At 72.1% G+C, this 54,638-nt stretch carries 62 protein-coding genes (2 of these 62 only partly in view); 30 read left to right on the top strand and 32 right to left on the bottom strand.

Annotated elements, in window-relative coordinates; all coding sequences use genetic code 11:
• The 3 genes in view from AC0HI0_RS34305 to AC0HI0_RS34295 are tightly spaced (each overlapping or abutting the next) and all read left to right on the top strand, a layout consistent with a single transcriptional unit that may run on beyond the window.
• Positions 1-366: the end of a glycosyltransferase family 87 protein gene (locus AC0HI0_RS34305; protein WP_480927625.1), read on the top strand. It extends 1,038 nt beyond the left edge of the window; 366 of the gene's 1,404 nt are visible here — the last part of the coding sequence; the start codon falls outside the window, past its left edge; the stop codon is at positions 364-366.
• The gene (locus AC0HI0_RS34300) at positions 363-995 is read left to right on the top strand and encodes a class I SAM-dependent DNA methyltransferase (protein ID WP_480927624.1); all 633 of its coding nucleotides are present in this window, start codon (positions 363-365) and stop codon (positions 993-995) included. The genes AC0HI0_RS34305 and AC0HI0_RS34300 overlap by 4 nt, the downstream gene beginning before the upstream one ends.
• Positions 992-1,381: a DUF3052 domain-containing protein gene (locus AC0HI0_RS34295; RefSeq protein WP_480927623.1), complete on the top strand. Its 390-nt coding sequence runs from the start codon at positions 992-994 to the stop codon at positions 1,379-1,381. Before AC0HI0_RS34300 ends, AC0HI0_RS34295 begins: the two co-directional genes overlap by 4 nt.
• On the opposite strand, the gene AC0HI0_RS34290 is transcribed toward AC0HI0_RS34295, so the two are convergent.
• From AC0HI0_RS34290 to AC0HI0_RS34280, 3 genes are all read right to left on the bottom strand, one after another.
• Positions 1,378-2,934 (bottom strand): glycosyltransferase family 87 protein, encoded by a 1,557-nt coding sequence (locus AC0HI0_RS34290; RefSeq protein ID WP_480927622.1) that lies wholly within the window; start codon positions 2,932-2,934, stop codon positions 1,378-1,380. The genes AC0HI0_RS34295 and AC0HI0_RS34290 overlap by 4 nt on opposite strands.
• Before the next feature lie 177 nt (positions 2,935-3,111).
• Complete coding sequence (locus AC0HI0_RS34285) at positions 3,112-5,832, bottom strand: transglycosylase domain-containing protein (protein ID WP_480927621.1); 2,721 nt, start codon at positions 5,830-5,832, stop codon at positions 3,112-3,114.
• Positions 5,833-6,154: 322 nt separating this feature from the next.
• Complete coding sequence (locus AC0HI0_RS34280; RefSeq protein ID WP_480927620.1) at positions 6,155-6,559, bottom strand: DUF5318 domain-containing protein; 405 nt, start codon at positions 6,557-6,559, stop codon at positions 6,155-6,157.
• Positions 6,560-6,724: 165 nt separating this feature from the next.
• Here AC0HI0_RS34280 and AC0HI0_RS34275 point away from each other — a divergent pair, with 165 nt between their 5' ends.
• The 3 genes from AC0HI0_RS34275 to AC0HI0_RS34265 all read left to right on the top strand — a co-directional run bounded on the left by AC0HI0_RS34275 (position 6,725) and on the right by AC0HI0_RS34265 (position 8,737).
• Positions 6,725-7,267, top strand: coding sequence for a PadR family transcriptional regulator (locus AC0HI0_RS34275; RefSeq protein WP_480927619.1), 543 nt, complete (start codon positions 6,725-6,727; stop codon positions 7,265-7,267).
• A 40-nt stretch (positions 7,268-7,307) separates the two neighbouring features.
• Entirely contained in the window at positions 7,308-8,399 is a 1,092-nt protein-coding gene (locus AC0HI0_RS34270) for an inositol-3-phosphate synthase (RefSeq protein ID WP_480927618.1), read from the top strand.
• 65 nt (positions 8,400-8,464) lie between these two features.
• Positions 8,465-8,737 carry a hypothetical protein gene (locus tag AC0HI0_RS34265; protein WP_480927617.1) on the top strand — a complete coding sequence of 91 codons (273 nt, stop codon included), beginning with the start codon at positions 8,465-8,467 and terminating at the stop codon, positions 8,735-8,737.
• Here the strand turns inward: AC0HI0_RS34265 and AC0HI0_RS34260 are convergent.
• The 3 genes from AC0HI0_RS34260 to AC0HI0_RS34250 all read right to left on the bottom strand — a co-directional run bounded on the left by AC0HI0_RS34260 (position 8,728) and on the right by AC0HI0_RS34250 (position 10,475).
• Positions 8,728-9,459 (bottom strand): SDR family NAD(P)-dependent oxidoreductase, encoded by a 732-nt coding sequence (locus AC0HI0_RS34260; RefSeq protein WP_480927616.1) that lies wholly within the window; start codon positions 9,457-9,459, stop codon positions 8,728-8,730. The two genes, AC0HI0_RS34265 and AC0HI0_RS34260, sit on opposite strands and share 10 nt — an antisense overlap.
• Positions 9,460-9,469: 10 nt before the next feature.
• Positions 9,470-9,673: a hypothetical protein gene (locus tag AC0HI0_RS34255; protein WP_480927615.1), complete on the bottom strand. Its 204-nt coding sequence runs from the start codon at positions 9,671-9,673 to the stop codon at positions 9,470-9,472.
• A 157-nt stretch (positions 9,674-9,830) separates the two neighbouring features.
• A complete protein-coding gene (locus AC0HI0_RS34250) occupies positions 9,831-10,475 on the bottom strand; it encodes an HAD family hydrolase (protein ID WP_480927614.1) in 645 nt (214 codons plus the stop codon).
• 65 nt (positions 10,476-10,540) lie between these two features.
• Here AC0HI0_RS34250 and AC0HI0_RS34245 point away from each other — a divergent pair, with 65 nt between their 5' ends.
• From AC0HI0_RS34245 to AC0HI0_RS34235, 3 genes are all read left to right on the top strand, one after another.
• Positions 10,541-11,701 (top strand): MFS transporter, encoded by a 1,161-nt coding sequence (locus tag AC0HI0_RS34245; RefSeq protein ID WP_480927613.1) that lies wholly within the window; start codon positions 10,541-10,543, stop codon positions 11,699-11,701.
• Between the two features lie 59 nt (positions 11,702-11,760).
• Complete coding sequence (locus tag AC0HI0_RS34240; protein ID WP_480927612.1) at positions 11,761-13,743, top strand: PhoX family protein; 1,983 nt, start codon at positions 11,761-11,763, stop codon at positions 13,741-13,743.
• Between the two features lie 144 nt (positions 13,744-13,887).
• Positions 13,888-15,978 (top strand): PhoX family protein, encoded by a 2,091-nt coding sequence (locus AC0HI0_RS34235; protein WP_480927611.1) that lies wholly within the window; start codon positions 13,888-13,890, stop codon positions 15,976-15,978.
• Positions 15,979-16,255: 277 nt separating this feature from the next.
• Here AC0HI0_RS34235 and AC0HI0_RS34230 read toward each other — a convergent pair whose 3' ends face one another.
• Both AC0HI0_RS34230 and AC0HI0_RS34225 read right to left on the bottom strand, forming a co-directional pair.
• A complete protein-coding gene (locus AC0HI0_RS34230; RefSeq protein WP_480927610.1) occupies positions 16,256-16,816 on the bottom strand; it encodes an HD domain-containing protein in 561 nt (186 codons plus the stop codon).
• A gap of 71 nt (positions 16,817-16,887) precedes the next feature.
• A complete protein-coding gene (locus AC0HI0_RS34225) occupies positions 16,888-17,238 on the bottom strand; it encodes a hypothetical protein (RefSeq protein WP_480927609.1) in 351 nt (116 codons plus the stop codon).
• A 350-nt stretch (positions 17,239-17,588) separates the two neighbouring features.
• Between AC0HI0_RS34225 and AC0HI0_RS34220 the strand changes: the two genes are divergently transcribed.
• The 3 genes from AC0HI0_RS34220 to AC0HI0_RS34210 are packed head-to-tail and all read left to right on the top strand — an operon-like array spanning position 17,589 to position 18,973.
• Positions 17,589-17,813 carry a transcriptional regulator gene (locus AC0HI0_RS34220; RefSeq protein WP_480927608.1) on the top strand — a complete coding sequence of 75 codons (225 nt, stop codon included), beginning with the start codon at positions 17,589-17,591 and terminating at the stop codon, positions 17,811-17,813.
• 9 nt (positions 17,814-17,822) lie between these two features.
• Positions 17,823-18,311, top strand: a complete 489-nt coding sequence (locus AC0HI0_RS34215) for an HAD domain-containing protein (protein WP_480927607.1) — start codon at positions 17,823-17,825, stop codon at positions 18,309-18,311.
• Complete coding sequence (locus AC0HI0_RS34210; protein WP_480927606.1) at positions 18,308-18,973, top strand: SDR family oxidoreductase; 666 nt, start codon at positions 18,308-18,310, stop codon at positions 18,971-18,973. Before AC0HI0_RS34215 ends, AC0HI0_RS34210 begins: the two co-directional genes overlap by 4 nt.
• A 4-nt stretch (positions 18,974-18,977) precedes the next feature.
• Here the strand turns inward: AC0HI0_RS34210 and AC0HI0_RS34205 are convergent, their stop codons facing one another.
• The 5 genes from AC0HI0_RS34205 to AC0HI0_RS34185 form a co-directional block, all read right to left on the bottom strand.
• Entirely contained in the window at positions 18,978-20,279 is a 1,302-nt protein-coding gene (locus tag AC0HI0_RS34205) for an amidohydrolase family protein (protein ID WP_480927605.1), read from the bottom strand.
• Positions 20,280-20,300: 21 nt separating this feature from the next.
• Positions 20,301-21,470 carry a sensor histidine kinase gene (locus AC0HI0_RS34200; RefSeq protein ID WP_480927604.1) on the bottom strand — a complete coding sequence of 390 codons (1,170 nt, stop codon included), beginning with the start codon at positions 21,468-21,470 and terminating at the stop codon, positions 20,301-20,303.
• Between the two features lie 271 nt (positions 21,471-21,741).
• On the bottom strand, positions 21,742-22,863 hold the full coding sequence (locus tag AC0HI0_RS34195; RefSeq protein ID WP_480927603.1) for a nitric oxide synthase oxygenase: 1,122 nt from the start codon (positions 22,861-22,863) through the stop codon (positions 21,742-21,744).
• 145 nt (positions 22,864-23,008) lie between these two features.
• A complete protein-coding gene (trmB, locus tag AC0HI0_RS34190; protein WP_480934452.1) occupies positions 23,009-23,650 on the bottom strand; it encodes a tRNA (guanosine(46)-N7)-methyltransferase TrmB in 642 nt (213 codons plus the stop codon).
• Between the two features lie 107 nt (positions 23,651-23,757).
• Complete coding sequence (locus tag AC0HI0_RS34185) at positions 23,758-24,243, bottom strand: hypothetical protein (protein ID WP_480927602.1); 486 nt, start codon at positions 24,241-24,243, stop codon at positions 23,758-23,760.
• Positions 24,244-24,570: 327 nt separating this feature from the next.
• Between AC0HI0_RS34185 and AC0HI0_RS34180 the strand changes: the two genes are divergently transcribed.
• Positions 24,571-25,812 carry a S8 family serine peptidase gene (locus tag AC0HI0_RS34180; protein WP_480927601.1) on the top strand — a complete coding sequence of 414 codons (1,242 nt, stop codon included), beginning with the start codon at positions 24,571-24,573 and terminating at the stop codon, positions 25,810-25,812.
• Positions 25,813-25,822: 10 nt separating this feature from the next.
• On the opposite strand, the gene AC0HI0_RS34175 is transcribed toward AC0HI0_RS34180, so the two are convergent.
• The 3 genes from AC0HI0_RS34175 to AC0HI0_RS34165 all read right to left on the bottom strand — a co-directional run bounded on the left by AC0HI0_RS34175 (position 25,823) and on the right by AC0HI0_RS34165 (position 28,564).
• Positions 25,823-26,728 (bottom strand): ABC transporter ATP-binding protein, encoded by a 906-nt coding sequence (locus AC0HI0_RS34175; protein ID WP_480927600.1) that lies wholly within the window; start codon positions 26,726-26,728, stop codon positions 25,823-25,825.
• A gap of 158 nt (positions 26,729-26,886) precedes the next feature.
• Positions 26,887-27,648, bottom strand: a complete 762-nt coding sequence (locus tag AC0HI0_RS34170; RefSeq protein WP_480927599.1) for a hypothetical protein — start codon at positions 27,646-27,648, stop codon at positions 26,887-26,889.
• Between the two features lies 1 nt (position 27,649).
• Entirely contained in the window at positions 27,650-28,564 is a 915-nt protein-coding gene (locus tag AC0HI0_RS34165; RefSeq protein WP_480927598.1) for an ABC transporter ATP-binding protein, read from the bottom strand.
• 210 nt (positions 28,565-28,774) lie between these two features.
• Between AC0HI0_RS34165 and AC0HI0_RS34160 the strand changes: the two genes are divergently transcribed.
• From AC0HI0_RS34160 to AC0HI0_RS34145, 4 genes are read left to right on the top strand one after another with little or no spacing between them, the layout of a single operon-like run.
• On the top strand, positions 28,775-29,209 hold the full coding sequence (locus tag AC0HI0_RS34160; protein WP_480927597.1) for a PPOX class F420-dependent oxidoreductase: 435 nt from the start codon (positions 28,775-28,777) through the stop codon (positions 29,207-29,209).
• A 53-nt stretch (positions 29,210-29,262) separates the two neighbouring features.
• Complete coding sequence (locus AC0HI0_RS34155) at positions 29,263-29,451, top strand: hypothetical protein (protein ID WP_480927596.1); 189 nt, start codon at positions 29,263-29,265, stop codon at positions 29,449-29,451.
• A 25-nt stretch (positions 29,452-29,476) separates the two neighbouring features.
• Positions 29,477-30,010 (top strand): RNA polymerase sigma factor, encoded by a 534-nt coding sequence (locus AC0HI0_RS34150; protein WP_480927595.1) that lies wholly within the window; start codon positions 29,477-29,479, stop codon positions 30,008-30,010.
• Positions 29,986-30,369 carry a hypothetical protein gene (locus AC0HI0_RS34145; protein WP_480927594.1) on the top strand — a complete coding sequence of 128 codons (384 nt, stop codon included), beginning with the start codon at positions 29,986-29,988 and terminating at the stop codon, positions 30,367-30,369. Before AC0HI0_RS34150 ends, AC0HI0_RS34145 begins: the two co-directional genes overlap by 25 nt.
• A 29-nt stretch (positions 30,370-30,398) precedes the next feature.
• On the opposite strand, the gene AC0HI0_RS34140 is transcribed toward AC0HI0_RS34145, so the two are convergent.
• Genes AC0HI0_RS34140 through AC0HI0_RS34130 form a run of 3 tightly spaced genes read right to left on the bottom strand, consistent with a single transcriptional unit; the run spans position 30,399 to position 32,993 of the window.
• On the bottom strand, positions 30,399-31,049 hold the full coding sequence (locus AC0HI0_RS34140) for a response regulator (RefSeq protein WP_480927593.1): 651 nt from the start codon (positions 31,047-31,049) through the stop codon (positions 30,399-30,401).
• A complete protein-coding gene (locus AC0HI0_RS34135; protein WP_480927592.1) occupies positions 31,046-32,179 on the bottom strand; it encodes a sensor histidine kinase in 1,134 nt (377 codons plus the stop codon). The genes AC0HI0_RS34140 and AC0HI0_RS34135 overlap by 4 nt, the downstream gene beginning before the upstream one ends.
• Position 32,180: 1 nt before the next feature.
• A complete protein-coding gene (locus tag AC0HI0_RS34130; protein WP_480927591.1) occupies positions 32,181-32,993 on the bottom strand; it encodes a hypothetical protein in 813 nt (270 codons plus the stop codon).
• A 159-nt stretch (positions 32,994-33,152) separates the two neighbouring features.
• Between AC0HI0_RS34130 and AC0HI0_RS34125 the strand changes: the two genes are divergently transcribed.
• On the top strand, positions 33,153-34,607 hold the full coding sequence (locus tag AC0HI0_RS34125; RefSeq protein WP_480927590.1) for a multicopper oxidase family protein: 1,455 nt from the start codon (positions 33,153-33,155) through the stop codon (positions 34,605-34,607).
• A gap of 90 nt (positions 34,608-34,697) precedes the next feature.
• Here the strand turns inward: AC0HI0_RS34125 and AC0HI0_RS34120 are convergent, their stop codons facing one another.
• Complete coding sequence (locus AC0HI0_RS34120; protein WP_480927589.1) at positions 34,698-35,489, bottom strand: HAD family hydrolase; 792 nt, start codon at positions 35,487-35,489, stop codon at positions 34,698-34,700.
• Between the two features lie 63 nt (positions 35,490-35,552).
• Between AC0HI0_RS34120 and AC0HI0_RS34115 the strand changes: the two genes are divergently transcribed.
• Together AC0HI0_RS34115 and AC0HI0_RS34110 are read left to right on the top strand one after the other, a co-directional pair.
• Positions 35,553-36,125, top strand: coding sequence for a TetR/AcrR family transcriptional regulator (locus AC0HI0_RS34115; RefSeq protein ID WP_480927588.1), 573 nt, complete (start codon positions 35,553-35,555; stop codon positions 36,123-36,125).
• Complete coding sequence (locus tag AC0HI0_RS34110; protein ID WP_480927587.1) at positions 36,126-37,034, top strand: SDR family oxidoreductase; 909 nt, start codon at positions 36,126-36,128, stop codon at positions 37,032-37,034. It begins immediately after the preceding gene.
• 73 nt (positions 37,035-37,107) lie between these two features.
• Here the strand turns inward: AC0HI0_RS34110 and AC0HI0_RS34105 are convergent, their stop codons facing one another.
• The 3 genes from AC0HI0_RS34105 to AC0HI0_RS34095 form a co-directional block, all read right to left on the bottom strand.
• The gene (locus AC0HI0_RS34105) at positions 37,108-37,764 is read right to left on the bottom strand and encodes a response regulator (RefSeq protein ID WP_480927586.1); all 657 of its coding nucleotides are present in this window, start codon (positions 37,762-37,764) and stop codon (positions 37,108-37,110) included.
• Positions 37,765-37,774: 10 nt separating this feature from the next.
• Positions 37,775-38,956 carry a sensor histidine kinase gene (locus AC0HI0_RS34100; protein WP_480927585.1) on the bottom strand — a complete coding sequence of 394 codons (1,182 nt, stop codon included), beginning with the start codon at positions 38,954-38,956 and terminating at the stop codon, positions 37,775-37,777.
• Between the two features lie 80 nt (positions 38,957-39,036).
• The gene (locus tag AC0HI0_RS34095; protein WP_480927584.1) at positions 39,037-39,495 is read right to left on the bottom strand and encodes a hypothetical protein; all 459 of its coding nucleotides are present in this window, start codon (positions 39,493-39,495) and stop codon (positions 39,037-39,039) included.
• An 85-nt stretch (positions 39,496-39,580) separates the two neighbouring features.
• On the opposite strand from AC0HI0_RS34095, the gene AC0HI0_RS34090 reads away from it, so the two are divergent.
• From AC0HI0_RS34090 to AC0HI0_RS34075, 4 genes are all read left to right on the top strand, one after another.
• The gene (locus AC0HI0_RS34090; protein WP_480927583.1) at positions 39,581-41,098 is read left to right on the top strand and encodes a dynamin family protein; all 1,518 of its coding nucleotides are present in this window, start codon (positions 39,581-39,583) and stop codon (positions 41,096-41,098) included.
• Entirely contained in the window at positions 40,990-41,463 is a 474-nt protein-coding gene (grpE, locus tag AC0HI0_RS34085) for a nucleotide exchange factor GrpE (protein ID WP_480927582.1), read from the top strand. Before AC0HI0_RS34090 ends, grpE begins: the two co-directional genes overlap by 109 nt.
• Positions 41,460-43,277 (top strand): dynamin family protein, encoded by a 1,818-nt coding sequence (locus tag AC0HI0_RS34080; protein WP_480927581.1) that lies wholly within the window; start codon positions 41,460-41,462, stop codon positions 43,275-43,277. Before grpE ends, AC0HI0_RS34080 begins: the two co-directional genes overlap by 4 nt.
• A gap of 124 nt (positions 43,278-43,401) precedes the next feature.
• Entirely contained in the window at positions 43,402-44,109 is a 708-nt protein-coding gene (locus AC0HI0_RS34075) for a hypothetical protein (RefSeq protein WP_480927580.1), read from the top strand.
• Positions 44,110-44,121: 12 nt separating this feature from the next.
• Here AC0HI0_RS34075 and AC0HI0_RS34070 read toward each other — a convergent pair whose 3' ends face one another.
• From AC0HI0_RS34070 to AC0HI0_RS34045, 6 genes are all read right to left on the bottom strand, one after another.
• The gene (locus AC0HI0_RS34070) at positions 44,122-44,679 is read right to left on the bottom strand and encodes a hypothetical protein (protein WP_480927579.1); all 558 of its coding nucleotides are present in this window, start codon (positions 44,677-44,679) and stop codon (positions 44,122-44,124) included.
• 1 nt (position 44,680) lies between these two features.
• On the bottom strand, positions 44,681-45,205 hold the full coding sequence (locus AC0HI0_RS34065; RefSeq protein ID WP_480927578.1) for an RNA polymerase sigma factor: 525 nt from the start codon (positions 45,203-45,205) through the stop codon (positions 44,681-44,683).
• Between the two features lie 146 nt (positions 45,206-45,351).
• Positions 45,352-45,531 (bottom strand): DUF397 domain-containing protein, encoded by a 180-nt coding sequence (locus AC0HI0_RS34060; RefSeq protein WP_480927577.1) that lies wholly within the window; start codon positions 45,529-45,531, stop codon positions 45,352-45,354.
• Positions 45,532-45,533: 2 nt separating this feature from the next.
• Positions 45,534-45,716: a DUF397 domain-containing protein gene (locus tag AC0HI0_RS34055; RefSeq protein ID WP_480927576.1), complete on the bottom strand. Its 183-nt coding sequence runs from the start codon at positions 45,714-45,716 to the stop codon at positions 45,534-45,536.
• Between the two features lie 2 nt (positions 45,717-45,718).
• Positions 45,719-45,901 (bottom strand): DUF397 domain-containing protein, encoded by a 183-nt coding sequence (locus AC0HI0_RS34050; protein ID WP_480927575.1) that lies wholly within the window; start codon positions 45,899-45,901, stop codon positions 45,719-45,721.
• Positions 45,898-46,764 (bottom strand): helix-turn-helix domain-containing protein, encoded by an 867-nt coding sequence (locus tag AC0HI0_RS34045; protein ID WP_480927574.1) that lies wholly within the window; start codon positions 46,762-46,764, stop codon positions 45,898-45,900. The genes AC0HI0_RS34050 and AC0HI0_RS34045 overlap by 4 nt, the downstream gene beginning before the upstream one ends.
• 105 nt (positions 46,765-46,869) lie before the next feature.
• Here AC0HI0_RS34045 and AC0HI0_RS34040 point away from each other — a divergent pair, with 105 nt between their 5' ends.
• From AC0HI0_RS34040 to AC0HI0_RS34015, 6 genes are all read left to right on the top strand, one after another.
• The gene (locus tag AC0HI0_RS34040; RefSeq protein WP_480927573.1) at positions 46,870-47,091 is read left to right on the top strand and encodes a hypothetical protein; all 222 of its coding nucleotides are present in this window, start codon (positions 46,870-46,872) and stop codon (positions 47,089-47,091) included.
• Positions 47,092-47,143: 52 nt separating this feature from the next.
• A complete protein-coding gene (locus AC0HI0_RS34035) occupies positions 47,144-48,022 on the top strand; it encodes a hypothetical protein (protein ID WP_480927572.1) in 879 nt (292 codons plus the stop codon).
• A complete protein-coding gene (locus AC0HI0_RS34030) occupies positions 48,022-48,825 on the top strand; it encodes a hypothetical protein (RefSeq protein ID WP_480927571.1) in 804 nt (267 codons plus the stop codon). The genes AC0HI0_RS34035 and AC0HI0_RS34030 overlap by 1 nt, the downstream gene beginning before the upstream one ends.
• Positions 48,822-49,205 carry a GntR family transcriptional regulator gene (locus AC0HI0_RS34025; RefSeq protein ID WP_480927570.1) on the top strand — a complete coding sequence of 128 codons (384 nt, stop codon included), beginning with the start codon at positions 48,822-48,824 and terminating at the stop codon, positions 49,203-49,205. Before AC0HI0_RS34030 ends, AC0HI0_RS34025 begins: the two co-directional genes overlap by 4 nt.
• A 370-nt stretch (positions 49,206-49,575) precedes the next feature.
• Complete coding sequence (locus tag AC0HI0_RS34020) at positions 49,576-51,387, top strand: phosphoenolpyruvate carboxykinase (GTP) (RefSeq protein WP_480927569.1); 1,812 nt, start codon at positions 49,576-49,578, stop codon at positions 51,385-51,387.
• Between the two features lie 102 nt (positions 51,388-51,489).
• Complete coding sequence (locus tag AC0HI0_RS34015) at positions 51,490-51,957, top strand: hypothetical protein (protein WP_480927568.1); 468 nt, start codon at positions 51,490-51,492, stop codon at positions 51,955-51,957.
• A gap of 78 nt (positions 51,958-52,035) precedes the next feature.
• On the opposite strand, the gene AC0HI0_RS34010 is transcribed toward AC0HI0_RS34015, so the two are convergent.
• The 3 genes from AC0HI0_RS34010 to AC0HI0_RS34000 all read right to left on the bottom strand — a co-directional run.
• The gene (locus tag AC0HI0_RS34010) at positions 52,036-52,863 is read right to left on the bottom strand and encodes a septum formation family protein (protein ID WP_480927567.1); all 828 of its coding nucleotides are present in this window, start codon (positions 52,861-52,863) and stop codon (positions 52,036-52,038) included.
• Positions 52,864-52,868: 5 nt separating this feature from the next.
• On the bottom strand, positions 52,869-54,116 hold the full coding sequence (locus AC0HI0_RS34005) for a hypothetical protein (protein ID WP_480927566.1): 1,248 nt from the start codon (positions 54,114-54,116) through the stop codon (positions 52,869-52,871).
• Between the two features lie 79 nt (positions 54,117-54,195).
• A protein-coding gene (locus AC0HI0_RS34000) for a LamB/YcsF family protein (protein WP_480927565.1) crosses the window boundary here: on the bottom strand, positions 54,196-54,638 show its 3' portion. Its footprint extends 340 nt past the window's final position; only the last 443 of its 783 coding nucleotides appear in the window; its start codon lies off the right edge, out of view — the gene reads right to left on this strand; its stop codon occupies positions 54,196-54,198.

The following is a 54,638-nucleotide window of genomic DNA, read 5'->3' as shown; positions in this document are numbered from 1 at the left end:
GTGCCGGTGTCGGCGGCCATGCTGTGCGGGTTCCTGCTGCTGCACAAGGTCCACTCGCCGCAGTACACGCTGTGGCTGGTGCCGATGTTCGTGCTGCTGCGCATCCCGCTGGCCTGGGCGTTCGCCTACTTCGCGGCCGACATCGCGATGGGCATCGGCATCTTCCGCTGGTACTACGCGATCGAGTTCGGCCAGGCGTCGGGCATCTACGACGGGTTCGCCGCGCAGGCCGTGGTGATCGGCGTGTGGGGCCGGGCCGGGCTGCTGGTCGCGCTGTTCTTCGTGTTCCTGAAATCCCAGGTGAGCTTCCGCGACCGGCCGCTGGACCGGTTCCTCGCGGTGACGAAGGCGAGGACGAAGCCTTGACCGACTTCCTGGACGCCACCCGCACGGCCTACGACACGGTCGCGGTGTCCTACGAAGAACTCCTGAGGGACCACTTGGCGGCCAACGCGGCGGACCGGGCCGTGCTCGGGATGTTCGCCGAGTACGTGGCGGGCCAGGTCGCCGACGTCGGCTGCGGGCCGGGCCGGATCAGCGCCCACCTGGCGTCGCTCGGGCTGGACGTGTTCGGCGTCGACCTGTCGCCGGGCATGGTCGAGGTGGCCCGCGACCGGCACCGGGGCCTGCGGTTCGAGGTCGGCTCGATGACGGAGCTGGACCTGCCGGACGCGTCGCTGGGCGGCGTGGTGGCCTGGTACTCGGTGATCCACGTGCCGCCGGAGCTGCACCCCGAGGTGTTCGCCGGGTTCTTCCGGGTGCTGGAGCCGGGCGGGCACCTGCTGCTGGCGTTCCAGGCGGGCGACGAGCCCCGGCACATCACCGAGGGGTACGGCCACCAGGTCGACCTCGTCGCCTACCGGCTGCCGCCGGAGCGGATCGCGGCGCAGCTGGCCGACGCCGGGTTCGCGCTGCGCACGACGGTCGTCCGCGAGCCCGAGCCGCCCCACGAGAAGACCCGGCAGGCGTACCTGATCGCCCGCAAGCCCGGATGACCACCGGGTACTCCGGCAAGCCGCTGCACGTGAAGCTGGGCGTCGGACCCGGGTCCCGCACCCTGCTGGTCGCCGCACCCGCCGGCTTCACCCTGGACTGCCCGTTCCACCGCCGCGCCGGGCGCGGGCCGTACGACGTGCAGTTGGTGTTCTGCCCGGATGTCGCCGCGCTGGCCCGTCAGTGGGACGCGGCGGTGGCCCGGATGACGGTGGCCGGCGCGCTGTGGGTGGCGTGGCCGAAGAAGTCGTCCGGCGTCCCGACCGACCTGGCCGAGAACGGCGTGCGCGAACACGCCCTCGCCCACGGCCTGGTCGACGTGAAGGTGTGCGCCGTGGACGAGGTGTGGTCCGGCCTGAAACTGGTCCGCCGCCTCAGGGACCGCTAGGCCGCGGGGACGGCCTGCGCCCGGCGGCCGATCCGCAGCACGCGCTGGTCCGGTGCGCCGTCCAGGAAGCCGCCGCACGGGTCGTCGTCGCCCGACCGGCGCACCAGGTCCCTGGCCGGCTGGTAGATCTCCTTGAGGATGATCACGCCTAGCGCGACCACCGCCACGTCGCGGATCACCACCGCGCCCAGGAACCAGTCGATCGGCAGGCCCTTGTTGTCGGTGCCCAGGTAGAAGTACATCCGGGGGGCCCAGACCAGCGCGTCCACCGCCATCCACGCCAGCAGCAGCTTCCAGCGCGGCAGCGCCAGCACGGCCAGCGGTACCAGCCACAGCGAGTACTGCGGGCTCCACACCTTGTTCGTCAGCAGGAACGCGGCCACCACCAGGAAGCCGAGCTGCGCCAGGCGCGGTCTGGTCGGCGCGGACAGCGTCACGTACCCGATCCCCAGGCAGCACACCAGGAACAGCACCGCGCTGACCGTGTTGAGCACCTCGGGCGCCTGGCCCTGCGCCAGGCCCGGGTCGAAGCCCGGCCAGCTCGTCCACTGCGCGACCACGTTGTACAGCGAGTCCGGGTCCACGCCGCGCTCGGTGTTGAGCCGGAAGAACTCCCGCCAGCCCGCCGGGTAGAGGTAGGCGATCGGCGCGTTGACCGCCGCCCACGTGGCCAGCGTGGCGGCCAGCGTGGACAGCCCGTACCTCATCTTCCCGGTGCGCCAGCACAGCAGCAGGAGCGGTCCGAGCAGGAACAGCGGGTACAGCTTCGCCGCGCCGCCCAGGCCGAGCAGCACACCGGCCAGCACCGGCCGCTTGCGCGCCCAGGCCAGCATGCCCGCCGTCGCGAACGCCGTCGCGAGCGTGTCGAAGTTGGTGAACGCGTGCACCACGACCAGCGGCGACACCGCGACGATCGCCGCGTCCCACACCCGCCGGCGGGCCAGCCGGGCCACCGCCCACGCGGTCACCAGCCACGCCAGCGCCAGCCACAGCGCGGTGAAGTTGAAGTACACGATCACCGTCATCGGGTTCGGCAGCCAGCCGGCCTGCGCGATGACCGTCCAGCCCTGCGCCATCTTCGCGTTCACCCACTGGAACACGCCGGTCAGCACCGGGTACTCCATGTACCGGACGTGCGCGGTGGGCTTGCCCTCGTCGTCCACCCAGGACGTCTTGTAGGGGAACATCCCCGGCTGGTCGAGCCGCTCCGCGGTGTAGAGCGGCACGGTGTCCGAGTAGCACATCGCGGTGAACTGCTTGCTGCCCCGCCAGTCCAGCTGCGCGACGCCGTTCTGGTCGGTGTACTGCTGCACGCACGGCGACTTCGCGACCCACGCGAACGACAGCGTCACCACGGCCAGCAGCAGCACCACGCGCAGCGGCGTCCAGAACCACTGCCGGCCCACCGAGGCGTGCCGGCCGATCGGGCCGCCGAACGGTCTGGAAGCGGCCTTCGCCACCGGTTCGGTCCACGTGGGGTACACCCGCTCGTCCGGGCCGAGCGAATCGGTGTCGTCGGCGCTCGCCGGTGTGTGCTGTGAAGGGCTGGACACGTGCCGGATGCTACGGGCAGGCGTCCACGGTTGTGGTGAAGAAGGCCGCTCCGGGAGGAATCCGGACCGCACCTCCCCGGAAAAGGACCCGGTCGGTCCGGCGGGCGACCGCGCGGACGAGAACGGCGGGGCACGCGATGCGCGCCCCGCCGTTCTCGCGGTCGACCGCCCGGTCGACTACTCGGTCCGCCGGATGGCCGGTGGGCTCTCCGCCTCGCCCGCGCCCCCGTTCCCGATCGGGTTGGGGTTGTTCGGGTTGAGCGGGTCGGACGTGGTCGACGTGGGCGGGCACAGCCCGGGTCGGCACGACCTCGTGGTGGACGTCGTGGTGGTCGGCTCCGTCGTCTGCTTCGGCGGAGTCGTCGTCGTGGTCGGCTCGTCTTCCTTGGGCGGGGTCGTCGTGGTGGTCGTGGTGATCTTCGGCGCTTCGAGTTCGCCGATCGCCTTGGGCTTGGGGAAGCGGTCCGCCGGCTGGCCGTTCATCGCCTGGTCCATGAACTGCTGCCAGATCTGGCCGGGGATGCCGGAACCGTAGATGTCCTTGCCGCCCTTGTAGACCAGCGCCTTGTTGCCCATGTCGGTGCCCAGCCACACGCCGACCGACAGCGTCGGGGTGTAGCCCACCATCCACGCCTTCGCGTTCTGCGAGGTGTCGGCGAGTTCGTGCGTGCCGGTCTTGCCCGCGCAGTCGCGCTTGTCGGCGCACCCGATGTTGGACTTGGTCGGGATCTCCTTCAGCACGTCGGTGACGTTGTCCGCGATGTCCTGGCTCTTGGTCGCGTCCGGGTCGAACGCCGGGCTGGTGACGTCGACGTGCTGGTGGATGATGTCGCCGGCCGCGTTGGTGATCTTGCTGATGAAGAACGGCTCGTGGTAGACGCCGCGCGCGGCGAACGTCGCGTAGGCCGAGGTCATGTCGAACGGCCGGACCAGGGTCTGGCCACCACCGATGGAGATGTTGCCGTCCGGGGTGCCGCCGTCCTCGCCGACCAGGAGCTTGCGCTGCTGGCCGTCCCAGGTGATCTCGCGCGGGATGCCCGCCTGGTGCGCGGCCTCGGCGACCTTGCCGGTGCCCACCTGGAGGGCCATGTCGAAGAACACCGTGTTGACCGACTTGACCATCGCCTCGCGCACGCTGCACTGCTTGGGCACCACGCAGGCCACGCCGGGCGAGTTGCGGACCGGGCGGTTGTCGCCGCGGCCGGGGAACGTCCGGGGCGAGCTGCCGTCGTAGAGCTTGCCCGCTCCCTCGCCCTTCTGGAGCGCGGCGACGAAGTCGAACGGCTTGAACGACGACCCGGGCTCCTGGAGGGTGCCCTTCTGGTAGTCGATGCCGTTGCCGTCACCGCCCATGTAGGCGCGCACCGCGCCGGTCGCCGGGTCGATGGCCGACATCGAGGCCCGCAGGTCCGGGTCCTCGCCGTCGAGCTTCTCGGCGACGGTCTTCTCGGCCGCGGTCTGCAACGTCGGGTCGATCGTGGTGTAGACGATCGCGCCGGACTTCTGGGCCCGCTCGACCGGCCACTTGTTCTTGGCCATCTCGGCCTCGACCTGCATCCGGATGAACAGCCGGGGCCCGTCCAGGCCCGCGGGCTGCGACTCGGCCAGCGGGCGCAGCTCGGGCTGCTTCTCCTGGTCCCGGACGCTCTTGTCCATCCACTTGTGCGTCACCAGCTGGTCCATCACGTACTCCCAGCGCTCCTTGACGTACGCGGGTTCCTCGGACCGGCTGGGGTTCTGGATCATGCCCGCGAGCAGCGCCGCCTCGGACGGGGTCAGCTCCTTGAGGTCGTTGCGGTTGAAGTAGACCTTGGCGGCCTCCTTCACCCCGTACGCGGAACGGCCCAGGTAGATCGTGTTCAGGTAGGCGGTCAGGATGTCGTTCTTGTCCTGCTGCTCGGACATCTTGTACGCCTTGACGAACTCGGTGAACTTCCGGCTCAGCGTGCCCTGGTCGTCCTCGGTCGCCTGCTTCACGTACTGCTGGGTCAGGCCGGAGCCACCGCTGTTGCGGCCGGTCACCTGGTACCAGACCGCGCGCCCGATGGCGGTGAAGTCGAAGCCCGGGTTCGTCTCGAACGTCGGGTCCTCGGCCGCGAACACCGCGTGCTTGAGCTGGTCGGGCAGGTCCTCGTACTTGACCAGGGTCCGGTTCGCCCCGGAGGGCGCGATCTTGGTCATCTCCGAGCCGTCGGAGTAGAGGATCGTGATGGCCTTGTTCTGGTCGAACGCGACCTGCTCCGGGTTGGGCACGTCGACCAGCTGGTAGGCGATGGCGAACGCGACGATCGGCCCGAGGATCATCAGGAACAGGCCGACGTAGGTGATGCGGCGCACCCGGCGCCAGATCTTCTTCCGGCGCAAGACCTTGGCCTCCTCCGGGGTCGGCTCGTCGTCGTACTCGTCGTCGTAGAACGGCTCCAGCTCGACCTCGTCCTCGCGGTGGGTCAGCAGCTCCGGCTCGCGCGCCACGGTCTGGTGCACCGGGGGCAGCAGGTCGGTCGGCTCCTCGCCCGGACGGCGCGGCGGACCGCCGGGGCCGCCCGCGGGCGGACGTCCGGGCGGCACGGGGCCGTTCGGGCCGGGCCGGCGCATGCCGCCGGGAGGCGTGGGGGGACGCGCCGGGCCGCGGGGGACCTGTCGCGTCGCGTTCGGGTCGGCGTTGGCCGCGCTCGGCACGCCGGGGCCGCCCGGTCGGGGTGCACCGGGGCCGTTGGGTGCGCCGGGACCGTTGGGCCCGCCGCGCGGGACACCGCCGGGACCCGGCTCGGGTGCCCTGCGCCGACCGCCCTGGGGTACTCCGCCGGGGGGCGTGCCGGGCCCCTGCGGCGGGCCGCCCTGGGGTCCGCCGCCCTGGGGGATGCCGCCCTGGGGGATGCCGCCGGGGGGCGTGCCCATGGGCGGGCGACCCGGTGGCGGACCGCCGGCCGGCGGGCGGGCGAACCCGCCGGGCGGGGTGCCCTGACGGGGACCGCCCGGTCGGCTCGCGAATCCGCCCGGCGGTGTGCTCGGACGCTCCGGCTGATCCCCTGCGCCGTGGCGTGGGGGCTGCGCGCCGCCGTCCGGGTCTTCCCCGGTCGGCCACTGCGGCTCTCCGCCACGGTGCCTGTCGTCATGCTGGTCGTTCACGAAAAAGCCTCCCAGACCGGCGTGCCGTCGCACGCGGTTCGGTGGTCGTACGCCGTTGCCCGGGTGAGCGACGCCCGTGATCGGAGGTCGTTCACTCCGCCGCGGTCCTCCGGCGTGACTTCCCGGAGTTCAAGCCACGCGTTCCCAGGACGTATGACTGCACCAGGTGGTTCCAACTGCACGTGCGGCAAACCTCCACCACGTACACGGTGAACTCCTCGAAGAGGTTCGCCATGCGGGTCAGTTCCTCGACGGTGCGCGCGGATCCGGCCGCGTGCTTCAGCTCGTCGCCGTAGACCCAGGACACGAGGGTGAGCGGCTCCTTGCGGCACACCGGGCACGTGACGTCGCTCGGGCGGCCGTGGAACTTCGCAGCTCGCAGCAGGTACGGGCCGGCGTCGCAGACCTCCATCGTGCCCGTCCGGCCCGCGTAGACCTCCGCCAGCAGCGCACGGCGCTGTAGCGCGTAGTCCACGACCTGACGTTGGGTCAGCACGGGACCAGAGTACGTGGCGGCCCAACCCCTTCGTTGAGCCGTTCAGGGCAGTGGCCGTGATCACGGTGTGACCTGGTGCGCCACGCCACTTCTCGAATGGTGGGCGGATGTATCGCACCGATATACTCGTCCTACCCATCGGCGGTGAGTGCGAGGAGGTGTCCCTTGCTGGAGTTCGCCATCCTCGGACTGCTGCACGAGGCGCCCATGCACGGCTACGAGCTGCGCAAGCGTTTGCACGAGCTGCTGGGCGCGTTCCGCGCGTTCTCCTACGGGACGCTCTACCCCACGCTGCGCAGGCTGCAACGCGAGGGGTGGATCGTCGAGGAGGCGCCGGAGGAGGTCCGGTCCTGGGGCCGCCGCGCGCGCAAGGTCTACAAGCTCACCGCGGAGGGCAAGGAGCGGTTCGCCGACCTCCTGGTCAACGCGGGCCCGCAGACGTGGGACGACGATTCGTTCGGCGTCCACCTGGCCTTCTTCTCCCGCACCCCGGCCGAAATAAGGATGCGGATCCTCGAAGGCCGCCGCCGGCGGGTCGAGGAGAAGCGGGAGGGGCTGCGCACGGCCTTAGCGGGCGCGAGCGAGCGGATCGACCGCTACACGCGCGAGCTGCACCGCATGGGGTTGGACAGCACCGAGCGCGAGGTCCGGTGGCTCAACGAGCTGATCGCGCACGAGCAGGCCGAACAGCGCGAACGGGACGAATAGCCCAATGGGCATTGACGTAGAACAAGAAGGAGGACTCGGCATGGGCGACAACCGCCGCACCGTTCGAGTGGCCATTGTCGGGGTCGGCAACTGCGCGGCGTCGCTGGTGCAGGGTGTCCACTACTACCGCGATGCCGACCCGAGCACCCGCGTGCCCGGTCTGATGCACGTCGAGTTCGGCGACTACCACGTCCGGGACGTGGAGTTCGTGGCCGCGTTCGACGTGGACGCCAAGAAGGTCGGCGTCGACCTGTCCGAGGCGATCGTGGCCAGCGAGAACAACACGATCAAGATCACCGACGTGCCGCCGCTGGGCGTCACCGTCCAGCGCGGGCACACCTTCGACGGGCTCGGCCGGTTCTACCGGGAGACCATCGAGGAGTCCGACGAGCAGCCGGTGGACGTGGCGCAGGCGCTGCGCGACGCCGAGGTCGACGTGCTGGTCTCGTACCTGCCGGTCGGCTCGGAGGAGGCGGACCGCCACTACGCGCAGGCGGCGATCGACGCGCGGGTGGCGTTCGTGAACGCGCTGCCGGTGTTCATCGCGTCCGACCCCGAGTGGGCCCGCAAGTTCGAGGAGGCCGGGGTCCCGATCGTCGGCGACGACATCAAGTCCCAGGTCGGCGCGACCATCACGCACCGCGTGCTGGCCAAGCTGTTCGAGGACCGGGGCGTCCAGCTCGACCGCACCATGCAGCTCAACGTGGGCGGCAACATGGACTTCCTGAACATGAAGGAGCTGGAGCGCCTGGAGTCCAAGAAGGTCTCCAAGACCCAGGCCGTCACCTCGCAGGTCGACCGCGAGCTGGGCAAGCGGAACGTGCACATCGGGCCGTCGGACTACGTGGCCTGGCTGGACGACCGCAAGTGGGCGTACGTGCGGCTGGAGGGCCGGGCGTTCGGCGACGTGCCGCTGAACCTGGAGTACAAGCTGGAGGTCTGGGACTCGCCGAACTCCGCGGGCATCATCATCGACGCGGTGCGCGCGGCGAAGATCGCCCTGGACCGGGGCATCGGCGGGCCGATCCTGTCGGCGTCCTCCTACTTCATGAAGTCCCCGCCGGTCCAGTACTCGGACTCGGCGGCGCACGAGGCCGTCGAGGCGTTCATCCGCGGCGACGTGGAGCGCTGACGCTCGTTCGGGTGATGACCCCCTCGGTTCGACGGGCCTGGCCTGCGAACCGAGGGGGTTCCGCCATGAACGTGCTGTTCGCCGCCCTGCCGGCGGCAGGTGCTCTCGTGCCCACCGGCCAGGCGGCCGCGACCTGCCTGCCCGCGAGCCCGACCGACCCGACCGAGCTGTGCGTGGAACTCGTGCCGGTCGGTCACGACTACGCGGCGCACGGGTGGTTCGAGCCGGCCGGCTCGGTGCCCGGCCACCTGGAGGTGAAGCTGTACGGCTTCCCGAGGTGCAGCCGAGGCCGTACCTGCCGGCGAGCCGGAAGGTCGAGTGCGCCGAGCTACCGCTGACGCTTGGACAGGCGCAGGGACTGCCACGAGCCGTCGGCGGTCCACCCGCCGTCCACGGGCAGCGCGATCCCGTTGACGAACCCGCTCTTGGCGGGGTCGGCGAGGAACGCCACGGCCTGCGCGATGTCGTCGGGGAGGGCGAACCGCCCGAGCGGCACGTGGTCGGTGATGTCGGTGTCGCCGTAGTGCCCGCCGGCCTGCGACTCGACGTCCATCTCGGTCTTGACCCAGCCGGGGCACACGGCGTTGACCCGCACCCCGCGCGCGCCCCACTCGACGGCGAGCGTGCGGGTCAACCCGATCAGGCCGTGCTTCGTGGTGTTGTAGGCGCTGCGGTCGGCGACCCCGCGCAGCCCGGCGACGGACGCGATGTTGACCACCGAGCCCGCGCCGCGCGCCAGCATCGACCGGCCGAGCGCGCGGGTGACCAGGAACGGCCCGGTCAGGTTGACCGCGAGCATCCGCTGCCACTGCTCGACGGTGGTGTCCTCGAACGGCCGGATCCCGGCGATGCCGGCGTTGTTGACCACCACGTCGACCCGGTCGAGCCCGTCCGCCAGGCGGGCGACGTCCGCCTCCGACGACACGTCCCCGACCACCCCGCCGGGCGTGTCCTGGAGGTCGAACCCGACGACGCGGTACCCCTCCTCCCGCAACACGTCGCAGATCCGCGCCCCGATCCCCTGCGCCGCCCCGGTGACCACCGCAACTCGCTGCTCCATGACCGCGAGGCTAGGTCGTGGCCGGGCGGCGCGGCGAGGTCCGGTGGGAGGTTGTGCCGACGGCGCTGTCGTGCACCTGGACGCGCACCACGTCGGTCGCCGTGCGCCCGATGTCCGGTGCGGCCGACGCGCGCGCCCGGTCCAGGCCGACCAGTCCGATCAGGGCGGCGGTGGCCAGTACGACGGCGCTTGCCCGGCGAGTGCTCGATCGCACGAATGCTCCCTCGTCTCCGGGGCGACCGGTCCCGGCCGCCCCGGACCCGATGCTCGTCCGTCCGGCCGGCCGGCGCATCGGGACCGTCCCCGACCGGGGCCGGGGAGATCCCCGTCGGTGGGGTTCCCGTCGGGGATTCCCGTGGGTGCGATCCCGGTCAGGGCCGGTCGAACAGGGCCGAGGGCAGGTCGGTGATCGAGTCGAGCACGGTGACCCGCGCCAACACCGCCGGGTCCGGCGGGAAGTGCGGGTTGGGGACGGCGTAGACGGCCATCCCGGCGGCCAGGGCCGAGCGCAGGCCGTTGGTGGAGTCCTCGACGGCGGCGCAGCGGGACGCCTCGACGCCGAGTTCCGACGTGGCCAGCAGGTACACGTCCGGGGCGGGTTTGCCCGCACCCGCCTGTTCGCTGGACACCGCCACCGGCACGACGTCGGCCAGGCCGGTCGCGGCGAGGAACGACGTGATCAGCACCGGTGGCGAGGAGCTGGCGATGGCGACCGGGCAGCGGTCGGCGACCGCGCGGACCGCGTCCACCGCGCCGGGCAGCACGGGCGGGCCGGCCTCGTAGCGCGCGGCCATCTCCGCGACCACGCCCGCGGCGGTCTCGTCCGGGGTCAGCCGCACGCCGACGGAGTCGACCAGGTACCGCGCCCACTCCGGGGTGCTCATGCCCTGCATGGCGCGGGTCGAGTCGGGCAGCCACGTGCCGCCGTGCCGGCGGGCGAACGCCTGCCGCACCTCGTCCCACACGGTCTCGGAGTCGACAAGCACGCCGTCGAGGTCGAACACCACCGCATCCACACCCGGCACCGTAGTGTGAGACCACTTACTTAGCTAGCCTAACCAAATAATGTTAGGGTAGCTAAGTGAATTTCCTCGACCAACCCCGTCAGGTGTGGGTCACGGCGTTCGCCGCGGTGATCGCGTTCATGGGGATCGGGCTCGTCGACCCGATCCTGCTGTCCATCGCGGAGGGCCTGCACGCCACTCCTTCGCAAGTCACCCTGCTGTTCTCCTCCTACCTCGGCGTCCAGGTCCTCGCCATGCTGTTCACCGGCGCGGCCAGTGCCCGGTTCGGCGCGAAGCGCACGCTGGTCGGCGGCCTCGCGCTGATCGTGGTCGCGACCGTGCTGTGCTCGCTCGCGTCGAACATCACCCAGTTGGTGGGCCTGCGGGCCGTCTGGGGCCTCGGCAACGCCTTCTTCATCGCCACCGCGCTGAGCGTGATCGTCGGCGCGGCGTCCGGCGGCCAGGGCAAGGCGGTCCTGCTCTACGAGGCCGCGCTCGGCATCGGCCTCTCGGTCGGCCCGCTGCTCGGCGCGCTGCTGGGCAGCTTCTCCTGGCGCGGCCCGTTCATCGGCACGGCCGTGCTGATGGCCGTCGCGTTCGTGCTCTGCTCGGTGTTCCTGGCCGACGACAAGCCGCAGCACTCCGTGCGCCTGCTCGACCCGTTGCGGGCGCTCAAGCACCCCGGCCTGCTGCGCACCGCGCTCGGCTCCGCCCTCTACACGGCCGCGTTCTTCGCGGTGCTGGCGTGGTCGCCGTTCGTGCTCCAGTGGGGCGCGGTCGAGATCGGGCTGATCTTCTTCGGCTGGGGCGTGTGCGTCGCGGTCGCCGGCGTCTGGCTCGCGCCCCGGCTCGCCGGCCGGTTCGGCGAACGCCGCACGACCATCGTCGCCGTCCTGGCGTTCGCGCTGCTCATGCTGGTCATGGCGGTGCCGAGCAAGCCGCTGCTGGTGGTCGCGGTGATCGTCAGCGGCGTGGTGAGCGGACTGCTGAACACGCTGTTCACCGGCACCGCGATGAGCGTCAGCCCGGCGCCCCGGCCGGTCGCCAGCGCGGGCTACAACTTCCTGCGGTGGATGGGTGGCGCGCTCGCCGCCACGTTCGTCAGCCACCTCGCCCAGCCGTTCGTGGTCGCGGCGGTGTGCTGCGTGCTGGCGGCGGGCCTGCTGGCCGTCGGCCGGGCGAAGGAGCGGCCCATCACGCCCGCCGACGTGCTCGTCGGCGAAGAGGTCATGGGTTAACAAAGAGTGAACGCCGGCCTACGGTCAGTTGATACCGACTGACCGTAGGAGGCACGCAAGTGCGACACCTTCCCCTACTGGCCAACCACTCGCCCGGCCGCGCGGCGGTCACGTGCGAATACCGCTGCGGCGACGCGTGCTTCCACGACGCGCCCAACACCTCGGCCAACCCGTACTTCGGCGACCTGCTGACCCGCCGGGCCGCGCTCAAGGCCGGCGTGGTCGTCGCCGCCCTCGGGGCCGGCACACCCCGGGCCGCCGCCGACCCGCGTCCGCCGGACTCCGCTCCCGGCCTCGACTTCACCCCCGTCGTGCCGAACACCCGGGACGCCGTGGTCGTCCCGGACGGCTACCGGCAGGCGATCGTGATCCGCTGGGGCGACCCGCTGTTCCCCGACGCGCCGGAATTCGACTTCGACCGGCAGACCGCCGCCGCGCAGGCCCGCCAGTTCGGGTTCAACTGCGACTTCGCCGCGCTGCTCCCGCTGGACGCGTTGGGGCGCGCCAACCTGCTGGTCACCAACCACGAGTACACCAGCGAGTCGTTCATGTTCCGCGGCTACGACCCGGCCGCGCCCACCCGCGAACAGGTGGAGATCGCGTGGGCCGCGCACGGCCTGTCGGTCGTCCTGGTCGAGCAGGGCCGCGCCGGCCTCAAGCCGAAGTTCTCCCGCTACAACCGCCGCATCACGCTCACCACCGAGTTCGAGGTGCGCGGGCCGGCGGCGGGCTCCGCGCACCTGAAGACCTCCGCCGACCCGACCGGGCGGAAGGTCCTGGGCACCGTGAACAACTGCGCCGGCGGCGTGACCCCGTGGGGCACGGTCCTGTCCGGCGAGGAGAACTTCAACCAGTACTTCGCCAACGCCGGCGCGGACCCGCGCCAAGCCCGTTACGGCATCACCCCCGGCACCACGACCCGCAAGTGGGAGCGCTTCGACAAGAGGTTCGACCTGGCGCGGGAACCCAACGAGGCCAACAGGTTCGGCTGGGTGGTCGAACTCGACCCGCACGACCCGGGGTCCACGCCCGTCAAGCACACCGCGCTGGGCCGCTTCAAGCACGAGTGCGCCAACGTCCGGGTCGCGGGCGACGGCCGCGTGGTCGCCTACTCCGGCGACGACGAGCGCTTCGAGTACATCTACAAGTTCGTCTCCAACGGGAGGATTCGCCGTGGTGACGGCAAATCCGCCCGCCGGCACAACATGACGCTGCTCGACGACGGCACGCTCTACGTCGCCAGGTTCACCGGCGACAGCCCGCCCGAGGAGATCGACGGCACCGGGAAACTCCCGCGCGACAAGGCTTTCGACGGTCGCGGCGAGTGGATCCCGTTGGCCGCCGGCGATCGCAGCCACGTGCCGGGCATGACCGCCGAGGAGGTCTACGTGTTCACCCGGCTGGCAGCCGACGAGGTGGGCGCGACGAAGATGGACCGGCCGGAGGACATCCAGACCCACCCGCACACCGGCACGGTCTACTGCGCGCTGAGCAACAACGTCGACCGGAGCAAGCCGGGCGAGGAAGGCGCGACCGAGCCGAACCCGCGCGTGCACAACAAGCACGGCCAGGTCCTGGAACTCACCGAACGCGGCGGCGACCCGCTCGCCCTGGAGTTCCGCTGGAACCTGCTGCTGGTGTGCGGGGACCCGGAAGACCCGAGCACCTACTTCGCGGGCTACGACAAGTCGCGCGTCTCGCCGATCTCCAGCCCGGACAACGTGGCCTTCGACCGGCACGGCAACCTGTGGATCTCCACCGACTCGGACGGCGCGCTCGACGGCCTCAACGACGGCCTGTACGCGGTGCCCGTGCAAGGCCCGGAACGCGGTCACCTCAAGCTCTTCCTCACCGTGCCGCGCGGCGCGGAGACGTGCGGACCGGTGATCGGGGAGCGGGTGGTCACGGTGTGCGTGCAGCACCCCGGCGAACTCGACGGGGCGAGCGCGGACGAGCCGGCCTCGCACTGGCCCGACGGCGGGGACGGCCAACCTCGGCCGTCCGTCGTAGCGGTGTGGCGCGACGGGTTCATCGGTGGCTGAACTTCCCCGATACGTGCGGTGAGCAGGCGGTTCCGGTCGGCGAGGGGGTGAGGTGTTCGCCTGTCGTTCACTTTGAAGTCCGTTGGATGAGTCATTACCAACCTACGGTCGCCCAGTTCCCACTGAGCGATCTCGGAGGTCCGTGTGTCCTCATCCACCACCGATCGGGGCCGCAACCTGCTGCCCCTGCTGCCCAACCACCCCCTCGGGCGGTCGGCGATCACCTGCAAGTACCGCTGTGGCGACGCTTGCGCGCACGAGGCTCCCAACACGTCCGACAACAGCTACTTCGGCGATGTGGTCGGCGATGTCGTGCGCCGGCGCGGTCTGCTCAAGGCCGGTGCGGTGCTCGCCGTCGCGGGTGCGGGCGTCGGGCTCCTCGGTGCGGGCACGGCCGCCGCCGCGCCCGAGGTCGAGGCGGAGGCGGACCGCGACCTCGGTGGTGGACGCCGCCGGGACGGCCTGAACTTCAAGGCCGTCGCGCCGAACACCGAGGACCGGATCGTCACGCCGGAGGGCTACGAGTCCGCGGTCGTCATCCGCTGGGGCGACCCGGTGCTGCCCGGCGCGCCGAAGTTCGACTTCGACAAGCAGACGCCCGCCGCGCAGGCCAAGCAGTTCGGCTTCAACAACGACTTCTGCGGCCTGGTCCCGCTGAACCACTGGAACCGGTGGCTCATGGTCAGCAACCACGAGTACACCACCGAGGAGTTCCTGTTCAAGAACTGGGACGCCAACAACCCCACGCGTGAGCAGACCGAGATCGCGTGGGCCGCGCACGGCCTGTCCGTGGTGCTGGTCGAGCGCGACCACCGCAGCGGCAAGCTGGTGCCGAAGGTGGACCGCACGTACAACCGCCGGATCACGGTGACCACCGAGTTCAAGGTGACCGGCCCGGCCGCCGGCTCGGCGCACCTCAAGACCTCCGCCGACCCGACCGGCAAGAAGGTGTTCGGCACGCTGAACAACTGCGCCGGCGGCGTGACCCCGTGGGGCACGATCCTGTCCGGCGAGGAGAACTTCAACCAGTACTTCGCCAACGCGGGCGCCGTCACCGACCCCAAGGTCAAGGAGCGGCTGACCCGCTACGGCCTGGCCGGTGCCGCGTCCACCCGCAAGTGGGAGCGCTTCGACAAGCGCTTCGACGTGGCGCAGGAGCCCAACGAGGTCAACCGGTTCGGCTGGGTCGTCGAGATCGACCCGCTCGACCCGAACTCGACGCCGGTCAAGCACACCGCGCTCGGCCGGTTCAAGCACGAGGGCGCGAACGTGATCCTCGCGCGCGACGGCCGCGTGGTCGCGTACATGGGTGACGACGAGCGCTTCGACTACATGTACAAGTTCGTCTCCGACGAGCGGTACAAGCCGGGCAACAGCCGCTACGCCCGTGAGCACAACAAGAAGCTGCTCGACAAGGGCACGCTCTACGTCGCCAAGTTCACCGGCGACAGCCCGGCCGAGGAGTTCGACGGCACCGGCAAGCTCCCGTCCGACGGCGAGTTCGACGGCTCGGGCAAGTGGATCCCGCTCGCGGCCGGCGACAAGTCGTTCGTGGAGGGCTTCACCGCCGAGGAGGTCTACGTCTTCACGCGGCTGGCCGCCGACAAGGCCGGTGCCACCAAGATGGACCGCCCCGAGGACGTCGAGCCCAACCCGCGCAACCGCCGGATCTACGCGGCCCTGACCAACAACACCGACCGGGGCAAGGCCGGCAAGGAAGGCGCGACGGAGATCAACCCGCGCGTCAACAACAAGCACGGCCACGTCCTGGAGATCGAGGAGCGCCGCGGCGACAACACCGCGCTCACGTTCTCCTGGAAGCTGCTGCTGGTGTGCGGCGACCCGACGTCGGCGGACACGTACTTCGGCGGCTACGACAAGACCCAGGTCTCGCCGATCTCGTGCCCGGACAACGTGGCCTTCGACAGCCACGGCAACCTGTGGATCTCCACCGACGGCAACGCCCTCAAGTCCAACGACGGCCTGTTCGCCGTCCCGGTCGAGGGCCGCTACCGGGGCCACGTCAAGCAGTTCCTCACCGTGCCGAAGGGCGCGGAGACCTGCGGCCCGGTCGTCCAGGACGACTTCGTGCTGGTCAGCGTCCAGCACCCGGGCGAGATCGACGGCGCGTCGGCGAACAACCCGCTCTCGCACTGGCCCGACGGCGGCACCAGCCAGCCGCGCCCGGCCGTCGTGGTGGCGTGGAAGAAGGACAAGGGCCGCATCTGCGGCTGAGCCGCGTCCGGGAGACCGGCGCGGGAGGCGTGACGAGAGCCGGACGGGCCACACCCCGTCCGGCTCTCTCCGTCGGGGCCGTCCCCCGGCTCGTCCGGCGATCTTGTTGTGGGAAAGCGGGACGATGACGGCAGAACTGCCGTGCCCGACCAAGAGGTGGCGTTCGTGCCGGACACGATCGGTCGGCAGCAACCCGCGCAAGACCAGCACCCCGGGCGGCCCGGGGGATCAAGGGCTTCGTCTGGCGAGCCGAACGGGCCCGCACGCCGCCCGGCCGTCAGCGATCGCGCCAGGCGAGGGGCGAGACGTCGACCGCGGCCTGGGCGATCTTCCGCGCGGTCGCGGTCTTGATGCTCCGCGAAGCCGACTCGATCCACCCGTCGACGCGGCGCACGCCGACATCGCGGTACTCGACCGCTTGCAGCAGCATCTCCAACTTGTCCGCGTCCCTGGCGCACCGGGCCTCGGGGGTCAGCCCGTGCTCGTACTCGTCGACCGCCGCGCGAACCACGTCACGGGACCGTTGCGGCAACGCAGCGGTCTGGTCCTCGGTGATTCGCCGTGGGTCGGGCTTGTCGAGGTAGTTGCCGGCGGTGTGCGGGAGGTCGCCGGTCCGGGTCTCCTGCGTGTCGTGCCACAGCGCCAGGAACGCGGCCCGCGCCGGGTCGGCGCCCTCCTCGACGGCGATCAACGCGGCCAACTGCGCGACCCGCGTCGTGTGCTCCGCGACGGACTCGGGATCGCGCACGCCCACGTGGGTCCAGCCCGTTCGGCGAGTTCGTTTCAGGACACCGAGTTCGTAGGCGAATGCGGAGAGCGAAGCGCCTTCGTCGGTCATGCGGTACTCCTAGGTGTCGGCGATCTTGAGCGCGTAGAGCAACCCGGCGACCTGGTCACGACCGGATCGGGTCAGCACATCACCCGACGCGAGGCGGTCCAGCGCATCCGACGACGCCGGGATTCGGTCGAGTCTCCTACCCGGTGCGCCCAGTAGTTCAGGTTCGCGAGATCCGACGTGCCGTCGTGGAGCGTTTTCGCGACGAAGTCGTGGATGCGCGTCGGGTCGCCCGACGACGCCAGGGCCACGCAAGCGGATCGCGCTTCCAGCAGTCCGGTGATGTCCGAGTGGCGGGCCTGCCTGCCGGCGCGTTCCCACTCGGCGCGCAGCCAGCCGACCACGGCCGGTCGGCGGTCGAACCCGAGCAGGTACACGGCCTGCCGCCGCAGCAGCAGGTCACCCGAATCCCGACGCCGGTCCACGACGTGCAGCGGGTGGTCGAAGAAGCGTCGCCGTGTCGAGGAGTTCGGCGAGCCGCTCCTGGGTGGAACCGGTCGACGGCCGGCTCAGCTTCAGGACGAATCCCGAGATCATCCCCGTGGAACGCGAACCCCGCGCGCCGGTCGTGGTTGAGCCGCCACCCGACAAGCCGACCTCCTGCCAGTGCCGTTCGCGCTGCGGAGAAACTCGTACCGGCGGTCGGTTCCGGCCGCAGGACCGGTGAGCTGTTCGTTTTCGAGGACGGCACCACGTCGATCAGGGCGGCAGACCTGGCCGGTGCGGTGCGTCTGGTCGGCCTGATGGAGCAGGTACCGGTCCGGTGCGTCGAGGTGTGAGCGCGCCGAACTCCGCAGTGACTTCCATTCGGGTCGGTTCGCCCGGCTACACCGTGGTAATTCGCGCCGACGCGTTCCGGAAGGCGCTGGATCTCAAGGGGATCTGCTCCGACTACGCACTGGCGAAAGCGATGCGGGCCGGACCGGCCTTCATCGGCGGAGCGTCGAAGGCGCTCGCCCCACTGCTTTTCGAGGGCTTCCGGCAAGCAGTGCCGGGTTAACGTGGTGTCGTGCCACGGGCCTTGCTCTACCTCGACGTCGACGGTCCGCTGATCCCGTTCGGCGGGAGGCACCCGACCTTCGGACCGCCCGACCCGTCCAACCCCCTGCTGAACCGCCTCGACCCCGGGCACGGGCCGAAGCTCGCCGCGCTCCCGTGCGACCTGGTCTGGGCCACGACCTGGGCGCACGACGCCAACACCCACCTCGCCCCGAGGCTCGGCCTGCCCGACCTGCCGGTGGTCGAGTGGCCCGACGACGAACCCGACGACGAACCCGCCGGCGGCCTGCACTGGAAGACCCGTCCGCTGGTCGCGCACGCCGCCGGACGCCCGTTCGCCTGGGTGGACGACGAGATCTCCGCCGCCGACCGCGCGCACGTCGCCGCGCACCACCCCGCGCAGGCCCTCCCGCACCGGGTGGACGCGCGGCGCGGGCTGCGCGACCTCGACTACGCCGCGCTGGCCGACTGGCTGCGAAGCCTTAGGGTCGAGGCATGACCGATCGTCCCGTCGCCCTGATCACCGGTGCGTCCCGCGGTATCGGGCTCGCCGTCGCGCGCCGCCTGGCACCGACCCACGACCTGCTGCTCGGTGGGCGCAAAGTGGAGACCGACCTGCCGAACGCGCGCCCGTGGGCCGTCGACCTGACCGACGGCGACGCCCTCGCCGAAGCCGTGCGGGACATCACCCGGCTGGACGTGCTCGTGCACAGCGCGGGTGTCGCCGAGGTCGGCCCGCTCGCCGAGGCGTCCCCCGACACGTGGCGCCGGACGTTCGACCTGAACGTGTTCGCGGTCGCCGAGCTGACCCGGCTGACGCTCCCCCTGCTCCGGGCCGCCAAGGGGCACGTGGTGCTGATCAACTCCGGCGCGGGCAAGCGGGCGGACGCCAACTGGGGGGTGTACGCGGCCAGCAAGTTCGCCCTGCGGGCTTACGCCGACGTGCTGCGCGCCGAGGAGACCGACCTCCGGGTCACCTCGGTCCACCCCGGGCGGGTCGACACGGACATGCAGCGCGAGGTGCGCGCGCAGGAGTCCGGCGACTACGAACCCGGCAAGTACCTCACCGCCGACTCGGTCGCGCAGGCCGTCCTCACCGCCGTGCAGGCCGGTGAGGACGCCCAGTTCCAGGAGATCGTCGTCCGCCCGCGCGTCCGCTAGCCGGTCAGCGCAGCCGGCGGGACACGGCCGCGACCCCCGCCTGGGCCTCACGCCGGTCCACGCGGGTGGTCTCGCCGTCGGCCACCACCTGCTCGCCCGCGACCCACACGTCCTTGACCCGCCGCGTGCCCGACGCCCACACCAGGTTCGCCAGCACCTGCTCGTCGGGGCCGTCGAGGCCGGTCGCGAACGCCGGGTCGTCCACGTCGACGTGCACGACGTCGCCCCACCGGCCGACCTCCAGCGCGCCCAGGTCGTCGCGGCCCAGCGCCGCCGCGCCGCCCCGGGTCGCCAGCAGCAGGGCGTCGGCGGCGCGCATCGCGGTGGCGTCCATCGACGTCACGCGCGCGAGCAGCGCCGCCAGCCGGGCCTCCTCGAACAGGTCGAGGTCGTCGTTGGACGCCGGGCCGTCGGTGCCCAGGCCGGTCGGCACGCCCGCGTCCAGGTAGGCGCGCAGCGGCGCGATCCCGGACGCCAGCTTGGTGTTCGAGCCGGGGCAGTGCGCGACGCCGACCCGGTGCCGCGCGTAGATCTCGATGTCCTCGGGCGACAGGTGCACCGAGTGCGCCGAGAGCACCCGCCCGCCGAGCACGCCCGCCTGCTCCAGCAACCGCGGCACGGAGCCGTGCGACGCGCGCTGGTCGACGTCCTCCTCCGGCGACTCGGCGACGTGCAGTTGCAGCAGCGCGCCCCGGTCGCGGGCCTCGCCGGCGATCTCGCCGAGCGCCTCGGGTGCGATCAGGTACGCCGAGTGCGGCCCGTAGGACAGCTCGATCCGCTCGTGCGGGCCGAACCGCAGCCCGTCGGCGTCGATCCAGCGGGTGATCTCGTCGGTCATCGGCCGCCACGGCATGCCCGGCAGGTCCATGATCGCCGCGCCGAACACCACCCGCGAGCCGGCGCGCAGCACCGCGTCGGTGAGCTGCGGGCCGTGGAAGTACATCTCGGAACTCGTGGTCACGCCGTTGCGCAGCATCTCCACCGCGCCGAGCAGCATGCCCGCGCCGATGTCCGACGCGGTCATCTTGGCTTCGGCCGGCCACATCGCCTCGCGCAGCCACCGCAGCAGCGGCAAATCGCCGCCGAGACCGCGCAGCACCACCATGGGGCTGTGCGCGTGGGTGTTCACCAGGCCGGGGATCAGGATCCCGGTCAGCCGGCGGACCTCGCCGTCGAACGCGGGCGCGTCGGCGGCGGGGCCGACGTGGGCGACCCGGCCGTCCACGACGTCGACGACCGCGTCGCGCAGCACGGCGCAGGACGGGTCACACGGCAGGACGACGGGAGCGTGCAGACGCAGTGACATGCCGACGATCCTGCCGCACGCTCAGCCCGTCTCGGCGATGGGCAGTTCGGCGCGGACCTCCCAGCCGCCGCCGTCGCGCCGCCCGGCGGTGAACGTGCCGCCCAGCAGTTCCACCCGTTCCCTCATGCCGACCAGGCCGAACCCGCCCGACCCGCCGACCGGCGCGGTCTTCGGCGGGCGGCCGTCGTCGGCGACCACGACGAGCACGACGTCCGCCACGACCGCCACCGAGACGTCGACGGCGGACACGCCCTCGGCGTGCTTTCGGGCGTTGGTCAGGGATTCCTGCACCAGCCGCAGCACCGAGCGGGCCAGGGACGGCGGCACGTCGGTCGGCAGGTCCAGGCTCAGCCGCACCGGTTGCCGGGACTGCGCCACGACCTTGCGCACGTCGTCGGCCAGGTCGCTGGTCGCCGCGGGTGCGTCGTTCTCCGCGCCGCGCAACGTCCCCACCAGCCGCCGCATCGCGGTCAGCGCCTCGTTCCCGCTCTGCGCGATGACCGGCAGCACCTCCTGCGCCGCCGCCGGGACGGCCTGTGCCGCTTGGGCGTGCACCACGATCGCGGTCACGTAGTGCGCCACGACGTCGTGCAGCTCACGGGCCAGTGCGATCCGCTCGGCGTGCTGCGCGGCGGTCACCTCGGAGCGGACCAGCGTGGCCCGTTCCCGGTCGCGCGCCCGGAAGTACAGGCCGGTGCCCACCGACAGCACCAGCAGCACGGTGGCGGCGACGAGCTGCTGCAGCAGCGTCGGCCCGCGGTAGTCGAGTTCGGTGCCGAACCGGTCCCAGAACGACGGCCGGATCCACTGCGCCGCGACGCCCGAGCCGACCATCACGACGATGCCCACCAGCACCCGGGACGCCGGGGCCTGCCGCACCAGGATGGCCGTGATGGCCATCAGCGCCGCGGTCTCCGACAGCGCCAGCCCGTCCACGAACGACCCGGTCGGCGGCTCGTCCACCGCCAGGATCAGCACGGACGTGGCCAGCACGGCGGTGGAGGCGGCCAGCGCGGCGTCGAACGGGCGGCGCGGGGCGAGCACCGCCAGCGCGGCGACCACCAGCGTGCCGGGGACCTGCCACCAGACGTCCCCGCCGAGCGACTCGGTGACCACGAAGAAGAGCAGCGCGCCCGCCAACGGCCATTGCCGGCGGGCCAGGGCGCGCCAACCGAGGTGTGTGCTCTCCACAGCACGTCACGGTATGTCCTCGGGGTGGATGGCGCGTCCGCCCGGGGGTGTGTGGCGGGTCATCCGCAGGACTGACCCGAACGCGCCGGGAAATACCCCGGTGGCCGATGCCGGATGAGCTTTTCGGGAGCGACTCTGGAGTGGCAGTCGGGGAACGGAGGAACGTGATGTTGAGTGTCGTGGCGACTTGGGCGGGTGCGGTCCTGGGGCTGTTGGTGCTGGTCCTGATGGCGTTGGCGGGTGTCCTGGTGGATTCGCAGCGGTGATTCGATCATCCTTCCGAGTGCCGCCGGAGAAGTTCCGCGAGGCGTTTGGGGGAATGCGGCCGGGTGGTTTCCACCGGGCCGGGGGAAAAGCGCGCCGGAGCGCCGCCGCGCGCCCGGCGGGCGGCGAGCGGGTCGAGCCGGAACGCGGGCCGGTTGCCCGCGGGCCGCTGCCGGGAGCGCAGCCAGGACAGCCGGTGCAGCGATTCGGCGTGGTGGTCGGTGATGGTGACCTGGGCCAGGTCGAACGAGTGCAGCACGGCGCGGTTGAGTTCCACCACGGCGCGGTCGCGCCACAGCGAGCGCTCGGCCGAGGTGTCCAGGCCGAGCGCCTCGGCCACCTGGCGGGCCGCACCGCAGGCGTTCTCGTCGGCCAGGCTGCGCGAGCCGATCTCGGAGCCGACGAACCAGGTGTTGAACGGTGCGGCGGGGTAGTCCACGCCGCCGATGGACAGCCGCAGGTTGGTGATCAGCGGCACGGCGTGCCAGCGCAGCCCCAGTGAGCCGAACCACGGCAGGTCGGGGTGCTCCAGGCACACCTCGTGCACGACGTCGGGCGGGATCGTGAACAGCCTCGGCCCCTCGTGCGCGGTCTCCACGACCAGCGGCAGCACGTCGAACGGGCCGGGCGCGCCGGGCGGGTGCCAGCCCAGGCCGCGCACCACGTCGGTGAAGTCGCGGTAGCGCAGGTCGCCGCTGCCGTCCGAGTGCCCCGCGTACCGGATGAGCTGCTCGTTCCAGATCACCGGTCCGGGCGCGGTGGGCGTGTCCGGGGCGAACACGGTGACCAGGGGCCGGATCTCGCCGCCGTTGGTGGCCAGCCGCAGGTGCTCGACGCACTCGCCGGCGACGGCGGCGGCGTTGCGGAACCCGCGCAGGTCGCGGACCTTCAACCGCCGCCACGGCACGCCGCTGGTGCACCAGCCGCTGTCCCGCAGCGCGATCCGCGCGCCGTAGGACAGCTCCTGCGTGGTGTGCCGGTAGGTGCCGGTCTCCGCGATCTCCTCGCGGATCCGCGTCAGGCGCGGCCCGACCGGCCCGGCTTCGGGGTGGGCGATGTGGAACATGCGGAGGAATCCCTCCGCGGCGTCCAGGTCGAGCGTTATCGGTTCGTTGTCGATGGCGGTCACGGGCGGCAACCGTAGTTGCGGAACGCTGTGACTCGTCACTGCCAGACGGGGCACACGACGTGACCGGAGCCGCTCGCTCGATTGAGTGACGAAACAACAGTGGGTTGCCGCGTCGACCACTCGATGACGTGACTTTATGACACGGTCAGGTGAGTTCGATCCGGTCGAACATCAGGTCGTGGCTGACCCGGTCCTCCTCGACGGCCCGCTGCTCGAACTTCGTCACCGGCCGCCAGTCCGGTCGCGGGGCCCAGTCGGCGTGCCGGTTGCGCAGCAGCGGCTCGGCCGAGCAGACCGCCAGCATCTGCTCCGCGTAGTTCTCCCAGTCGGTCGCCAGGTGCAGCGTGCCGCCGGGCTTCAACCGGCTCGCCAGCAGCCGCACGAACCCGGGCTGCACGAGCCGGCGCTTGTGGTGCTTCTTCTTCGGCCACGGGTCCGGGAAGAAGATCCGGGCACCGGCCAGCGAGTCGGGGGCGACGTGCTCGGTCAGCAGGTCGACGGCGTCACCGCGCAGCACGCGCAGGTTCGTCACGTCCAGCGCCTCGGCGCGCATCAGCAGCTGCGCGAGGCCCGGCTTGTAGACCTCGACGGCCACGTAGTTGAGGTCGGGCGCGGCGGCGACCAGCTGCGCGGTGGTCTCGCCCATGCCGGAGCCGATCTCCAGCAGCACCGGGGCGTCCCGGTCGAACCACGCGGCGAAGTCGACGGGACCGGCCGGGAGCGCCTTGACCTCGCGGCCCAAGCGCTCCCAGTGGCGGTCCCAGGCCCGCTCCTGCCCGACGGTCATCCGCTCACCGCGTTGCACGTAGCTGACGATGGAGCGGTGGTGCGGCGGGCGCTGGCTGGACGTTGTCACGGGCGTACAGCCTAAGCGGTGGATCGGGCGGCGCGGTGTCAGGCGATGTTCTCCAGGTCGTCGATCTGCTCGCGCAGCTCGGCGGGGGTGAACTCGATCGGTTGGCGCAGGGCGGGGCCCCGGTGCGCTGGCAGCAGGTCCACCCAGCCGGGGTGCCGGTCGGTGAACTGCACGGTGGTCGGTTCGGCGGGGCCGTACACGCCGCTCTCGGACGGCACGAACTCCCAGTACCCGACCTCGCCCTCGGCCGCCCACGGCACGAAGACCCAGCCCGGCCGGGCCGCGAGCAGCCCGGTGACCTCGTCCTCGACGGCGAAGCCGGCCGCGCGGGAGGGCAGCTTCCCGCGGTCCAGCGCCCGCAGCCACCACGGCGCGGGGGCCGTGCCGCCGACGGCCCGGTAGAGCGTGAGCACCTGCTGCTCGTCGGCCCGGTGGATCCAGGCTCGTCGGCTGTGCGCGGGTGCGGTGGCGATGCCGGCGACGCCGGCGGGTTCGATCGCGTGCGACCATTCGAGGGCCATCATCGGCTCGACGCGAAGGGCGTGGTCACGTTGCCGTGGCAGCCTCTTCGCACCGGCCGGGAACTGGGCGTCCACATCTGGATCAAGCACCGTCACGGGTTCACCTCCGGGGAGTTCCTTGACGGGGGTTCGCCGAATTCGTGTGCGGCTTGTTGCCGCCTCACGATTCGGTACTTTCCATCTGACCTTGTTCAGACGGATCTGTCACCGCGCTGTGTGGGAGTTCACGGGGTCTTAACTCGACTCTTACTCCGATTGCCTGATCGAGGGTCGTCGAAACGTAACAGTGCTGGAATATTTGTGATCTCGAACACAGGGGGAATTCGGGGGATGAGAGGTCGGGTGATCGCCGCCGTCGGCGCGATCCTGCTATTCCTGCCGGGGTCGGCTTGGGGTGCGGCGGCAGGGCCTTCCGGGTGGCGGGCGCAGACCATCGAAGAACAGCAGTGGCACCTGGGCGCGATGGGCGTGCCGCGGGCCCACGCGCTGTCCCGGGGCGAGGGCGTGGTGGTCGCCGTGGTCGATTCCGGTGTCGACGACACCGCGCCTGACCTGGCCGGGGCGTTGCTGCCGGGCACGGGCTTCGGCAGTGCGGCGGGTAGCGACGGCACCGACGACAAGGACGGCCACGGCACCGCGATGGCCGCGTTGATCGCCGGTCGGGCGGTCGCCGGCGGCGCGTTGGGAGTAGCGCCGGCCGCGCGCATTCTGCCGGTTTCGGTGGGATCGGACGGCGGTCGGTTCACCACCACCTCGGTGGCCTCCGGTATTACCTGGGCGGTGGACAACGGGGCCGATGTGATCAACCTGTCGCTCACTTCGGAAGCGACCCTGACGCCGGATTTGTTGCGTGCCGTCAACTATGCGTTCGACCACGACATCGTGGTGGTCGCGGGCACCGGGAATGCCGGGCAGCAGCACGTCGGCGCGCCCGCGAACATCCGCGGCGTGATCGCGGTGTCCGGCACCGAGCAGGGCAATGGCGTCTGGGCGTCGTCCAATACCGGGCCGGAGACGGTGCTGGCCGCGCCCGCCAAGGACATCGTCACGGCGGTGCCGGTCGGGGTCTCCTCGACCGGGTACGCGTCGGTCGACGGCACCTCGGCGGCCACCGCCCTGGTCTCCGGCGCGGCGGCCCTGGTCCGCTCGCGCCACCCCGACCTGGACGCCGGGAACGTGGTGAACCGGCTGATCGCCACCGCCACCGACCTGGGTGCCCCCGGCCGGGACGACCCGACCGGGTACGGCCTGGTGGACGTGGTCGCGGCGCTGTCCGTGCAGGTCGCCCCGGTGGACCGCAACCCGCTCGCCCCGCCGCCGCGCAGCACCGCGCGGTCCACGTCCGCGACGACCGCGCCGCCCGGCGCGTCGACCGGCGAGCCCCGGGCGGACGTCGTGCGGCCCGACGTGAGCCCCGGCGTCCGGATGCTGGTCGTGCTCGGCGGCTCGCTGCTGGTCGTGGTCGTCGTCGCGGTGGTCGCGGTGCTGCTGTCGCGCCGCCCGCGCGCGGTGGCCCCGAAGGTCGCCGAGCTGCCACCGCCGTCCGACGACTTCTGGCGGCACGCGCCCTGACCGCCGGCCGTCACTCGTGGGCGTGGTACTCGACCGACTCGCGGGTGAGCTGCATGAACGCTTCCTCCAGCGACCCGAGCTGGGGGCTCAGCTCGTGCAGGGTGATGCCGTTGGCGGCGGCCACCTCGCCGATCGCCGCCGCCTCCACGCCGTGCACGACCAGCGCGTGGTCGGTCGCGCTGTCCTCCACGCGGCCCCGTCCGGCCAGCAGCGGGCGCAGCTGGTCCAGCTGCGGCGAGCGGACCTTGACGGTGTCCTCGGTGGCGTCCTTGATGAACTGGGCGGTGCTGGTCTGCGAGATCAGCCGGCCCCGGCCGATGACGATCAGGTCCTGCGCGGTCTGCGCCATCTCGGAGAGCAGGTGGCTGGAGACGAAGACCGTCCGGCCCTCCTCGGCCAGCCGGTGCATGAACTGGCGGATCCAGAGGATGCCCTCCGGGTCCAGGCCGTTGACCGGCTCGTCGAACAGCAGCACCTTGGGGTCGCCGAGCAGCGTGCCGGCGATGCCCAGGCGCTGCGACATGCCCAGCGAGAAGCCGCCGGCGCGGCGCTTGGCCACCTGGGTCAGCCCGACCAGGTCGAGCACCTCGTCCACCCGCTTGTCCGGGATGTCGTTGGACTTCGCGAGCCACTGGAGGTGGGCGCGCGCGGAGCGGTTGGGGTGCACCCACTTGGCGTCGAGCAGCGCGCCGACGGTGCGCAGCGGGTGGCGCAGCTCCAGGTAGTTCCGGCCGTCGATCAGGACCTTGCCCGACGTCGGGCGGTCGAGCCCGAGGATCATCCGCATGGTGGTGGACTTGCCCGCGCCGTTCGGGCCGAGGAAGCCGGTGACCCGGCCCGCCTCGACGCCGAAGGTGAGGTTGTCCACGGCCACGGTGGTCCCGTAGCGCTTGGTCAGTCCGGTCGCCTCGATCATCGCTGCTCCCTGTCCGATCCGCCACTTCCGCACGTGCCACTGCGCTCGAACGACGAGAACTCGGGTCACCCCCCGAAGGTGACCCGAGTTCTCCCCCTTTCCCCGGTTCCCGCCGCGGCCGGCCCCGATTCCGGCCGCGGCGGGGTGTGGTGGGACCGCTAGGCGTCCCGCCGCTTCACGACGACCAACGAGATGATGTAGATCACCAGCGCGATGCCCGCGAAGTACGCGAACGAACCCCACGGCGACAGCTCGCCGATGGCGGGCGGCCCCGCGCCCTCCGGGATCACGCTCGGATCCGGTTCGCCGAAGATGAACTTGGCGGCCACGGTGAACGGCATCCACTTCTGGATGTCGTCGCCGATGTTCGGGATGAACCCGACGACGCTCTCCAGCACCAGCGCGAAGACCAGGATGATCGACACCGCGCCCGCGGTCTGCCGGACCAGCGCGCCGACGCCCAGCGCCAGGATCGCGCCCGCCATGTAGACCAGGCCGATGCCGGCCACGTGCCGCCAGTCGTTGGCGGAGGTCAGCGCCAGCTGCGAGTTGTCGCCGGCCAGCAGGTAGCTCACGCCCCACGAGCCGAACGCCACGGCCTCGCCGACGATGCCCGCCAGCAGGGCCACCACGACGGCCTTCGCGACCAGCGGCGAGATGCGGTCCGGCACGGCCTGGAAGGTGGCCCGGATGGTGCCGAAGCGGTATTCGGTGGTCACCGCCAGCGCGGCCATCACCATGATCACGTAGAGGCCGAACGTGTGGGTGAACACCGCGCCGATGACCGGCATCGGCGAGTTGGTCCAGTTCGCGGCGATGATCGCGGTCAGCCCGACGGTCAGGCCGAGCGCGAGCACCATGCACCACCACGGCGACCGCGTGGTGAAGAGCTTGATCCGTTCAACAGCGAGCAGAGTCATGTCACTTTCCCGTCTCGATCGCGTGGTACTCGACCGAATCACCCGTGAGCTGCATGAACGCCTCTTCCAGCGAACCGCGCTGGGGGCTCAGCTCGTGCAGCACCACGCCGGCGGACGCCGCGACGTCACCGATCTGGTCACTGGTGGCACCCGACACGGTCAACGACGTGTCGGCGTCCTCGCGGACCGTGAAGCCCTTGTCCACCAGCAGCGCGCCGAGCTTGTCGGCGTGCGGGCTGCGCACCTTGACGGTGTTCTCGGTGGACCGCTCCACGAACTCCTCGGTGGAGGACTGCGAGATCAGCTTGCCCCGCCCGATGACCACGAGGTCGGTGGCGGTCAGCGCCATCTCCGACAGCAGGTGGCTCGACACCAGGACGGTGCGCCCCTCGGCGGCCAGGCCCTGCATGAACTGGCGGATCCAGAGGATGCCCTCCGGGTCCAGGCCGTTGACCGGCTCGTCGAACAGCAGCACCTTCGGGTCGCCGAGCAGCGCTCCGGCGATGCCCAGGCGCTGCGACATGCCCAGCGAGAAGCCGCCGGCGCGGCGCTTGGCCACCTTGGACAGGCCGACCAGGTCGAGCACCTCGTCCACCCGGCGGGCGGGCAGCCCGTTGGACTTGGCCAGCCACTGGAGGTGGGCGCGCGCGGAGCGGTTGGGGTGCACCCACTTGGCGTCGAGCAGCGCGCCGACCGTGCGCAGCGGGCGGTCCAGCTTCGTGTACGGCGTCCCGTCGATCAGGACCTTGCCGGACGTCGGGCGGTCGAGCCCGAGGATCATCCGCATGGTGGTGGACTTGCCCGCGCCGTTCGGGCCCAGGAAGCCGGTGACCCGACCCGGCGCGATGGTGAACGACAGGTTGTCCACCGCCACCGTGTTCCCGTAGCGCTTGGTGAGGCCGACAGCCTCGATCATGGTTTCTCCCCTGGACGGCACATCCCCGATCTCGGGAGAACTCTGCCCGGTCGACGGGGTTGACCACATCGGTCTGTAGTTGACACGTCGGTGCGACTTCCGTCTTATCGTGTGCCCTACCTCGGTTGTAGTAATCCGTGCTTACCCTGAGTGCCACCCTGGAGTGTTGCCCGGTGGTTCTCAGGGATCCGGTGGTCCTACGGTGGCCGCATGGGTTACACCGACGCCCCGAACGGATGGTGGCGCGAGTTCGTCTCGGCCACCCCCGCCCGCACCGGCAAGCTCGCCGTCGTCCGCAAGGACGGCTCACCGCACGTTTCACCCGTCTGGGTCGACCTGGACGGCAGCACCGTCGTCTTCACCACCCACCTCGACTCCGTCAAGGGCAAGGCCATCGCCCGCGACGGCCGGATCTCGCTCTGCCTGGACGACGAGCGGCCCCCGTTCGCCTTCGTCACGATCACCGGTCGTGCGGAGATCGTGGACGATCCCGAGCAGGTCCGCTACTGGGCGGGCCGGATCGGCGGTCGCTACATGGGCGCGGAGCGGGCCAACGAGTACGCCGAGCGCAACGGCGGCCCCGGCGAGGTCGTCGTGCGGGTGCGCGAGGCGAAGATCGTCGCGAAGGTCGACGTGGCCGAGTAGGCCGATCGAGTGGCCGGTTGCACGTCCGCCGGTGCCCGGCGCACTTACCCGACATGGCGAAGGAGAGGTCCCCGGAGCGCTTGCCGCCCGCCCCGGACGTCGGCGCGGCGGTCGTCGTCGTGAACGCGGTCGTGGCCGGTGTCGGCGGGCTGTACGCGACCACCGGGTCGGCGGTGGTCGCCCTGGTGGGTACCGGGTTGTCCGTGGTGCTGGGCGTCGCGGTGCTGTGGCGGCGGCGATGACGGCGGTCGTGGTGCGGAGGAGGACGTGACCGATGGGCACCCGACGTTCGACGAGTTCTTCCGGGCGGACTTCGCGCGGCTCATCGCCTTCCTGGTCAAGCTCGGGTACGTGCCCGAGGACGCCGAGGACGCCGCGGGTGAGGCGATGGCCGCGCTCTACCTCGACTGGGACCGGGTCGAGCACCCCGCGGCGTGGGTGCGGCTGGTCGCCAAGCGCGCCGCGTTGCGGTTCGCCCGGCGTGACGTCGAACGCGCGGTGCGCGAGGTGCTCGCCCGCCGCGCCGCCCCGGTCGACGACCGGTCGCCCGAGGTCGAGGACGTGCTGTGGCTGGCCGAGGTCCTCGCCGACCTGAGACCCCGGGAGCGGGAAGTGCTGGTCATGTCCATGGAGGGCTTCACCTCCGTCGAGATCGCGGAGCAGCTCGGCGTCACCGCGGCCACCGCGCGGTCGCACCTGCGCCGCGCCCGCGAGCGGTTGCGGGCGCACCCGCAGCTGACCGGGCTGGTCGCCGCCGCCGGAAGGGGGGATTCGCAGTGGAAGCCGTCGACGCTCGACTGAGCAGGGCCGACCAGGCGCTGACCGAGTCCGTGGCAGCTTCGGTCGACGTCGAACAGGCGCTCGACGCGGTGAAGCGCTCCACGCGGCGCGCCGGGTCCGCTTTCCCGGAGCCGCAGCCCGGCGCGGGGACCGGCCTCGCGTTGGGCCAGTGGCTGAGGCGGGGCCGGGGCAGGGGCGGAGTGCAGGGCGTGGTGCTCCATCCCCTGGCCACGGTGGTCGACGGGGCGTCGGTGTCCGCAGAGGGTGCCGCGTCGGGCACGCCGGTGGCCGGGGGTGATCCCGCCGCACGGGCGGTGCCGGCGACCGATCTCGATCTCGACTTCCACGTCGCCGCCGCACCGCCCGTCATCGGGCTGTAGGCGCCGGGCCGCGGTCGTCGCGCCCGGGGTCAGCCCGGTCGCACGAGGCCGTGCCGGTAGGCCAGGGCGACGAGCTGGGCGCGGTCGCGTGCGCCCAGCTTCGCCAGCGCCCGGCTGACGTGGGTCTTGGTGGTGGCCGGGCTGATCACCAGCTCGCGGGTGATCTCGTCGTTGCCCAGGCCCTGCGCGACGAGGGCCACCACCTCCCGCTCCCGGGCCGTGAGCTGCGCGAACACGTCGTGGTCCACGGCCGCGCGCGACGTCATCCGGGCGATCAGCCGCCGGGTCAGGCCGGGGCTGAGCAGTTCCTCGCCGCCCGCGACCACCCGGATGCCGTGCAGCAGCTGGCCCGGGTCGGTGTTCTTCAGCAGGAACCCGCTCGCGCCGGCGGCCAGCCCCTCGATCACGTAGTCGTCCTCGTCGAACGTGGTCAGGATCAGGATCCGCACCCCGCCCAGCTCCGGGTCGGCCGCGATCCGCCGGATCGCCTCCAGCCCGTCCACGCCCGGCATCTGCACGTCCATCAGCACCACGTCCGGCCGCAGCTCGCGGGCCAGGTTCGCGGCCGTGCCGCCGTCGCCCGCCTCGCCCACCACGGTCATGTCCGGCTCGCTGTCCACCAGCACCCGGAACCCGCCGCGCACCAGCGCCTGGTCGTCGGCGATGAGCACCCTGATCACGCGGCGACCTCCTCGATCGGCAGCACGCACCGCACCTCGAAACCGCGGTCCACCGGACCCGCGACCAGCGTGCCGCCCAGCGCCTCGGCGCGCGCCCGCATCCCCTCGATGCCGTGCCCGCCGACCGCCTCGGGCCCGGCGGCCGCCCCGACGCCGTCGTCGCGCACCACGATCTCCAACTCGTCCGCCCGGTACTCCAGGCTCAGCCGCACCTTGGTGGCCCGTGCGTGCCTGCGCACGTTGGTCAGCGACTCCTGCACGATCCGGAACGCCGCCAGGTCGACGCCGACGGGCACCGGGCGGGCACCGGTCGCGGCGTGCTCGACCGCGACGCCCGCGACGTCGAGCAGCTTGTCCAGGTGCGCCAACCCGCCGGACGCGGTCAGCGCGCGCAGGTTCGGCGACCGCATGACGCCCAGCAGCACGCGCACCTCGGCCAGCCCGTCGTCGCTGATCCGCTTGATCGCGTTCAACGACTCCACGACCTGCTCCGGCCGCCGCCGCATCACGTGCACCGCGACCCCGGCCTGCACGCTGATCGCGGCCATGGTGTGCCCGAACACGTCGTGCAGCTCGCGGGCGATCTCCAGCCGCTCCTCGGCGGCCTGCGCCTTGGCCTGCTCGGACCTGGCCTGGGCGATCCGCTCGGCCCGGTCCCGCGCGCCGGCCGCGAACGCCCGGTGCGAGAACACCGCGACGCCCAGCGCCGTGGCGGCGGCCTCCAGCGGGATGGCGTTGAGCACCTGCTCGCCGAACCAGGTCCCGCCGATGGTGAACCGGACGGTGAGCACGGTGACCAGCGCGGTCGCCACCCCGCCGACCACGCCGGCCTTCCAGCCCCGGTGCGCGGCGAGCGTGTAACAGGCGACGAGCGCGCCGACGGTGATCGTGCGGCCGTGGTAGTCGAGTGCGTACCAGGCGATGACGATCCCGTTGACCAGCACCAACGTCGTCGCGGGCAGCTGCCGGCGGACGACCAGGGCGGCCCCGAGCGCCACCGCGAGCACCGCCGCGCCCCAGCCCGACGACCCGTCCGGGCCGGGCGGGCCGACCTGGAGCAGGGTCAGCACGAGCACGAGCGCGGCCAGGCCGCCGCCCAGCGCGACGTCGGCGAGTGGCACCCGTGACACGTCAGTCCTCCACCGTGACCAGCGCGCGCATCCCGCCCGCTGCGAACATCTTGCCCGTTCGCACGTCGGTGACCCACGTGACCAGCGCGTACCGGCCGGCGGGCAGGGCGTGGGCGAGCACCGCGGACCGCCCCGGCGACAGCGGCACGACGCCGGTCGGGCCGCCGGTGAACGGTGCCGGGGCGCGGTGGGCGAAGAACGCGTCGATGTCGGCGAGCGTCGCGCCGGGCCGCACGGGCATCAGCATCGCCTCGTTGGCCTGCGGTGACAGGTTCACGAAGCGGACCGGGCCGCGCAGCACGGGCGGTGCGAGGTAGCGGCCGTCCAGCGCCACGACGGTCGACCCCGGGCGCACGCCGGCCGGCGCGTGGCCCGCCGCGACCCGCACCGGGCGGACCCGGCCGGCCAGGTCGGGCCGGCCGACGTCGCGGAAGTCCACCAGGTAGCAGGAGCCGGGCGTGACGTGCAGCGTCGCCGACGCCGGGACGTGGGCGACGGCCACGCCGCCGAGCAGGTCGACGTCCCGCGCCACCGCCTTGCCGCCCTCGACGGGGTCCGCGCCCATCGCCCGTTCCAGGTCGCCGAGGTACTGCTCCAGGGTGACACCCGGTCGTGGCCGGACCAGGCCGAGCCACGCGCCGTCCGGGTCCGTGGACGACACCCGGAACGTCACCGAGCCGGCGGTGAGCGTGGCGGGAGCGGTGAAGCCGGCGGGGGAGACCGCGATGTCGACCGCCTGCACGGGGGTGGCGCGGGCGGCGGGCGTGAGGAACGCGACGGCGGTGAGTGCCAGCGGGAGGGCGAGTCGCTTCATGGCGGCAAATCTCGCGGGTGGGTGCCGGTCACCGCGTCAGCCCGGCGCGGACACCGCGGACGTACCGCGCGGGTATGACGCTACCGCCGGGGACGTACCCCGCCGGTTACCGTCCCGGGCCGATGCGGCGACCCGGTCTTGATCAGCAGTGTTGCCGCCATGAGACGACGCGGCTTCTTCGCCCTGACCGGGCTGGTGGGACTGGCGCTCGCGGGCTGCGGCGGCGCGGAGGGCAACCGGGGCAGCCTGGGGTTCACCAACCGCCTGCGCATCCCGCCCGTGCTCGACCCGGAGCCCGGACCGGACGGCGTCAAGCGGTTCCCGCTGCTGCTGCGCCCCGGGCAGAGCGAGTTCCTGCCCGGCAAGCCGGCCAGGACGTGGGGCATCAACGGCGACTACCTCGGCCCCACGCTGCGGGCGCGGCGCGGCGACGAGGTGGCGATGGCGGTGACCAACCTGCTGCCCGAGGCGAGCACCCTGCACTGGCACGGGATGCGGCTGCCCGCCGCGATGGACGGCGGGCCGCACCAGATGATCGGGCCCGGCGGCACGTGGAACCCGACGTGGACGGTCGACCAGCCCGCCGCGACGACCTGGTACCACCCGCACCCGCACGGCGTGACGTCCGAGCACGTCTACCGGGGGCTGGCCGGGATGTTCATCGTGGACGACGAGCACTCGGCGGAGCTGCCGCACGCGTACGGCGTGGACGACGTGCCGCTCATCGTGCAGGACAAGGTGTTCGACGGGGACGGGCAGCCGGCGGAGGCGTTCGCCGGGACGTTCGGGCTGCTCGGCGACCAGATCCTGGTCAACGGCACGTACGACCCGTTCTTCGAGGTGACCACGACCCGGGTGCGCTTCCGGATCCTCAACGGCTCCAACGCGCACGTCTTCGCCATCGGGTTCGCCGACGGCCGGGGGTTCCAGGTGATCGCCTCCGACGCCGGTCTGCTGCCCGCGCCCGTCACGGTCGACCGGGTGCGGATCAGTCCGGGCGAGCGGTTCGAGGTCGTCGCGGAGTTCCGGGCGGGCGAGCAGGTCGTGCTGCGCGGGTTCCCCGGCGACAGCGCGGTCGAGGGCGGTGACTACGACCTGCTCAAGTTCGTTGCGGCACGGCAACTCCTGCCGTCACCGGCGCTGCCCCGCAGGCTCGCCGCGCGCGCCCCGGTCGAACCCGGTGACCGGGTGCGGAAGTTCCGCCTGGGCGGCTCGAACATCAACGGCGAGGAGATGGACCTCGCGCGGGTCGACGAGGTGGTCGCGGCGGGCGCGCGCGAGGTGTGGGAGCTGGACAACATCACCTACGAGCACAACTTCCACATCCACGAGGTGGCGTTCCGGGTGCTGACCATCGACGGCGAGGAGCCGCCGGAGCACCTGCGCGGCCCGAAGGACACGGTGTTCGTGCCGGGCGGCACGAAGGTGCGCCTGGCCGTGGAGTTCGGCCGGCACACCGACCCGAAGACGCCGTACATGTACCACTGTCACATCCTCAAGCACGAGGACAAGGGCATGATGGGCCAGTTCGTGATCGTCCAGCCGGGCACGGAGGACCAGACCCCGCGCACCCTCCAGCCGACCGGCGCGGGCCACGACCACCACGGCGGCTGACGGCGCGGATCAGCGCGGGCGAAGACCCCCGAAGCTCCGGGGGTCTGCCGTGAGAACGTCGGCGTGGCAACGCCTTTCGGTCCAGAGTGGCTAGGCGAACCAGCGGTCGAGTTCGGCGGCTGCGCCGTCCTCCAGCACGGTCCCCGTGACGGCGTTCGCGATCGCCTGGACGGTCGCGGGTGCCTGGCCCATCGCCACGCCGTGCGCCGCCCACTTCAGCATTTCCACGTCGTTGTGCCCGTCGCCGATCGCCAGGGTGTCCTCTTCGGACACTCCGAGCCGCACCCGCAGGTCTTCCAGCGCCGACCCCTTGGTCACGCCCGCCGGCGACACGGTCACCCACGGTTCGTGGTTGTCCACCCACCACGTGACGCCGGGCAGTTCCACGTCGAGCATCCGCAGCGACACCTCCTCCGGCGTCCGGTCGATCCAGCGCATCACCAGGCGGGCCGTGGGCTCGGCGGTGAGTTCGCCGGCGGACACCTCGCGGACCTCGCCCCACAGGTCGCCGTCCGGGAAGCGGCCCAGGGACAGGTTGCCGACGCCGGTCAGCTCGGTGGCGAACACCGCGCCGGGGAACACCTCGCGCAGCACGTCCACGGTGGGGCCGGCGTCGAAGCCGAGCTTGCGGACCACCTCGCGGGAGTCGGTGTCCCACCAGACCGCGCCGTTGGAGCAGATCGCGGTGGTGCCGCGCAGCGCCAGGTCGTCGGCGACGGGGCGGGCGCCGATCAAGCTGCGGCCGGTGGCGAGGACCACGTGCGCGCCGTGGTCGATCGCGCGGTGGACGGCCGCGCGCACGGCGGGGGCGACGTCCTCCCGGCCGACCGGGGTGATGGTGCCGTCGATGTCCAGGGCGATGAGGCGTGGTCTCCAACTCACTGGCCTCACCCTAATGGACGACGTTAGTGAACCATGGTTCAATAACTGTGGTTCAATGACCGGGTGGCACGACCGAAGAGCATCACCGACGAGCGCCTGCTGACCGCGACCGGCGTGGTCATCGGCCGCAAGGGGCCGGGGTTCACCGTCGCCGACGTGGCCGCCGAGGCCGGTGTCTCGGTGGGCACGGTGGCGCAGCGGTTCGGCTCGAAGGGCGGGCTGCTCCAGGCGTTGACCAGGCAGGTCGCGGCGGACGTGGAACGCCGGATGCTGGCCGCCGCCGAGGGCGCGGACCCGATCACGGGGCTGCGCGCGGGGCTGCTGACCTGGTTCGAGGACATGACGGACCCGGTCGAGGCGGGCAACCACCTGGCGCAGCTCGGGGTCGACCTGGTCGACCCGGAACTGCGGGCGCTGCTCGCCGAGCTGCACGCGGTGACCGAGCGGACGGTGCTCGTGCTCGCCCGGGAGGTGGACCTGCCGAGCGGTCCGCCGCCCGAACGCGCGGCGCGGGTGCTCACCGGGTTGCTGTTCGGCGTGTCGATGGACTGGTCGGTCCGGCCGCGCGGGGCGCTGGCGGACCGGCTGGCCGAGGATCTGGACGCGGTGTTGGCCGCGTGGCGGAAGGGGAGCTGAATGTCGTTGCGGGGCAAGGTGGCCGCGGTCACGGGGGCGACGCGGGGCGCCGGTCGGGCGATCGCGGTGGAGTTGGGCGCGGCGGGCGCGACGGTGTTCGTGGGCGGTCGGTCGACGCGCGCCGGCAAATCGCCGATCGGGCGGGACGAGACGATCGAGGAGACCGCCGAACTGGTCGACGCGGCGGGCGGCCGGGGCATCCCGGTGCGGTGCGACTTCACCGTGGCGCACGACGTCGACGCGTTCCGGGCGCGGATCGAGTCCGAAGGGGACGGACACCTCGACGTGCTGGTCGACGACGTGTGGGGCGGTGAGGCGGACACCGACTTCAAGCCGTTCTGGGAGCAGGACCTCGACCGGCAGCTGGGCATGTGGCGCAACAGCGTGCAGGCGCACCTGGTCACGCTGCACCGGCTCATCCCGCTGGTGACGGCCCGGCCGGGCGGGCTGGTGGTCGAGGTGACCGACGGCGACAGCGACGAGTACTACTCCGGGATGCTCGCCTACGACTCGGTGAAGGTGGCGATCCGGCGGTTCGGCGTGGTGCTGGCGCGGGACGTCGCGAAGTTCGGCACGACCTCGGTCGCGGTCACGCCCGGGTACCTGCGCTCCGAGCAGATGCTGGAGCACTTCGGCGTGACCGAGGAGAACTGGCGGGACGCGATCGCGCAGGACCCGCACTACGCGATGTCCGAGACGCCCCGCTACGTCGGGCGCGCGATCGCCGCGCTCGCGGCCGACCCGGAGCGGGAGCGCTTCACCGGCAAGGCGCTGGCGTCCTGGACGCTCATGCGCGAGTACGGCTTCACCGACGTCGACGGCTCGAAGCCGGACTGGGGCCGTTGGTACGAGGAGGTCGTGAAGCCCGAGGTGGACCTCGCGACCGCGGACGCCGCCGACTACCGCTGAGCCCGACCCGGCGCGGCCGGGCCGCTGTGACGCACCCCGTCGCGGTGGTCCGGCCCGCCGCGCGGCCGGCGGGTCAGACGTCGCCGGGGCGGACCAGGCCGGTCTCGTAGGCCAGGACCACGGCCTGCACCCGGTCGCGCAGTTCGAGCTTCGCCAGGATCCGGCCGACGTGGGTCTTCACCGTCGCCTCGGACAGGAACAGCTTGCGGGCGATCTCGGTGTTGGACAGGCCCTTGGCGATCAGCACCAAGACCTCGCGCTCGCGCTCGGTCAGCGCCTCCAGCACCGAGGCGTCGCGCAGCTCGCCGCCGCTCTCCCCGAGGAACCGGCTGAGCAGCCGCTTGGTCACCGACGGCGACACCACCGCGTCGCCGGAGGCCACCGCCCGCAGCGCCGAGACCAGGTCACCGGGCGGGGTGTCCTTGAGCAGGAACCCGGACGCGCCGTTGCGCAGCGCCGACAGCGCGTACTCGTCCATGTCGAAGGTGGTCATCACCAGCACCTTCGCCGTGCCGGCCTCGGCGATCCGCTTGGTCGCCTCCACACCGTCGAGCACCGGCATCCGGACGTCCATCAGCACCACGTCCGGCCGCAGCGACGCCGCCATGTGCACCGCGTCGAGCCCGTCGCCGGCCTCGCCGACGACGTCGATGTCCTCTTGGGCGCCGAGCACCATCCGGAAGCCCATTCGCATGAGTTCCTGGTCGTCCACCAGCAGTACTCGGATCACGTCCCCCACCCTATGACGGCACCAGCGGGAGCACCGCGCGCACCCGCCAGCCGCCACCGGGGTTCGGCCCGGCCTCCAGCGTGCCGCCGAGCACGCCGGCCCGCTCGCGCATCCCGATCAACCCGTTGCCGCCCGACACCGCGACGATGTCGTGCGGCGTGCCGAACCCGTCGTCGGCCACCTCCAGCTCGACCCGATCACCCTCCTGGGCGACCCGGACCACGGCCGACGCGCCGGCGCCGGCGTGCTTGAGCGTGTTGGTCAGCGCCTCCTGCACGATCCGGTAGATGCCCAGCCCAAGCCCGGTGGGCAGGGCACGCAGGTCGCCGGTGGTCTCCAGCCGGACCGGCAGCCCGGACGCGCGCAGGCCCTCGGTGAGTTCCGCGAGGTCGGCCGCGCCCGGCTGCGGCGCCCACTGGGTGCCGGACTGGTCCTCCGAGCGCAGCACGCCGAGCAGCCGCCGCAGTTCGGTCAGCGCCTGCCGCCCGGTGTCCGCGATGGTCCGCATGGCGGCCTCGGCCAGCTCCGGGTTCGACTTGATCGCGTACCCGGCCCCGTCCGCCTGCACGACCATCACCGACACCGCGTGCGCCACCACGTCGTGCAGCTCGCGCGCGATCCGCGACCGCTCCTCGCCGACCGCGATCCGGGCCTGCTGGTCGCGCTCGGTCTCCAGCATGGTGAGCCGTTTCTCCAGCTCCCAGTGGTACGCCCGGCGCGCGCCGACGAACTCGCCCAGCGCCCAGCTGAACCCGAAGACCACCGCGATCATGAACACCGCGAACGCGGCTTCCAGTGGCCGCTCGATCCGCCAGGCCGCCCACACGAACGTGCCGCAGGTCAGCCAGATCCCGTAGATCAGCGCCGGTTTTCGGCCGAGGAACGCCACCATGGTGTACAGCGCGAAGGCGAGCGCGAAGTCCGCCGGGCGCACCGGCAGGCCGTCGTCGGGGCCGCCGTGGGTGAGCAGCTGGAGGATGCCGCCGGCCAGGATCACGTAGCTGCTGCCGCGCGGGTACTTGCGCCGGAAGACCAGCGGCACGATCAGCAGCGCGCCGACCAGCAGCAGCGCCGGGACCGGCACGCTCCCGGCGACCGACATCGCGCCGAGGTCGAACACCGCGAGGAACCCGGCGATCAGGGAATCCCCGAACACCGGGTGCGCTCGCATCCACAGGCTCAACCGACGCACGTGACCAGGTTAGGTAGAGCCCCGGCCGGCCCGCGTCGCGCCACGGGCTGACCTCGACTAATCCTCCAGGCGGATGACGCTCAGCGGGTCGTCTTGATCTGCACCGGGTCGGTTTCGGCGGGCTTGACCGGCTCGATCCGGGGCGACTGCGACGGCACGTGGTGCTCCCGCTCGTACTCCTGGTGCTCGCGGGACATCTCGTCGGCCATCTGCTGCTGGATCTGCCGGTCCCGGATGCGGCCCAGGATCAGCATCGTGACCCCGTGCACCAGGGCGAGCAGCAGCAGCACGATGCCCAGCTTCACCACGACGTTCTTCGCCGCGTCGCCGGTGTCGACGTTGATGATGGAGACCAGCGCCAGCAGCCCGAGCACCACGAGGTGGAACAGCACGGTGGCGAGCGCGGTCATCGACTTGGCGGCCTCGGGGTCGCCGTAAGCGCGGCGCATGTACGCCCGCCCGCTGCGGTAGATCAGCTGGCCGTCGATCAGCACCAGCACCACGCCGAGCAGCAGGAACACCGCGTAATCCTGTCCCATGACGTGACCTCCCTCTCGGCTCGCCGAATACCCCCGCCGACCCGTTCACAAACCGCGCCTCACCCGGTCGTGGCACGATCTGCGGGTGACCGCCCAGGCGCAGCAGCTCGCCGGCCCGCTCTCGGCCGCCGTGGCGAACCTGTGCGCCGGGCTCCGGTCCCAGGTGTCGCCGAACACCGCCGCCGGGTTCGGCGAAGTGCTGCGCCGGCTGTCCGCGCCGCTCCAGGTGGCCGTGGCCGGGCGCATCAAGTCCGGCAAGTCGACGCTGGTCAACGCCTTGATCGGGCGTCGCGTCGCGCCGACGGACGTGGGCGAGTGCACCCGGCTGGTCACCCGGTTCCAGTACGGCACGGTGGACCGCGTCGAGGTGGTGTTCACCGACGGCCGCAAGCAGGTGCTGCCGTTCGACCCGAGCGGCGGCATCCCGGCCGACCTCGGCGTGGACGTCGCGGACGTCTCGCACGTCGAGGCGTACCTGACCAACGCCGTGCTGCGGGACCTGACCGTGATCGACACGCCCGGCCTCGGCTCGCTGGACGCCGCGTCGGTGGCGCGCACCGAGGCGTTGCTGGGCAACGAGCTGGACCCGGTGTCCCGCAACGCGGTGGCCGGCGCGGAGGCCGTGCTCTACGTGGTGACGCAGGGCGTGCGCCACGACGACCACCAGGCGCTGGCCGCGTTCACCGCCGCCACGGCCGGCCGCGAGGCGGGCCCGGTGAACGCGATCGCCGTGCTGAACAAGGCGGACACCATCGCCGCGGAGACGGTCGACGGCGCGGGCGGCGACACGTGGAAGGCGGCCGTGCTGCTGGCCGAGCGCCAGGCGCGCACGCTCAAGCCCCGGGTCGCGGACGTGCTCCCGGTGATCGGCCTGGTCGCCGAGTCGGTCGAGACCGGCGGGTTCACCTCGGCGGACGCGGACGCGCTGCGCCGGCTCGCCGAACTGGACGACGCGACCCGCGAGACGATGCTGATCTCGGCGGACCTGTTCGTGACGTGGGAGTGCGACGTCGCGGTGGGCGTGCGCACCCGGCTGCTGGAGAAGCTCGACCTCTACGGGATCCGCTGCGCGCTGACCGCGCTGGACGCGGAGCCCGCGATCACCGCGGGCGCGCTGCGCCGCAAGCTGCTCGACGCGTCCGGGCTGGACGGCGTGCGCGGCAAGCTGAACGCGGTGTTCCGGTCGCGCGCGGACGGCATCAAGGCCGCCGCCGCGCTCGCGTCGATCACCGCGCTGGCCGCCGCGTCCGGCGACCCGAACGAGCGGCAGCGCGTGCACGACGCGATCGAGGTGCTGCTGGCCAAGCCCGAGGCGCACCAGCTGCGCCTGCTGGAGGCGTTGACGCTGGTCGCGACCGGTGCCGTGGCGATGCCCGCCGACCTGGCCGAGGAGGTGCTGCGGTTCGGCACCTCGCCGGACGTGGCCGAGCAGCTGGGGCTGCGCGGCCGGCCGCTGCCCGAACTGGTCGCGCACGCCCTGGAGCGCGCGGGCTGGTGGCGGTCCTTCGCGTCGTTCGGCGCGACGCCCGCGCAGAGCCGCGTGGCGCACGTGGTGCACCGGGCGTACTTCCTGATCTGGCAACAACTGCGGGGGCGGCGATGACAAGCGGAACGGAATACCCGTCGGACGCGTCGGAGCCCGACGTGGAGACGACCATCGCCGGCGAGCTGCTGGACCAGGCGCTGGCGGAGCGGCGCGCACTGGTGCAGCTGTGCCTGTACGCGCTGGACCGCGCCCGCAGTTCGGGTGTGATGGAGCGGCTGGAGGAGGGCCTGGCCGGGATCGGGGTGCTGGCGCTGCGCCCGGACGGCGAGCGCTTCGACCCGTCCGTGCACGAGGCCGGCGGCACGGTGCCGACCGACGACACGTCGCTGGACGGGTTCGTCGCGGAGACCGAGGTGGTCGGGTTCGTGGACCGGGGGCGCACGTTGCGCGCGCCGATCGTGACCGTCTACACGGTGCGATGAGCACCCTCCCCCAGACGGTCCGGCAGACCCGCGAACGGCTCACCGCGCTGGTCCGCGGCATCGACCCGCAGGCGGCGGCGTTCGTCGAGACCCGGCGCGGCGGCGCGGCGTCGGTGGTGGTCGTCGGCGAGACGAACCGGGGCAAGAGTTCGCTGGTGAACGCCCTGCTGGCGACGCCGGGCCTGTCGCCGGTGGACGCCGAGGTGGCGACCGCGACCTACCTGGTGTTCCGGCACGGCGCGCAGTGGGCGGCGCGGGCGTGCTACCCGGGCTCGATGTCCCCGGTCCCGTTCGACCGCGCCGAGCTGGTGAACTGGGTGTCGGCGGCGCACGAGCTGCCCGAGGGCATGCTGCCGCCCCGGTACGTGGAGGTGGACGCGCCGATCCCGTTGCTGGAGCGGCTGTCCGTTGTGGACACCCCGGGCGTCGGCGGGCTGGAGTCGGTGCACGGCGAACTGGCGGCCGAGGCGGCGGCGAACGCGACCGCGCTGCTGTTCGTGGTGGACGCGTCCGCGCCGTTCACCCGGGGTGAGCTGGAGTTCCTGCGCACGGTCGGGGAACGCGTCGAGACCGTGGTGTTCGCGCTGACCAAGGTCGACCAGTACCGGGGCTGGCGGACCGTGCTGGAGGCCGACCAGGCGCTGCTGGCCGAGCACGCGCCGAGGTTCGCGGGCGCGACGTTCCACCCGGTGTCGTCGCGGATGTTCGAGCTGGCGTTCAAGGCCCCGAACCCGGACGCGGCGGCGATGCTGCGCGAGCGGTCCGGCATCGGGGACCTGCAAGGCGCGTTGCAGGAGCTGGTGGTCGGCCGGGCGGCGATGCTCGGCGAGGCCAACGGGCTGCGCGCGCTGGCGACCGTGCTGGACGAGCTGGTCGCGCGCGGCGAGGCGGACAAGCGGGCGCTGTCCTCGGGCGAGGAGGAGGCCGAGACGCTGCGCGAGCGGCGCGACGAGCTGAACTCGCAGCGCCGGTCGTCCACCCGCAGCTGGCAGGTGCGGCTGCGCGGCGAGGTGCAGCGGGCGCGGGTGGAGGGCAGCCACGAGGTCAGCCGGCAGATGCGGGACGTGCAGACGTGGTTCCGCACGGCGATCGACGCGGCCTCGCGCGAGCAGTTGGCCGCGCTGCCGCAGCAGGTGGACGCCGCGCTGCAGATGGTTTCCGGGCGGATCAGCGGCGGCCTGGCCGTGCGGCTGTCGCGGGTCGCCGACTCGGCGCTGGCCGACCTGTTCTCGCCGGAGGAGCTGGCGGTGATCCGCGGCCAGTTCGCGCGCGGCGTCACGCCGCCGGTCGTGCTGCGCCCGCCGGAGAAGCGCGCGCCGACCGCCGAGGACAAGCTGCTGGTGTTCATGGGCGTGTCCGGCGGCCTGGGCGCGGGCCGGCTGGCCGCGATGCCGCTGGCGGGCCTGGGTGTCGCCGCGCTGAACCCGGTCGTCCTGCCGGTGACCATCGTGCTGGGCCTGGGCGCGGGCTGGTGGATGGCCCGGACCCGGAAGCACTCGGCGGACAAGCAGCACCTCAAGCAGTGGCTGTCGGACGCGATCGCGGACGCGCGGTCCACCGTGGACCAGTTGGTGGCCGAGCAGCTGATCGAGGCCGAGCAGCAGCTCTCGCTGGCGCTGGACGACGCGCTGGGCAAGCGGGTCGACGCGATCGAGGCGGAGCTGCGCGAGGTGGACAAGGCGTTGCGGATGGAGGCCGGCGAGCGGGCCAAGGCGCTGGGTGCCGCCACCCGGCGGCTCACCGAGCTGCGGGCGGGCCAGGCGAAGGTGGACGAGCTGCTCGGCCGGATCCGGGCGTTGCGGGACCGGGTCTGACGCCCTCGACCGATCAAGGATTCGCGTGACCGGTCCCTGACAACGGGTGACGTGGGTTCCCCCGCGGAACCGGATCGGCATAACGTGAGTCTTACCGGTACTTGAGCGCAGGAGGGGGTTCCGGGTGTACGTCGACGAGACAGGCGCGACCGACGGCGAGCTGAAGGTCACCGTCGAGGACGAGGAGTACACCACCGAGGCGACCTTCGACCTCAACGACGACGGCATCGACGAGAGCGCCGTGGTCGAGACCGACGACGGTGGTCACCTCGCGTTCAGCGACACCGACGGCGACGGCGACGCGGACCTGATGAGCACGTTCGACAAGGACGGCGACCTGGTCGGCCAGGCGCGGTTCGACGAGCGGTCCGGCGAGTGGATCGCGGTCGACCCGGGCGACGACCACACCCAGCAGACCAACGCGAACGCCGGCAAGACCATCACCGTGGACGTCGAGGGCGGCCCGGACCAGAACGTCGGCCCGGCCACCGAGGACACCGACAACGACGGCCGCGCGGACACCGCCGTGGTGAAGGACGCCGAGGGCGACACCTGGCTGTTCACCGACGTGGACGGCGACGGCAAGGCCGACATCGCCACCGAGATCACCGCGGCGGGCGAGGTCACCGTGTCCAAGCACACCGGCGACGACGAGTGGACCCAGGTCGAGCACGGCAAGATCGACTCGACCGGCAAGTACGTCCCGGACTCGAAGAACGGCCTGGACAGCGACACGGTGTGGACCGGCGGCGCGGGCGGCGACGAGAAGGTGACCGTGTCGGGCGTCGTGCGCATCGACTCGGTGACCGGCCAGTGGATCAGCCCGAACTGACCGCCCGCCGGGCTACCGGGGCGTCGCGCGCTCCGGGTCGTCGGCCGGCACGCAGGCCGGCGCGGACCCCTTGACCGGGGCGGTGAAGCCCAGGCCGGTGCCCCGGTCCGCTGTGGTGTGGACCGACAGCAGCAAGGTGTAGCCCTCGGGGACGCGACCGATCGTGATCGAGTCGCCGGACGGGCTGGGGACGTCCCAGCCGGTGCCGGGGTAGGCGGGCTCCGGGGCGGCGCAGTCCGACGTCGCCGGGACGACCGCGGCGCGCACGCCCAGTTCGCGGAGCTTCTCGTTCGCCGGGTCGATCGCCGCGACGTCGTTGATCTTGACGGTCACCGTGCCGTCGGCGTTGCGCGTCACCTCGTACGCCGGGGTGCCCGTCAGCGTGATCAGCCCGACCGCCCTCGCCCCGAACAGCACGACCGTGGCGGCGACGACGCCCAGCGGCACGAGGTTGCGGGCCGGCGGGGGCGTGCGCCGGGGGTCGCGCAGCGCGGCCAGGACGTCCTGCCGGCCCCGCGCGAGGTCGGCGTGCTGGGCGAGGGCGTCGCGGAACTCGGTCTCGTTCGGCATGTCAGGTCGTCTCCTTCGCCACGGCCAGCGCTCTGGGGGTGTGCGGGTCGACGGCCCGCAGGCGCAGCGTCGCCAGACCCCACGAGAGCAGGCTGCGCACCGTGCCCGGCCGGCAGCCGAGGACGGCTCCGATCTCGGCGTCGTCGCAGCCCTCGTAGTAGCGCAGCACCAGCGCGACGCGCTGCTTGCGCGGCAGCTTCGCGAGCCGGGCCATCATGGCTTCGCGCTCGGTGTAGTCGTCGGTGGGATCGGCGGTCGGCGAGCCGATCTCGTCGAGGGTGCGCAGCGTGGCGCTCACCTCGCGGGTGGCCTTGCGCCGTCGCCAGGACAGGAATTCGTTGGTGACCATGCGCTTGACGTACGCGGACGGGTTGTCCACCTCGGCCTGGATGCGCGGCCACTGCTGCTGCGCCCGCAGCAACGCCTCCTGGACGATGTCCTTGGCCAGGTGCGGGTCGTAGCAGAGCACCGTCGCGTAGCGCAGGAGCGGGTCCAAGCGGTCGGCCACGAAGTCGTCAAAGGTCATGCACGCCTCGGCTCGGCCGCCTGCTCTGGAGTGGGGTCACGCCCCTGAGAGTCATTTCGGGCGGCGATGTGTTGCACCCGGTTTTCCGGCTCGATCCACAGGTCTGTCCACACCTGTGGAGAACTCGAACAGATGTTCGACGCAGGCTAGCGGCGCGTGCCGGCGAGGAACGCCTCCCACGCGCGCGGGGTGAACAAGAACCTCGGTCCGCCCACGTTCTTTGAGTCCCGTACCCGCACTACGTCGTCGGCAAACCGCACCTCGACACACGCGTCACTTGCTGCGGCGCTGCGGCTGCTCTTGAACCACCCTGTGTCACGGCTCATCGTCAGTCCGTCTCCTGGTGCTGTAGGAACGCCTGCCAGGCGTGCGTCGTGAATCGGAACTGTGGCCCGCCGACGTTCTTGGAGTCCCGCACCCGCACGGCGTCGTCGGTGAACCGCACCTCGACACACGCGTTGCTGCCACCGGAGCTTCGGCTGCTCTTGAACCACCCCGTGTCGCGGCTCATCGTCAGTCCACCGTCTGGTGCCGTACGAACGCTTGCCAGGCGTGTGCGGTGAATCGGAACTGCGGCCCGCTGACGTTCTTTGAGTCCCGTACCCGCACGAGGTCGTCGGTGAACCGCACCTCGACGCAGCCGTTGCTGCCACCGGAGCTGCGGCTGCTCTTGAACCACCCGGTGTCGTGCGTCATCGGCACTCCTTGATCCTCTCCAACAGCAGCGTGCGGGTGTCGTCCTGGCTCAGCGCGAGGTTCTCGACCCGCTTGAACAGCCGCTGCATCGGCTCGATGTCCTCTGGCTGATCGTAGAAGGTGTACGGGCCATGCAGAACCGCCGCGAAGGTCACCGGCATCGCGTGCGGGAAGTCCAGCAGGACAAGACCTCCGCCCAGTGCGGGGTTGTCCACGGCGGTGTTCGGCACGACCCGGATGCTCAGCGTCGGATGCCGCTCGGCCAGTTGGAGCAGGTGCAGCACCTGCCCCCGCATCACGGCCGGTCCGCCGATCACGTGGTCCAGCGCGTCCTCGGTGAACACCATCCGGATGTCCTTGGGGTCACCGGCTTCCAGCACCCGCCGCTGGTGCTCCTGCCGGAACGCGATCCGCTCGCCGGTCTCCTCCTCCGAGTCGTCCCAGTGGATCGAGTTCGACAGTGCCATGATCGCCCGCACGTATTCCGGCGACTGCACCAGTCCCGGGATCACGCCGCACTCGTACCAGGCGATCTCGCGGGCGGCGGCCTGGAGTTCGCCCAGGCGCTGGAAGGGCTCGGGCAGGTTGTCCACGTACGCCCGGCGCGGCGCGCGTCGGCGGGCCGCCGCGCCCAGCGCCAGCACGGTCTCCCGCTCGGGTCCGCGCACGTCGTAGAAGTCCAGCAGCTTGGCCAGTTCCTCCGGGCCGAGCCCGCCCTTGCCGTTCTCGACCTGGCTCAGCCGCCCGCCGGTGCGACCGATCGCCTCGGCGGCCTCGCCCTGCGACCGGCCGGAGCGGGTGCGCAGTCGGGTCAGCGCCAAGCCGAGTTGCAGGCGCTCGACGGTCGACCTGGCCGTGCCCATTGATCACTCCACCCCATCGGGTAATAGCTCAAAGTCTCACTTAAATCTAAACTTTAAGCCGTTGCTGTCCGTGTTCGATCACATACAATCAGGTAGGAGGCTGTGATGGCCGACGAGGTGTCCGAGCGCCGTGAATGGCTGGTCCGCTGCGCGACCGAACGGGGCGAGCCCGCCCGCTGCGCGATCGAGGTCTCGCGCGGGGTCGTGGAGGTCTTCGGCCCGGGCGACCGGTTCGCGTTCGGTCTCGACCCCGAACTGGTGGCCGACTTCCGGACGTCGCTGGACGAGGCCATCGCCCGCGCCCGAGCGGACCTTCACACGGTGTGACGCCGTGTGCGATCCTTTGTAACAAGGGGTTGATACAAAGGGGGCGGGTGTCGTGGAGATCGCGTTCTTATCCGGCTTGATCGGCTTGGCCGTCCTGCTCGTCCTGTGGCCCACGCGCGCCACCGCCCACCGGTTCCTGCGCCGCTGGGGCGTCGCCGACCCGACCGACGAGCAGGACACCGCCGCCGTCCGCTACCTGCGCCGGCGGCGGCTGCTCTACCCGCCGCTGTTCCTCCTCGTCCCCGTCGCCGCGTCCGTGCTCGACCCGCCGACCGCCACCCCCGGCCCACCGCACAGCATCGCCGCCCTGATCGTGGGGCTGCTGCTCGCGGAAGCGGTCGCGGCGTTGCGGCCGGTGCGCGGGGTGCGGATCGCGACGTTGACACCGCGCCGGTGGCACGACCTGGTCCCCCGGGCGGCGGTGGTCGTCCAGCTCGCGCTGTCCGCGGTCGCGGTGGTGCTCGCGGTCGCCGACCTGCTCGCCCGGCCGTGGTCGCGCCACGTCGCGGCGACCGCCGAGAGGCTCTCGCCGACGTACCGGGACGAGATCCTGCGACCGTCCGGCGTCCTGGTGCTGGTCGGCGTGGTGGTCGGCGCGGCGGCGGTGTTCGGCGTGGTCTGGTTGGCGGTCCGGCGCGCGTCGACCGGCGACCCCGGGTCGGACGCGGCGCTGCGCACCCGGAGCGCGCGGGTCGCGGTGGGCATCGGGATCGGGTGGGCGGGTGCGATGGCGTCCGCCGCCATGGCCCGGCTGTGGACTCTGCACGGCCTGCGCCTGAGCACCCCGGACGCCGCCCCGGCGTGGCTCGCGGCCGTCCCGGCGTCGCCCTGGTTCGGCCTGGTCATGTCCATCGTCTCGATCGGCGGCTGGATGTGGGTGGCGAACCCGGCGAAGCCCGGTGCTCCCGTGCCGCACGAGAAGGTCCGCTGATGCCGCTCGTGGTGTTCGGGCTCATCGCCCTGGTCGTGCTGGTGTTCGTGGTGGCGACCCCGCAGGCCGGCCGCCGGTTCCTCGCCCGGTGGGGCGTCCTCGACGCCGACGAGGCGCAGGCGCTCATCGCGGCCGACTACCTGCGCGACCGCCGCCTGCTCTACCTGCCGCTGGTCCTGTTCACGCCGAGCGTCCTCGCGCTCTCCGACGACGAGCCGCTCCTGGTGGTCCTCAGCCTCCTGCGGCACTGCCTGCCGGTCCTCGTGGTCCTGCTGGTCGCGGAAGCCTTCAGCGCGTTGCGCCGCGTCCCGGGGCCCAGGGCGGCCACGCTGTCGCGGCGCGCTTGGCGGGATCTCGTGCCCCGGTGGGCGGTGGTCGTCCTGCTGGCGCTCGCCGCCACCGCCGTGACCATCTCGGCGGTGGGCCTGTTCGTGCCGCCGTCCTCGCGCCAACCGGCGTTCTTCCCGCACGGGGGCACCGTGGTCATCGTCGTGGTGCTGGGCCTCGCACTGGTGTCCGGCGTGGTGTCGCTCGCGGTCTGGCGCGGGGCCGTGGCCGATCCGCTGATCGACACCGCCCTGCGGACGCGCAGCGCGCGGGTCGCGGTGGGCGTCGGCATGGCGCTGATGGCCTACCTGGCGTTCGCCGCGTACCGGTCGGTGGCGCTGCTGAGCCACGTGTGGCAGCCGGTCTACCCGGTCGCGTTCGCGCTCGGCGTGCTCGCCCTCCCGGTGGGGCTGGTGGCGTGGTTCCGGGTCGTCCGGCCGGCCCGCGCCGCCTCGAACACCCGGCCCGCGCCATGACGGACTCGCTGTGGGTCGTGGTCGACCCGGACAACGGCGTGCCGCCGTGGCGGCAGATCCGGGACCAGTTGGTCCAGCTGATCCGCTCGGGCTCGCTGCCCGCCGGCACGCCGTTCCCGCCGATCCGCCAACTGGCCCGCGACCTCGGCCTGTCGGCGGGCACGGTGGCGCGCGTCTACCGCGAACTGGAAACCGGCGGCCTGCTGGTCACCGCCCGCCGCCGGGGCACGGTGGTCGCGGACCTGCCGCCGCCCGCCGAACCGCCCGTGCCACCCGAGCCGCTCGCCGAAGCCGCCGCCCGATTTGTCGCGGAAGTCCGTGCGCTGGGCGTCGACCGGCCGGCCGCGGAAGCGGCCGTGCGCGACGCCTGGCCTTACTGACAACAACCCGGACAATTTCCGTGCAATTCTTGCGCCGCAACGTGAGAGCGCTCTCACACGCGTTCGACCTCGGCACGGGCCGGCAACCTCCGCGTGTGGCGGCCGCCGCACGGCCCAGCCCTTGCATTTCGGCAACTAAAGCCCAGGTCACAGCGGGGTTTGTGATGATCGGGTGCTGAATCGATTCCAGAATCGGTTTTGTGAGGGAGCCGACAGGACAGATGTGCGTTACCGGGGATTAACCCGGCTAACCTCCGTCTATCCCTTCAACGGCACGCCCTCCACCGGGGCGGGCGGAGCTATTCCCGAGGACGTCCCACCCGGACAACGGCGTCCACCGTGGGCCGGCGCACCTAGGAGACGAGACGAGATGACGGCAGTGACCATTCCCGGTCTCGACCAGGCACCGACCAACCACGCGCGGCTGCTCTCCTGGGTGCGCGAGGTTGCCGAGCTGACCTGCCCCGACGAGGTCGTCTGGGCCGACGGTTCCCAGGACGAATGGGACCGCCTCACGGCCAAACTGGTGGACGCCGGCACGTTCGTCCCGCTGAAGAAGAAACCCAACTCGTTCTGGGCGGCCTCGGACCCGACCGACGTGGCCCGGGTGGAGGAGCGCACGTTCATCTGTTCCGTGGACGAGGCCGACGCCGGCCCCACGAACAACTGGATGGACCCCGCCGAGATGAAGGGGATCATGACCGAGCTGTACCGCGGCTCGATGCGCGGTCGCACGATGTACGTGATCCCGTTCTGCATGGGCCCGCTGGACGCCGAGAAGCCCATGCTGGGCGTGGAGCTCACCGACTCCGAGTACGTCGTGGTCTCGATGCACATCATGACCCGGATGGGCACGAAGGCCCTGGCCCGCTTCGGCGAGGACGGCGACTTCGTCAAGGCGCTGCACTCGATCGGCGCGCCGCTGGAGCCCGGCCAGGCCGACGTGTCGTGGCCCTGCAACGACACCAAGTACATCACCCAGTTCCCCGAGGAGCGGACCATCTGGTCGTTCGGCTCGGGCTACGGCGGCAACGCCCTGCTGGGCAAGAAGTGCTACTCGCTGCGCATCGCCTCGGTGATGGCGCGCGACGAGGGCTGGCTGGCCGAGCACATGCTCATCCTCAAGCTGACCTCGCCCGAGGCCAAGGTCTACTACATCGCGGCCGCGTTCCCCAGCGCCTGCGGCAAGACCAACCTCGCGATGCTGGAGCCGACCATCCCGGGCTGGAAGGTCGAGACCCTGGGCGACGACATCGCCTGGATGCGCTTCGGCGAGGACGGCCGGCTCTACGCGGTCAACCCGGAGAACGGCTTCTTCGGCGTCGCGCCCGGCACCGACTACCACACCAACCCGAACGCCATGCGCACCATCGAGAAGGGCAACTCGCTCTTCACGAACGTGGCGCTCACCGACGACGGCGACGTGTGGTGGGAGGGCATGGGCGAGCCGCCCGCGCACCTCACCTCGTGGAAGAAGCAGGACTGGACGCCGGGCGGCGAGGAGCTGTCCTCGCACCCGAACTCGCGCTACTGCACGCCGATCGCCCAGTGCGACATCAAGGCCCCCGAGTGGGAGGACCCGAACGGCGTCCCGATCTCGGCGATCTTCTTCGGCGGTCGCCGGGCGACCACGATCCCGCTGATCACCGAGTCGCGCGACTGGCAGCACGGCGTGTTCATGGGCGCCACGCTGTCCAGCGAGACGACCGCCGCGGCCGTCGGCCAGGTCGGCGTCGTGCGCCGCGACCCGATGGCGATGCTGCCGTTCATCGGCTACCACGCCGGTGACTACTTCCAGCACTGGATCGACACCGGCAAGTCGGCCGACGCGGACAAGCTGCCCAAGATCTTCTACGTCAACTGGTTCCGCCGGGGCGAGGACAAGCGCTTCCTGTGGCCCGGGTTCGGCGAGAACTCGCGCGTGCTGAAGTGGGCCATCGAGCGCATCGAGGGCAAGGCCGCCGCGCGGGAGACCCCGATCGGCCACGTGCCGACCGCCGACGAGCTGGACCTCTCGGAACTCGACGCCGTGCACGCCGACATCGAGGCGGCGCTGAACTTCGACGCCGACGAGTGGCGCGCCGAGATCCCGATGATCGAGGAGTGGTTCGCGAAGATCGGCGACAAGGTGCCGACCTCGCTGCGCGACGAGCTGGAGGCGCTCAAGCTCCGGCTCGGCTGATCACCCGCTTTTCCTGGAGGGACCCGGTGGAGGAGACGTCCACCGGGTCTCTTTTTGATCACCCGCGGTGACTTCCGGCTGGTGCCGATGTACCAAGGAGGAGTGAGCCAGCAGGACGACTTCCTCGGCGGCCTGCAGTTCGACGGTCCTCGGGACGTGCAGGTCGGGCCGCAGACCGGGATCGTGCGGTACTACCCGGTCGAGCCGCCGTCCGGACCGCCGCGCGGTCGCCGCGGGTCGCCGTGGTGGCACGCGCTGGGCGTCCTGGTCGGCGCGGTCGGGGTGGTCGCCGCAGCCTTCGCGTGGGGCTACGGGCTCGACCAGTTCGACGAGGTCCGGGTGCGCGGCCTGGTGGCCTTGGGACTCGCGGGACTCCTGATGGGTCTGATGACCTTGGGGCGGCTGTCCCCAGCCGCCCCGCTGACCGCCGGGGTGCTCGCGGTGGGTGCTTCGGTCGCTCGCGAACTGGGCGTCCTGCCGGTCTTGCCCGTGCTCAGGCCGGTGTTCGAGAGCGGGGTGCCGCTCGGCTTCGGCGTTCTGCTGCTGGTGCTCGCGTGCCGCCGCCGCTAGTTGTCCACAGGTTGTGGATGAAGCTGTGCACAGGCTGTGGACTTCACCGGTTCGTGGGTGGCCCTTAACCCGCCCGCCTCACCCGGGCAGCGGGTTGGTCCCCAGGCCCCACAGCCGGCCGGTGAACGGGCGGGTCGCCTCGGCGTAGCAGACCGCCGTGGTGAACCCCTCCGACCAGGCTTGGCTGCCGAACGAGCGCCACGACGCGAACACGTCCTCGCGCTGCGCGCCGACGTACCCGGCGACCGCCGTGGCGCAGTGCTGCGCCGCCTGCTCGTTCACCTGGTCCCGGGACGGCGCGGGGTCGCCCGGCTTGCCCAGGTTCAGCACGCCCGGCACGGCCTCCGCCAGGTGCGGGCCGTCGCACAGGGTGATCTTCGGGTCGCCGTCCTTGGCCGGCGAGCCCTGCGCGCACAGCTGGACCTGGCCGAACCCGGCGGCTTTGAGCAGGTCGCGGACCACGCCGGTGCGCTTGCGGCGCTGCCCGTCCGGGCCGAGTTCGACCACCGTGCACAGCCGCCAGCGGTGCCCCGCCGCCCACCCGTCGCGGCTGGGCCACAGGATGTTGGCCTGGAGCCGGGTGGCGTCGTGGTCCGGGCTGCCGAGGTAGCCCGCCATCGCCTTGCGGCAGCCGGCGATCCCCTGCCGGCGGAGGTCGCGTTCACTCGGGTAGTCCGCGCCCATCCCGGTGAACTCGCCGATGCCGACCGTCTCGCCCTCGTGCGGCTGGGCGCAGTCCACGACGGTGAGCCCGCCGTCGGTGCACTGGCCGGTTTTCGGCAGGTCTTTCACAGTCGGCGTCAGCGACGGCCGGACCACCTCGCCGCCGGGGGACCCGGCCACCTGCGAGGTGCACGAGACGAGCGACAGCGCGAGCAGTCCGATCATCGCCCGCCGCAGTCGCACGCCGGTCAGACTACTGCGAGCAGGGCGGCCACCTGATCGACGATCCGGCGTCGTTCCGCCTCGAACGCCGGGTCGGTCAGCGCGGTCGGGTCGGCGGGCTGCCCGAGCACGGGAGTGTGCAGGTGGCCGCCCAGGACGTCCGTCGCGCCCAGCCCCAGCCGGACCCGGTTCGCCCGGTACATCGACTCGTTGGACAGGTAGTCCCCGCCGCTGCCCGCGGCCGCCGCCGCGCCGGGCGTGGGTTCGTCCGCGCGGCAGCTGGGCGTCCCGACGCCGGGGGTGCCCACCGGCCACTCGCAGAACGACCGGTTGAAGACCACCGGGTACGGCGTGGTGCCCGCGTCGACCATCCGGCGCGCGGGCAGCGAGGTCTCGATGAACTCCAGCGCCGGCTGCGGCCAGTCCCGCGCGTCCGGCACCGGTCCCCGCGCGCCGACGGCGTTGTTGTCCGGGGCACCGCCCCGCCACCGGGCCGCCCACCGCTCGACGTCGAACCGACCGGGCCGGCCCTGGCTGATCGTCACGAACGCGTCCGGGCGGCTGCGCCCGGCGAGCGCGCCGCCGTAGACGCGTTCCACGACCCCTTCGTCGAACGCCCCCCACAGCACGGGCAGCACGGCGGCCTCCACGACGACCTCCCCGGCCGGCGTGTCGAGCACCCGCCCGTCCAGCCACAGCGCCGCCGCCCCGGCCGGGTTGGACCGCCGCACGGAGGTCCCGTCGAGCTGGAACGGGTCGAACCCGGTCACCACGATCCGCCGGCCGGCGTCGCGGAACCCGAGGTCGTCCAGCCCCCGGGCGGCGAGGTCGACCCGCCGCACCAGCCGGTCCCGCCCGCCGGCGGGCAGCGGGACCGCCCACTGCCGGACCGCCCTGGTCAGCTGGAGCCGCGCCCAGTACAGCGGCCGGTCGTCGTAGGCGTCCCACCCGGACGCGGCCCGCGCCCGTTCGCCCGCCGCCCGCCACAAGTCCCGCCCGGCCGCCGTGACCACCTGCTCGGCCCGTCCGGTGGAGGTCGAGCACAGCCGTGCGACGAACCGGCCGACCACGCCGTCCAACCCGCCGAGCCGGACCAGCTCCGGCCCGACGGCGGGCTGCCCGGGAGCCAGGACGGCGGTCAGCCGCCCCTCCTCGACGGTCACCGGCAGCCGGCCGTCGAAACACGGCTTCACCTCGGCCGACGCCACCCCCGGCACCCCGGCCAACGCCAACCCGGCCACCATCGCCGTCACCCACCGCAGTCCTGTGATCACGCACCGATCCTGCCGAACGGGCCCGGCCGCCCGACACCCGCCGACCGGCCGGGTGCTTCACCAGTCACCGCCTCGGCCGTCAGGCGATCCGCCGGACCTCGCCCGCCACCGCCGCCACGTCCACCCCGGCCCCGGCCAGCGCTTCCCGGACGGCGCGCGCGACGCCGACCGCGCCGGCCGTGTCGCCGTGCACGCGGATCGAGTCCACCCGCATCCGCACGAGCCGCCCGTCCACGGCCCGGACCTGCCCGTCCACCGCCAGCGACACGCACCGCTCGACGATCTCCGCCACCGAGTGCAGCACCGCGCCCGGCAGCCGCCGGTCGACCAACGTCCCCCGCCCGGTGTACGCGCGGTCCGCGAGCGCCTCGAACCGGACCGGTAGGCCGGCCACCTCGGCGCGCTTCAACCACACCGCACCGGGCAGCCCCAACACCGTCAACGACGGGTCGAACGCCCGGATCGCGTCCACCACGGCGTCGGCCTGTGCCTCGTGCGTCGCCAACGCGTTGTACAAAGCGC

This window comes from Saccharothrix sp. NBAS 001 (assembly GCF_056640475.1).
The sequence above is the reverse complement of the archived record's forward strand: the minus strand, read 5'-3'. Positions and strand labels throughout refer to the sequence as shown.

Bases quoted from the DNA above. Each gene is read 5' to 3' on its own strand.
- AC0HI0_RS34295 (WP_480927623.1), top strand. From the start codon at position 992: ATGACCACCGGGTACTCCGGCAAGCCGCTGCACGTGAAGCTGGGCGTC.
- AC0HI0_RS34285 (WP_480927621.1), bottom strand. From the start codon at position 5,832: ATGGGCACGCCCCCCGGCGGCATCCCCCAGGGCGGCATCCCCCAGGGC.
- AC0HI0_RS34270 (WP_480927618.1), top strand. From the start codon at position 7,308: ATGGGCGACAACCGCCGCACCGTTCGAGTGGCCATTGTCGGGGTCGGC.
- AC0HI0_RS34265 (WP_480927617.1), top strand. From the start codon at position 8,465: ATGAACGTGCTGTTCGCCGCCCTGCCGGCGGCAGGTGCTCTCGTGCCC.
- AC0HI0_RS34260 (WP_480927616.1), bottom strand. From the start codon at position 9,459: ATGGAGCAGCGAGTTGCGGTGGTCACCGGGGCGGCGCAGGGGATCGGG.
- AC0HI0_RS34230 (WP_480927610.1), bottom strand. From the start codon at position 16,816: ATGACCGACGAAGGCGCTTCGCTCTCCGCATTCGCCTACGAACTCGGT.
- AC0HI0_RS34210 (WP_480927606.1), top strand. From the start codon at position 18,308: ATGACCGATCGTCCCGTCGCCCTGATCACCGGTGCGTCCCGCGGTATC.
- AC0HI0_RS34205 (WP_480927605.1), bottom strand. From the start codon at position 20,279: ATGTCACTGCGTCTGCACGCTCCCGTCGTCCTGCCGTGTGACCCGTCC.
- trmB (WP_480934452.1), bottom strand. From the start codon at position 23,650: ATGACCGTCGGGCAGGAGCGGGCCTGGGACCGCCACTGGGAGCGCTTG.
- AC0HI0_RS34185 (WP_480927602.1), bottom strand. From the start codon at position 24,243: ATGATGGCCCTCGAATGGTCGCACGCGATCGAACCCGCCGGCGTCGCC.
- AC0HI0_RS34180 (WP_480927601.1), top strand. From the start codon at position 24,571: ATGAGAGGTCGGGTGATCGCCGCCGTCGGCGCGATCCTGCTATTCCTG.
- AC0HI0_RS34175 (WP_480927600.1), bottom strand. From the start codon at position 26,728: ATGATCGAGGCGACCGGACTGACCAAGCGCTACGGGACCACCGTGGCC.
- AC0HI0_RS34170 (WP_480927599.1), bottom strand. From the start codon at position 27,648: ATGACTCTGCTCGCTGTTGAACGGATCAAGCTCTTCACCACGCGGTCG.
- AC0HI0_RS34165 (WP_480927598.1), bottom strand. From the start codon at position 28,564: ATGATCGAGGCTGTCGGCCTCACCAAGCGCTACGGGAACACGGTGGCG.
- AC0HI0_RS34160 (WP_480927597.1), top strand. From the start codon at position 28,775: ATGGGTTACACCGACGCCCCGAACGGATGGTGGCGCGAGTTCGTCTCG.
- AC0HI0_RS34155 (WP_480927596.1), top strand. From the start codon at position 29,263: ATGGCGAAGGAGAGGTCCCCGGAGCGCTTGCCGCCCGCCCCGGACGTC.
- AC0HI0_RS34130 (WP_480927591.1), bottom strand. From the start codon at position 32,993: ATGAAGCGACTCGCCCTCCCGCTGGCACTCACCGCCGTCGCGTTCCTC.
- AC0HI0_RS34125 (WP_480927590.1), top strand. From the start codon at position 33,153: ATGAGACGACGCGGCTTCTTCGCCCTGACCGGGCTGGTGGGACTGGCG.
- AC0HI0_RS34110 (WP_480927587.1), top strand. From the start codon at position 36,126: ATGTCGTTGCGGGGCAAGGTGGCCGCGGTCACGGGGGCGACGCGGGGC.
- AC0HI0_RS34095 (WP_480927584.1), bottom strand. From the start codon at position 39,495: ATGGGACAGGATTACGCGGTGTTCCTGCTGCTCGGCGTGGTGCTGGTG.
- AC0HI0_RS34080 (WP_480927581.1), top strand. From the start codon at position 41,460: ATGAGCACCCTCCCCCAGACGGTCCGGCAGACCCGCGAACGGCTCACC.
- AC0HI0_RS34070 (WP_480927579.1), bottom strand. From the start codon at position 44,679: ATGCCGAACGAGACCGAGTTCCGCGACGCCCTCGCCCAGCACGCCGAC.
- AC0HI0_RS34065 (WP_480927578.1), bottom strand. From the start codon at position 45,205: ATGACCTTTGACGACTTCGTGGCCGACCGCTTGGACCCGCTCCTGCGC.
- AC0HI0_RS34060 (WP_480927577.1), bottom strand. From the start codon at position 45,531: ATGAGCCGTGACACAGGGTGGTTCAAGAGCAGCCGCAGCGCCGCAGCA.
- AC0HI0_RS34055 (WP_480927576.1), bottom strand. From the start codon at position 45,716: ATGAGCCGCGACACGGGGTGGTTCAAGAGCAGCCGAAGCTCCGGTGGC.
- AC0HI0_RS34050 (WP_480927575.1), bottom strand. From the start codon at position 45,901: ATGACGCACGACACCGGGTGGTTCAAGAGCAGCCGCAGCTCCGGTGGC.
- AC0HI0_RS34045 (WP_480927574.1), bottom strand. From the start codon at position 46,764: ATGGGCACGGCCAGGTCGACCGTCGAGCGCCTGCAACTCGGCTTGGCG.
- AC0HI0_RS34040 (WP_480927573.1), top strand. From the start codon at position 46,870: ATGGCCGACGAGGTGTCCGAGCGCCGTGAATGGCTGGTCCGCTGCGCG.
- AC0HI0_RS34030 (WP_480927571.1), top strand. From the start codon at position 48,022: ATGCCGCTCGTGGTGTTCGGGCTCATCGCCCTGGTCGTGCTGGTGTTC.
- AC0HI0_RS34025 (WP_480927570.1), top strand. From the start codon at position 48,822: ATGACGGACTCGCTGTGGGTCGTGGTCGACCCGGACAACGGCGTGCCG.
- AC0HI0_RS34020 (WP_480927569.1), top strand. From the start codon at position 49,576: ATGACGGCAGTGACCATTCCCGGTCTCGACCAGGCACCGACCAACCAC.